This window comes from Chryseobacterium gossypii, assembly GCF_041361455.1.
In the GTDB taxonomy this organism is placed as follows: Bacteria; Bacteroidota; Bacteroidia; order Flavobacteriales; family Weeksellaceae; genus Chryseobacterium; species Chryseobacterium gossypii.
On sequence record NZ_JBGCUR010000001.1, the window covers coordinates 230,687 to 288,357 of the forward strand.

Consider the following 57,671-nt stretch of genomic DNA (forward strand, 5'->3'; position numbering starts at 1 on the left):
ATCGCTCAGAAATTCGGGATCAAATTACATAAGCTATACGCCAAGAACAGGATGGATGAAGGACAACAGCCGTCCGCAGGGCAGTTGATCTACCTCATAGACAAGAAACCAAGAAACTAATTTAATTTGTGACAGTTGCCCATCAGTAATAATCCGGCAGGCAGCTTAACGAACAAACAGCATATGAAATATCAAAGAAGTTCGGCTTTATTTGATGAAGCCTACAAGTACATTCCCGGCGGGGTGAACTCTCCGGTCCGTGCATTCAAATCGGTAGGCGGTGTTCCCGTCTTTATGAAATCAGCAAAAGGGGCTTACCTTACCGATGAAGATGATAATACTTATATTGACTATATCAACTCTTGGGGACCGGCCATTCTGGGCCATACACATCCTGAAGTCCTTGAAGAACTGAAATTACAGGCTGAAAAAGGCTTTTCTTTCGGTGCTCCCACAGAACTGGAAACCGAGATCGCTAAACTCATTACGGAAAATGTTCCGAATATAGACCAGATCAGAATGGTTTCTTCAGGAACTGAAGCCTGTATGAGCGCGATCAGGCTGGCAAGAGGTTATACGGGAAGAGATAAAATCATCAAGTTTGAAGGCTGCTATCACGGTCATTCAGATTCATTTTTAATCAAGGCGGGTAGTGGCGCGGCAACCTTTGGGAATCCGAACTCACCCGGCGTTACCCAGGGTACGGCAAAAGATACCCTTTTGGCAAGGTATAATGATTTTGAACAGGTGGAAGATCTGTTTCGCCATAATCCGGGGGAAATAGCCGCGGTAATTATAGAACCGGTTGCCGGAAACATGGGCTGCGTGCTTCCCGAAAATAATTTCCTGCAAAATTTAAGAAGGATCTGTGACGAAAACGGGGCTCTATTGATTTTTGATGAGGTGATGACGGGGTTCAGGCTGGCTTTTGGCGGAGCTCAGGAACTTTTCAATGTGAAGGCTGATCTGGTAACCTATGGGAAGGTGATCGGTGGCGGGCTTCCTGTGGGTGCATTTGCGGGAAGAAATGAGATTATGGACCATCTGGCACCCAAAGGCGGCGTTTACCAGGCGGGAACATTAAGCGGTAACCCTTTAGCCATGAGAGCAGGTCTGAAAACGCTTCAGATCATCAAAAATGATCCGGATTTTTTTAACAGGATCAATAAAACCGCGGAAACTCTGGATTTCGAGATTGGGAAAATTTTAAATGAAAAGGGAATTGCCCATAAGATCAACAGGAAGGGTTCCATGATGTCTGTTTTCTTCCATATCAACAGGGTTTCTAATTTTGATGAAGCTCAGGAAGCAAATCATTCATTATTCAATAATTTTTTCCATCAGATGCTTCAAAATGGAGTGTATCTTCCACCAAGTGGCTACGAAACGTATTTCATCAGTGATGCAATTAAAGAGAAAGAAATTGACATGACTTTAGAAGCAGTCAGAAAATTTGAATATTCTTAATAGATAAGGATAAATTTTAAAGAGATGGGGCTTTTGCTTCGTCCTTTTTTGTTTTTATGTAAACACAAATTTCACAAATATTTTCACGAATGGCACGGATATTTGCGTAATCCTGAGGAAATTATCTATCAGTTTTTATTTACTATAAAAAATTATTCGTCGGCTCTTCTTTTAGTATAAATATTAGTAACAACCGCTGCCCATCCGTCTGTAAAGCTGAAAGCATCGTCTGCATTACCGGCAGAAATGATATTAGAAACTATGACTGTACCCCGTAAAGTTTAATACCGTCGTCTGAACCATTGAGTAATGAAATATTGTCTGCTTTTGTGCCGTTACCTGCACCACATAAAGAAAGTCCGTTGAATTTTTTGCTGGGTGCGAACTCTGCTCCTGCATGAAACCGGAGAAAATGCCGTGCCGTTGGCATATAATTGTCCGCCTTGTTCTACCAAAAGATAAGATGCCGCACCTGCTGTTGCCACGATTCTGGTTCCTGCAGGAATCACAAGTTTTCCTCCGTTTTTCATAATGACACTGCCGGTAAGTACATATACTTTGGTGGCATCCAGTATTACGACTTCTCCATTGGTAACTTCACCCTTAAAATTACTTGGGTCTAATGCAATTTCATATAATTTTTAATATTAATTCTAGGTGTTGTGATTTTTTGTGATGTAAAGAAAGAGAAAAATCAAAAAATTGATGTTAAAAGAAAAATAACTAATTATTAATAAATTTTTGAAATAACACTAAAAATAATTCCATTAAAAAACGGCATCGGAAATATTCCCGATGCCGTTTCTTTCAATTTGATATGAAAAAACTAATTACTATTTTTATAAGCTAGACCATCCAGAAGCCCAAGAAGGAGTGGAAGTTCCATTTCCTGCACCTGTAGCACTTGCGTTTTCTGTGTATGTGTTAGCTAATACTGTTACAGAAGTTCCTGCATTAGATTTAGCAGAAGCTTTAGTCGTAACGTTGTCAAACTTGATGTTTGTAATTTTACCACCTCCGTTGAAGTAGCTTACAGACGCATCATTCTCAATATTGATACCTGTAGCCCATCCTGAAAGCACTACGTTGTCGATTGTAGCGTAAGTTCCAACTCTTAGTTTGAAACCATCAGCTTCTCCTGTAGTTCCTCCGATGAAGGTAGCATTTTTAATCGTAGGATTAGATCTTGGAGACGCATCATGGTTGTTTGAGTTGTTATCCGCCTCAATACCTCTGTTTCCTGTACCGTTTGCTCTTCTCTTTGTAAAGATATTTGTGGCAGTTCCGTTCCACCCTTCTGTCCAGTCGAATGCATCATCTTCATTACTGATAGAAACAATGTTTGATACGTTTACAGTTCCACCGAAAAACTCTATACCATCATCAGATCCGTTTACTAAAGCTACATTTTCAACTTTAGTTCCGCTTCCTACTCCGAATAAGGAAAGTCCGTTGAATTCTTTATCAGCAGTATAAATTGCTCCGGCATATTCAACTCTTACATATGTTAAAGATCCTGAGTTATCAGTAGGGTTTGTACCTCCATAAGTAGCGTTACCAACTTCAGCAGTAGCAGTAGTACCTTTATTGATCGGTGCTCTACCACAAAGTACTAATCCTCCCCAGCTTCCTGGTGCGCCTGCAGGAGATGTGAATACTACAGGTGCAGATTGAGTACCGTTTGCGAATATCTGTCCGCCTTGTTCTACAGTGATGAAAGAAGAAGTACCACCTGTAGCTTCAATTCTTGTACCTGCAGGAATAATAAGTTTACCACCATCTTTCACCATTACAGCGCCTGTAAGCTTGTAAACTTTAGAAGGGTCTAATGTTACAACCTGTCCGTTAGGAATATCTCCCTTGAAATTGTTCGGGTCTTGGGCAATACCTACAGGTGTTACTGTTGGAATTGAATCATCATCACTGCTGCTGCATGACTGGATTGCAAATGAAGTACCAATAAATAAAGCTGCAGCTATTAATTTTAAGTGATTCTTTTTCATAATACTTTAGATTTTATTCTTTTTAATTTATTTTAAAATTCATAAGAAACTCCTAGTCCTAAACCAATACCTCTTTTGTATTGTTTAGAAATAAGTTCTGCTCCTTCGTTGTCCTGTACTCTTTTAATGGTAGGGTTGATTAAGTTTTTACCTTGGAGAGAAATCCCGATTCCATTGTTAAACTTAAATCTTGCCGTAGCATCCAAAGTGTTGATGGCTTTGTCTACCATATTCCCTCTTTTTTCGAAACCCAGAGAGTAAATATTGTCTCCGATGTAAGAATATGCTACCACCAAGTCAAGATTTCCTGTTCTCCATTTTGTTTCCCAGCCTAAGTTTACGTTGGCAAGGAAATCTGAAGCTCCCTGCATTTTTTCTTTGTCTTTAAGGAAGTTTCCGGAAACGTATGTATTTTCTTTAGATAATTTTTCAGAATCCAGATCTTGTTCCGTATTCAGATAGGTTGCGTTAAGGAAAGTATAAATTCTGGAATTTCCTTTTGTATAAAGGTCTTTTCTGAATTCAATTTCAGCTCCGAATACTCTGGCGCTTTCTCCAACGTTAGCAAATGAAACGACGTTTGATGAAGAAGCAATGGTAATCCTTGATATCGGATTTTTGATATATTTTCCGAATGCTGTGATGGAAATTACTTCATTCTTTTTCGGGAACCATTCCCATTTTAAGTCTAAATTATAATTATCAGATGGATAAACATCTTTGTTACCTAAGCTTGATTCGTCGATATCTTCATATTCGAACGGAGCCATTTCCAATAATAGTGGAGTAGTGTAGGTCTTGGAAGCCGATAATCTGAAGTTGTTGAAATCATTTAAAGCATACTTAATATTTAATGATGGCAAAATTTTATTATAATTTTTATCTAAATTACCACCGTTAGAAAGTAATGCTGTGTTGTACGTCATTTTCTGACTTAAATTATCATAACGAACTCCGATCTGTGCCGTTAATTTTTCATTAAATTTATAATCGAAGTTTACATATCCTGCATTATTGAAGATTTCAGATGTAAAGAACTGAGGAATCAAAGCTGTAGCCGGATCAAATTTCACATCTCCTCTGAACGTTACAATATCAAATGCACCAACCTGATAGTTCAACGGATTAAAGAAAGTATCATAATTATTAGGATCTACGAAATAACTTCCTTGGTTCAGTTTAATTCTGAAATTGTACTGGGTAGCTCTGAAATCACTGTCTTTATATCTTCCGCTGTATCCTAAAGTCAATTTTGCATTATCAGAGAATTTGTAATCTGCGTGGATGTCTCCTACATAATCATTCTCAATGAGATTATCAAAATATCTGTTGTTTGCTCCGGGGTTACTGCTTGCGAAGAAACTTGTATTCATTTCCTTGTCGAAGATCGTTACGTTCTGCTGACGGTCTGGTCTTTTACTTTCAAGTCTGTTGTATCCTAAATTCCAAGAAAGTTTCAAAGGTTCTGATAAAGTATGCTCACCTCTTAATTGGTTTACAAATAAATCGTTTACTTTGTAAGTTGCTCTTCTCAGATTTGTTACATATCTTTCCTGTAAAGGATCGTTATCATAATAATCTCTGTTATATCCCTGGTAGTTGCCCAACTTTTGGTCGGTAGTATGAATATAATTTGTTGTGAAATTAATATTATGATTACTGTTTATCTTATAGTTTAAGTTTAATAAACCTGTGCTATTTGTAAGATATCTGTATTCTTCAGCATTGTTGTAGATTTTCAGCGGAGTGTTTTGTCCGTCATACGCACCACCTGCAATTCCTTTTACATATCCGTAATCATTATCAAATGCTGCATATCCGAAGATACTTAATTTCCCTGTAGAACCTACTTTGAAGTTTGTTCCGAAATCTATTCCTAAAGACGATGCAAAAGGATTATTTTGCTCCTTATTCTGCCATGATGTTTTAAAAACATATCCTGCGCTTGCAACAGAAGCATTAGATGGCTTTTTAATAATATCGGTTCCGAAGAAATTCGGTCCGTCTTGTAAGTAAAAATTATTTTTCTGAATCGCATTAAAGTTTACGGAAGATCCTAAATTTACTTTAAAATAAGGCTTTCCTGTATATACTTTTGAAACGATATCTACGTTGGCTCCAGCCATATCTCCCCAGATTCTAGGAGTGTATACTTTTTCTAAGCTTAAGTAATCGATCATATCAGTTTTCACGATACCCAAGTCGATGTTCTTATATAGAGGATCATTGGATGGAATAGGAAGACCATTCATTGTTGTAGAGTTATATCTGTCTCCCAGACCCCTTACGAAAATCTGTCCACTGCTTTCCTGTTTCTGTGTTCCGGTAGCCTTGGTTACAGCTGTCGCGGCATCCCCCACACCCTGCTTGGCAAGCTGTACGGAGCCCACACGTTCAATAACTTCTACAGATTTTTTTTGTAAATTAATAAGATTGGCTTCTGTTCCCTTTTTGGTAGATCCTTTGATTACTACTCCTTCGATCTTTTTTTCGTTCTTAATCGAATCTTTTTTCGTCTCTTGAGCGTAAAGTACAGTTCCTGATGTTGTCAAAAACAAAACTGCGATATTCAGTTTTCTAAAATTCATTTCTTTTTTACTATATTCTTTCGCTGCAAAGGAATAAAGAATCTATGGCCTAAATGGTTTAATAAAATTTAATTTTTCCTTAACTAAATATTAAGAAAAGAGTATTATTGTTAACTTTATGTGAACGATAACCAATTTATTAATCGATCATTTAAAAATTATTAACTTTGACTCGTAAAAAATAAAGATGAACCAAAAGAAAATACTCTTAATAGACGACGAACTGGATATTTTAGAGATTCTGTCTTATAATTTGGAAAAGGAGGGATACGATATTTATACCGCGACTAACGGTAATGAAGGTATCGAAAAAGCTAAGGAAATTATCCCCGATCTTATCTTACTGGATGTAATGATGCCGGAAAAAGACGGTATCGAAACCTGTCAGGAGCTCCGCAAGATTAAAGAACTTCAAAAAACGCTCATTGTTTTTCTTTCTGCAAGAAGCGAAGAATTTTCCCAGCTGGCCGGTTTTCAGGCAGGAGCCAATGATTATATCGTAAAGCTGATCAAACCGAAAATCCTCATTTCTAAGGTGAATGCCCTGCTTCAGCTTACCTCTCAGGTATCTGACAATGCCAAGCTGATAGAGATAGGAGACCTGGTGATTGATAAGGATAACTTCAGGGTTTCTAAGAACGGACAACAGTTCTTGCTTCCAAAAAAAGAATTTGATTTGCTCTATCTTTTGGCTTCCAACACGGAAAAGGTTTTCAAAAGAGAGGAGATCCTTGAAAAAGTCTGGGGCAATGACGTGATCGTAGGCGAAAGAACAATAGATGTCCATATCAGGAGATTAAGAGAAAAGCTGGGGATCAATACCATCCAGACCTTAAAAGGAATCGGTTACAAACTTATAGTTTGATAACCTAAAAAACCTATCTTTATATCAACCAATTAAAATTGTAAAATTGAAATTTTACAGGCTTACCCTCGTCGCCTCTTGTCTTCTGACATTGGTGATGTTTCTTTTAGTAATCATTTTTGATTCACTAAAAGATATCTATTATCAGACCCCTTTTTTTAAATTAGGCTTATTTCTCTGCCTTGTCCTTATCTTTATCATCAATTATGTAGTGCTGGAGCTGCTCTTCAATTATTATGGTAAAAAGCAGGTACGTGGTCTGTCTGAAATCCTGCCGCAGGAGATCGTTCACGATCACGATGAAAATATTACCATTAAAGAGCTGGGGGAAAGATTTTCAGATCTTAATCAGCAGAAGGTTACCGAGATCGATATGATGAAGGAGATGGAAAGTTACCGTAAAGAATATATCGGGAATGTTTCCCATGAACTTAAAACCCCGTTGTTTTCCATTCAGGGCTATGTGGAAACTTTAAGGGACGGAGGGGTTGATAACCTATCCATCCGGGACAAGTATCTGGAAAGGATTGATAAATCCGTTGAAAGGCTGATAGCCATTGTTACGGATCTGGATATGATCAACAGGCTGGAGGCAGGAGAGATCAATCTTACCATTTCAAGATTTGACGTCAACCTCCTGATTAAGGAAATCTTTGATCTGCTTGATCTGGAAGCCGAAAAACATAATACCACCTTGCAGATCCAGACCCTTCATCCACAAATCTTTGTAGATGCGGATAAACAAAAAATCTCACAGGTATTCATTAATCTGATATCCAATGCCATTCACTATGCAAACCGGCAGGAAGCCAGAGTTATTGTAAAGACCAGTGTTCTTAAAAATAAAGTTCTTATAGAAGTGATCGACAACGGAATGGGCATAAAGCCCGAGATCCTGCCCAGAATCTTTGAACGATTTTACCGTGTGGAAACCAGCCGGAGCAGGAGAGAAGGAGGGTCAGGTTTAGGGCTTGCCATTGTGAAACATATCCTGGAAGCACATAACGAAAATATTACGGTGGAAAGCGTATATCTGGAAGGGACAAAATTCAGTTTTATGCTTGAAAAAGGTAAATAATTCCGGTAAAAATGTAAGAAAAAAAAATATTTTAAAAAATTCTAAAATATTTTTTTGTCACATCCCAATTATTATATATTTGCAACAGAAATTTATCATAATAACAAAGGCAAAAAAGTAATTTAAGAACTGATATGGTTTACAAAATCCGCGTAATATTAGATGCGAAAGAAGATATTTTCCGAGATATCGAAGTTAAAGGAAAACAGACGCTTTGGAACTTACATTTGGGAATTAAAAGTGCATTCAGCTTACAGGGAGATGAGCTTTCTACTTTTAATTTACTGGAAAATGATGGGACAATAGTAAAAAGTGTTCCGTTAGAAGATATGAGTGACGATGGGGATGGGGAAATTATGTCGGATGTATATATTGATGAAGCGTTTGAAAATATAGGGGATAGGGCCCAGTTTCAATACGGACTTCTTGATCTTTGGGAGTTTTTCTGTGAATTGGTGGAGATCATTGAAGAGACCAAAGGAGTTAATTACCCGATCACGGTTTACAGATTCGGTAATGTTCCTTTAAAAGCCCCAAGTAAAAACGGTAGCTCAGGATCCAAAAAGAAATCGGCAATGCCTTTGTTGGATGATGATTTCAATTTTGATGATGATTTTACGGCGACAGCCAGCTTTGTAGATGAAGAAGACGCTTTTGATGATGAAGAGGAAGAAGAAGATTACAATGATGATATCTTCGATGATGAGGATGATGATAATGACGAAAGATAATCCGATAGTCCATAATACAGCCCTGAATTGATCAGGGCTTTTTTTTGCCATAGACATCTGACTTTGTAACTGATCCTGATGGGTTCTCATTGAAAAAATACATGAAATGATAAACTATCATTGACAATTTATTCTATTAATACCTCAAATCCTTACTTTTGTTAAAAATAGATTAATGAGAAAATTAATTTTATTAGCCGTGATTGGTCTGGGAATTGTTTCCTGTACCGTTCAGAATACAAATAAAAAAACTATGGATTTGCCGAAAGATTGGAAGCACACTACAAACATTTACGAAGTCAATATAAGACAATACACTCAGGAAGGAACATTTAAAGCTTTTGAAAAAGAAATGCCGCGTCTCAAGGCAATGGGAATAAAGACCCTGTGGTTTATGCCGGTAACCCCTATTGCCCGGCAAAATAAAAAAGGAAGCCTCGGAAGCCCTTACGCAGCAGCTGATTATACCTCCATTAACCCGGAGTTCGGAACATTAGACGATTTCAAGCATATGATCAACGAAGCCCATCGGCTGGGCTTCAAAGTGATTATAGACTGGGTGGCCAATCACACCGGCTGGGATCATATATGGACAAAAACCCACCCCGAATTTTACCTGAAAGATCCTGACGGCCGGTTCCATACCGCTTCCGGAATGGATGATATCATAGAATTGGACTACAAAAACCAGGAAATGCGTAAAGCGATGATTGAGGCCATGAAATTTTGGGTTAAAGAAACCAATATCGATGGTTTCAGATGTGATCTTGCTTCATGGGTAGAGTTGGATTTCTGGAAGCAGGCACGTCCCGAAGTGGAAGCAATAAAACCTCTTTTCTGGATCGGAGAGTTTGATGAACTTGAAAATCCCGAATATGGAAAAATCTTTGATGCCAGCTATTCATGGACGTGGATGCATAAATCCGAAGATTATTATAAGAAAAACCTTCCTTTACAGGAGCTGAAAGATCTGCTGGTAAAATATTCCAATATCGGCGACGCCTCCATGAGGGCATGGTTTACTACCAACCATGATGAAAACTCCTGGAACGGTACAGAATATGAAAAATATGGGGTCATCGCCAAACCTATGGCTGTATTTTCAGCTACTTGGAACGGCATCCCCCTGCTTTATTCAGGACAGGAACTTCCGAATATGAAAAGGCTGGAGTTTTTTGAAAAAGACGCCATAAAATGGACGAACACTTATCAGATGGCGGATTTTTATAAGACATTATTAAACCTGAAATTTTCCAATCCGGCCTTAAGAGGCGGTGATCCGGACGTTACCACCTATTTTTTAAATACGACAGCTAATGACAAGATCCTGGCTTATGTAAGGAAGAACGGTAAAAATGAGGTGCTGGTTGTTTTGAATATGTCAAAAGAGCCTGTCAATTTCAATATCCAGGATGAGCATTTGTCTGGAACATTCAAAAATGTATTTGACGGTACGAAAAGAGATTTTGATAACAACAAAGATTTTAATTTTAAAGTTTCAGATTATGCTGTTTTTGAGAAATGAATGCCTATGCCATTGAAGTTCTGGCAGAAGATATAAGCCCTGGCATGAAGATAAAAGTTGTTTTCCGCAGGGTATGGGTGTTTAACAGAAACTTTGCACAGATATGGATAAATCGAAAATATTGGAGGCCGTGAAAGAAAGGGTCTCCGGCAGGATAAAAAATCTTGAAGATCTCATTACCGGAATACGGGCTTCCAATAATGATACTAAAAGCGCTATGGGAGATAAGTATGAGACCGGGCGCGAAATGCTCCAGCAAGAGATCAATAACCTCCAGCAACAGTTGAAGGAAGCTTTAAACCAGCAGGCTCTCATTCAGAAAATAACTCCCGGAATATCATCTAAGGTACAAAACGGGGCTCTGGTTAAAACAGATAAAGGGCTGTTTTATATTTCCGCCTCCGTTGGAGAGATCGTTCATGACGGACGGAAAATCATGACGGTTTCATCAGAATCTCCTCTCATAAAGGCTATGGCGGGAAAGAAGGCGGGGGAGAACTTTACGGTTAACAATGTCAGCCAGGTCCTTGAAAATATATGGTAACGGCTGTTCAAGGTCCTCATAGAAAATTTGTTTCAGTAAGATAAAAAGCATTCATAAAAATGGATGCTTTTTTAATTTTGTTTTTCTAAATTTGAACCATAAATTACTTTCAATGCAAAACTACCTAGACCTTTTACAGCATATCCTTGACAACGGAACAGATAAAACAGACAGAACAGGTACCGGAACAAGAAGTGTCTTCGGGTACCAGCTGCGGTATGACCTGTCGAAAGGCTTTCCATTGGTTACCACCAAAAAGGTGCATTTGAAATCTATAATTTATGAACTGCTCTGGTTCCTTAAGGGCGATACCAATATCAAATACCTTAATGACAACGGAGTCACCATCTGGGATGAATGGGCGGATGAAAACGGGAACCTGGGACCGGTCTACGGGGCGCAGTGGAGAAGCTGGAGAGGAGCAGATGATAAAGTGGTGGACCAGATCTCTGAAGTCATTGATCAGATCAAAAAAAATCCGGATTCCAGAAGACTGATTGTTTCCGCCTGGAATGTCGCCGAGATCCCGGATATGGCTTTGGCACCCTGCCATGCCTTATTCCAGTTTTATGTGGCAGACGGAAAGCTGTCTTTACAGCTGTATCAAAGGAGTGCGGATGTTTTCCTCGGGGTTCCCTTTAATATTGCGAGCTATGCCTTGTTATTGATGATGGTGGCGCAGGTCTGTGATCTTGAAGTGGGAGACTATATCCACAGCTTTGGGGATGTGCATATATACAACAATCATTTCGAACAGGTGAAAAAGCAGCTTTCCAGGGAACCAAGACCTCTTCCTGTCATGAAACTGAATCCGGAGGTTAAAGATATTTTTAATTTCCACTTTGAAGATTTCACTCTGGAAAACTATGATCCTCACCCGGGAATTAAGGCACCTGTAGCTGTTTGATTTCTGTCGTAATAATAATGGGTCTGGCGTAACAGCTGTAACAAACCTGCTATTTTTATTACTTATTAATGAAATACAGGGGTAATGCTTAAAAAAATACTTTTTTCCGCTTTTATCGTAGCTTTCAGTCTGAGCCATGCCCAGCAGATAGATAAGCAAAGATTGGATGATTATTTTAAGGCTTTGGATGACAACCATAAAGTGATGGGAAGTTTTGCCATTGCAGATAAGGGTAAAATCATATACAGCAATGCCATTGGGTTCTCCGATGTTGAAAATAAGAAAAAAGCTGACGTTAATACCGTTTATAAAATAGGGTCCATCACCAAAACTTTTACCGCGACCCTGGTAATGAAAGCTGTTGAAGATAAGAAGCTGACGTTAGATACCCGTTTGAGCACATTCTTTCCCCGGATTAAAAATGCTGACCAGATAAGTATTGAATATTTACTTGATCATCGGAGCGGAATCCACAATTACACGGATGATATCTTATATTCCACCTATTATACCCAGCCGGTTTCGGAAGAAAAATTAGTAAGCATCATCGAAAATGCGGGCTCAGATTTCCAGCCTGGCTCAAAGTTCAGCTACAGCAACTCCAATTATGTTTTATTAGGATATATCCTGGAAAAAGTCTATAAAAAGCCTTATTCAGAACTGATCCTGAAATTTATTTCCCAACCCTTAAATCTTAAGTATACGGGAGTAGGCGGGAAAACAGATACTTCCAAAAATCAGGCAAACTCATATGCTTATGAGAACAACGGCTATGTAAGAAGCATAGAAACAGACATGTCGGTACCTGGCGGAGCGGGATGTATAATTTCTACACCTTCGGAACTTATCGCTTTTATGAATGGCCTGGTCTCAGGGAAGATTATTTCCAGAGAAAGTGTGGACAGAATGCGCCAATACCGTGACCATTATGGGTTAGGACTTTTTGAAGTTCCCTTTTATGAAAAAATGGGATTCGGGCACAATGGCGGAATCGATAACTTCAGCTCCACCCTGTATTATTTCCCTGATGGAGAAAAAACGGTAGCTATCATCACTAACCAGTCAGGTTTTGACAATAACAATATCGCCATTGCGGCTTTAAGCGCGGCCTATGGTATGAATTTCGATCTTCCGGACTTCAAGGTCATTGCTCTGTCTGAAAAAGAGCTTCAGCAGTTTACAGGTAATTATTCAGCCCCGGATATGCCTTTGAAATTCAATATTTTTATCAAGGATAGCACCTTAATGGCTCAGGCAACGGGGCAGGAAGCGTTTCCACTGGAAGCAACCTCCAAAACCAGCTTTAAATTTGATATGGCCGGGATCAAAATAGATTTTAATCCTGATCAAAAACAATTTGTAATCTCTCAGGGGAGCCATCAGAATACCTTTACTAAAGAATAAGTGATGAAATATCTAAAAATAAATACTGAAGAAAAAACGGACCTTGAGGTATTGAAAAATGCAATACTTCAGCTGAAAGGAGTGGCCTCCGTGGATATCATTGATGAGGAGAATCCTGAAAGCGAACTGAAAAAAGCCTTTGCCAAAACCAAGGAACAGCTTAAAAAAGGCGATTATGAAACCTTGGTGAATGATATTTTTGATATACTAACAAAAAATAATCCTAAGAAATAATGAAACGAACCATTTTATCGATTGCCATACTTGCGGGGATCTTCTTTTCTGCAACTATATCAGCACAAACCGATACTTCTGGAAGAGAAAAAGTGTACCGGGCTACCCATACCAAAGTGACGGAACTGAAGCATACCAAACTTAAGGTGAATTTTGACTATGAAAAAGAGCAAATGAACGGAGAAGAATGGCTAACGGGTTCCCCTTTCTTTTACCCGACAAATGAGCTGACCCTTGATGCAAAAGGAATGCTGATCCATGAAGTGGCATTAGATAATAATGGTAAAAAGTCACCCTTGAAATATGAATATAAGGATGATATTTTAAAAATAAACCTGGATAAGACCTATCAGAGAAACCAGGATTACACGGTTTATATTAAATATACTGCCCGTCCCAACGAAGTAAAGCAACAAGGAAGCGCAGCGATCAATGATGCCAAGGGATTGTATTTCATTAATGCTCAGGGAAAGGATCCCGATATGCCAACCCAGATATGGACCCAGGGGGAAACAGAGTCTTCTTCGGCATGGTTCCCTACCATTGATAAACCCAATCAGAAAACCACTCAGGAAATCTATATGACCGTTCCTGATAAATATGTGACCCTTTCCAACGGAATTTTAAAAGATTCCCGGAAAGAAGCCAACGGGCTGAGAACGGACCACTGGGTAATGGATAAAAGACATTCAACCTATCTGTTTTTTATGGGAGTGGGTGAATATGCTATCGTAAAAGATAAATGGAGAAATATCCCGGTGGATTATTATATTGAAAAAGAATATGAGCCCTATGCCAAACAGATTTACGGAAACACTCCGGAAATGATTGAGTTTTTCTCCAAAAAGCTGAATTATGATTATCCGTGGGCTAAGTATGCACAGATTTCAGGAAGAGATTATGTAAGCGGTGCCATGGAGAATACAACAGCAACACTTCACGGAAGCGATATTCTCCAGAAACCGGGGCAGCTGATCGATGAAAATACCTGGGAAGATACCATTGCCCATGAATTGTTTCACCATTGGTTCGGAGATCTGGTGACAGCGGAAAGCTGGAGCAACCTTACGGTGAACGAATCTTTCGCTAACTATTCCGAATACCTCTGGAATGAATATAAATACGGAAAAGACCAGGCAGATTACCATCAGATGACGGATGTGAACATGTATATTCATAATCCCGGAGATTTTAAAAAGAACCTGGTAAGATTCAATTATGACTCCCGGGAGGATGTTTTTGATCTGGTTACTTACCAAAAAGGAGGAGGAATCCTTCATATGCTGAGAAATTATCTGGGAGATGATGCTTTCTTTGCCGGAATGAATGATTATCTTAAAACGAATGAATATCAGAACGCTGAAGCCCATCAGCTGAGACTTTCCTTTGAAAAGGTCTCAGGAAAAGATCTGAACTGGTTCTTTAACCAATGGTATTTCGGAAGCGGAAATCCTAAGATTAATTATTCATATACGTTTGAGCCGGTTAAAAAACAGGCTATCTTAACGATCAGCCAGACTCAGGACCAGCCATTCGAGTTTCCTTTGGCCATTGATGTTTATGAGAACGGCAAACCAAAACGATATAGTGTCTGGGTGAATGCCGAAGCTAAGAACACCTTCAGCTTTGATGTTTCAAAAAATCCGGATCTGATCAACATTAATGCAGACGGGGTTTTACTGGCGGATATTACCGATTCTAAAACTCCGGAACAATACCTGATGCAGTTCACAAACTCTAAGGAATTTAAAAGCAGATACAATGCCCTGAGCGGAATCAAAGATCAGGTCGGAAAAAATACGACAGCTACGAAATTGCTGGCGGCAGCTTTAAAAGATCCTTTTTTCAGGGTAAGAATCAAGGCCCTTGAATTGATGGATTTAACAAATCCTGAGCAGATGAAAGCTTTGGGAGCAGATGTTGAGAAACTGGCGTCCAGTGATCCCAAGACCTTAGTACAGGCAGCCGCTATTGCCGCTTTAGCCAAAACGAAAGATAAGAAATACCTTCCTGTTTTTGAGAAAGGAATAAATGCAGTTTCCAATTCCGTAAGAGGAAATTCCCTGGGAGCTGTTCTGAGCATTGATCCTTCCAGAGCGAACGCTTTAGCGGATAAAATTGATCTTGAAGGTGCTTCAGATGATCTGTTGGAACAGTTGCTGCCTATCGTGGTTAAAAATAAAATCACCTCTCAGATGGCAAATATTGCTTCGTTTGCAGCCTTTTATCCATTTATAAAATTCCAGAACCCTGAATTGGGTAAAGCTGCTGAAGACGGCTTCAACTGGATCATGACGTCAGATAATCTGAAAGCTACGGAAAGTATCACTAAAATGATCGGACGGGCCAAAGGACAGATGGGAGATAATCCTCAGGTGAAAATGATGGTAGCCCAAATGCTGAAAGACGGCCTGAGTAAAAAAATGGAGCTGCTGAAACAAAATCCTCAGAATGCTGCCAGTATTAATAAACAGATTGATGTCCTGAACAAGGCCATTGAAGATTTCAAATAATTCAAAGCGCTTCTCATGAGAGGCGCTTTTTTCAGGACAAATAATTCGAGATTAATGGCTGATTAAACGTTTACATTTACTAAATTCGTATAAAATTTGTTTTAATTATGACTTTTGGAATTGATGCGGCAAGCTATTATGTGCCTTCTTTGTATTTGGAAATTAAGGATCTGGCTGAAAAAAGAGGAATTGAACCGGCCAAACTGGAAAAGGGATTGGGACTGCACAAAATGGGGCTGCCGGATGTACATGAAGATGCGGCTACCTTTGCAGCAGAAGCCTTATTGAGACTGATAAAAGATTATGGCATCCGTCCAAAAGAAATTTCAAGAATTTATGTGGGAACAGAAAGCGCTCTGGATGCGGCCAAGCCAACAGCTTCCTATGCAATGCACATGGTGGAAAAAGTTTTGGAAGGCGAGTTCGGGGAAAGATGTTTTAAAAACTGTGACGTGGTAGATATGACCTTTGCCTGTATAGGTGCGGTTGATGCATTGCATAATTCATTAGACTTTGTAAGAGCAAATCCGGATAAGAAAGCCGTGGTTATCGCCAGCGATTATGCGAAATATGAACTGGCTTCATCAGGAGAATATACGCAGGGTGGAGGAGCGGTAGCATTGTTGATTTCATCAGATCCTCGTTTACTGGAAATTGAAAATCAGTGGGGAGTAGCTACAGAAAGTGTTTTCGATTTCTTCAAACCCAGACGGCATTATAAAAAAGAAGACCTTCGTAATGCACCGGGGTCTTTCCCTGATAAAATTGAGGTTTTTACCGATGAACCTGTTTTTGACGGACAATACTCCAATCAGTGTTACCAGGACAGAATCAGGGAAGCCTACAACCACTATAAAGAAATTACAGGAAAAAATAAGCCTTATGAAAGCTGGAAATATCTTATTTTCCATCTTCCCTACGCCTTTCATGGCAAAAGAGTGTTCACAGAAATATACAGCCTCGAAAACGGACTTTCTTATCATACCCCTGAGGAACAAAAGGCTGTGGCCAAATCTGAAAGCTATATCCGGTTTATCAATGAGAAAATTGAAAGATCCCAACGGGCCTCTTCGGAAATCGGGAACATGTATACGGCTTCCATTTTCATGGCCTTGATTTCGGCATTGCAGGTTTCCTATGATGAGAATGAAGAATTGACAGGGTGTGAGATTGGATTTTTAGGCTATGGAAGCGGCTCAAAGTCAAAAGTTTTTGTGGGGAAGGTTTCGGAAGGCTGGAAAAATATAGCTTCCCGATGGGGCCTGTTCAAAAACCTGATAAGCAGGACACCTGTAGATTTCAATACCTATGAAAAATTGCATAAAAAACAGCTGTATCAGTCTGTTAATCAGTTTTATAAAGGGTTCGGACTAAAGTCTGTGGAGTCTGAAAGCCCGGTTCTGAAAGGCGCGAGATATTACCATTACCAACATTAATAATAATTGTTCACATTAGAAGCCAGCTTTTAAAGCTGGCTTGTGTTTTTAATGAATATAGGTGCAAATAAAACAAAATTTTCTTCATTTTTCTGATTTTATAATAAAAACAGTTTTTGGAATATCTTTATTTTTTTCATCATAATAACTGTTAGTGTGAATTTTTTTTTATAACCGAGATACTTTTTAGTAAATGACAATTTTTTTTACTGGTTTATAAATTATTTCAAAAAATTATTTATGTAAAAAAAAATTATAGTATTTCTCTGTTTTAAGAATTATAATAATTATTTATAGCCATATTAATAAATTTTATATTATTTAATCCTTTGTTTTATAAGATGTTATGTTTTGTGAATTTTAATATTTATTAACACATTTGCCCTGATATATTAAAATTCGTTAAACATGAATGTGAAAATACGTATAATAACAACAGGTGTTTTGTTTTTTACAGGGCAGGCGCTTGTTGCTCAGGCCGCAAAAAAGGATACAACAACTAAAGAACGGCAGATTGAGGAAGTAATAGTTACCGGCTCTTATGGAATTAAACAAACTCCGGAGCAGATCACCGGATCAAGTGTAAAGGTTAAGTCGGATCAGTTGGAAAGACCAACGGCCATTTCTATTGAGAATACATTACAGGGACAGGTAGCAGGCCTAATGTCTACTGCCAGTAGCGGCCAGCCCGGAGCCAATACAATAACCCTGATAAGGGGGCTTGGCTCGTTAACATCAGGTAATAATCCTTTATATATTCTGGATGGTGTGCCAATCCCTGCAGGAGATATTTCAGGATTGCTGACAACACAAAATGCACTGTCTTTAATAAACCCAGCCGATATTGAGAATATTGAAGTTCTGAAAGATGGTGTTGCTACTGCTGTTTATGGTTCAAGGGGTGCTAATGGAGTAATTGTTATTACAACCAAATCCGGGAAGAAAGGCAAATCTGATCTTAATTTTACCAGTGAGATGGGGGCCGGGGATATAGCATTTGAAAAATTTAAAATGTTAAATGCGGAAGAATCTACAAGATTATTCGGGCTTAGTGTGTTCAATGCCGGTGAGGTTTCCTCATTGGAGGCCGGATATAATTATGCCAAATCACAATATGGTTGGGACGGAGTTTCCGATTACGACTGGAACCGTGCGGTAAGAAGAGCCAATCCTGCATATAGCCGATATAATTTAAGCTATACGGGAGGGGTAGGAAACTTTTCTATTTTTGCGTCATTAGGTTATCTGCAACAGGAAGGGATTTCCAAGGACTCTAAGTTCGACAGATATAACGGTTCCTTAAGGGCAGACTGGAAAGCCAGTGATAAATTGAAATTGAACATGTCCATTAATTTGTCGAGATCAATTCAGTCCGGTGCAGCAGATGCATCTGCTTATAGCAATCCTGTTTTTACAGCAAGGTTAATGTCACCAACCCAACGATTTTATAATCAGAATGGGACATACAATATAAATCTTTACTATTTAAATAAAGAGTTTAATCCAATAGGTATCCAAAACGAAAACTTGCAAAAAGGAACCTTTAATAAAGTTGTTACAAGCATTGGAGCAGACTATCAGTTTTTACCTGATTTTAGGTATACCTCAAATTTTGGTATAGACTATACCTCCGGTAATGAACTGCTTTATTGGAATCCTGATTTTGGTGATGGTAATTTTGGTAAGGATCCTAATGGTAACGGATATTTATCCAAAGCTTTTAACAACTATTTCACCTGGAACTGGTATAACTTTGTTCATTATAATAAGGTTTTTGCTGACAAACATGATGTTTCTATTTCAGCAGGTATTGAGGCAACAAGGACTGAACGGGAGTTTAATTCCCTGGCCAAACAAGGTTTTCCGGCCGGTACCAGAATAAAATATGCAGATGTTGGGGCCAATCCTGTACAAGCCTCTGGAAGTGCTGATTTCAGAGGATTGGTAGGATATGTTACCAGAGCTTCTTATACATACAATAAATTTTTGACCCTGACCGGTTCTTTCAGAAGAGATGGTTATTCCGGATTTACTGGCTATTACGGAAACTTTTGGGGCGCTGGTTTAAGCTTTGATTTTGGCAAGGCAAACTTGCTGCCTGCTGTGTTTAAGAGTTTAAAATTCAGGGCCAGTTATGGAGAAAACGGTAATCAGGCCGTATCACCATATAGTAAATATGATCAGTATTCTTACAAGGGCGCATATATATCCTCAAATGCAGGATATGTTTCTAATATTGCTCCTATTGAAGGAATCTATTGGGAGAAATCAAATAAATCAAATATAGGTTTGGACTTCACATTGGGTAAAAACGGATCAGTGTATGGTACAGTGGAGGTATATAAAAACAATAATACGGATCAGATATTCAACGTTCCTAACCCTCCTTCCACAGGCTTCAGTTCAATAACCAAAAATCTGGCGGATTCTTATTCAAAAGGCTTGGAAGCTACATTAGGATTCAGAGTCGGAAGTATGGAAGGGATAACCTGGAATACGAAATTTAACTATTCCTATAACGACAGTAAAATCAAAGGCTTGAATGGAGAAACAACCCCAACGGTTATTGATGGATATAAAGCGTGGTTCCCGGGTCATAATCCCACAGAATTTTATATGAGATTATGGGCAGGAGTTGATCCTAGCAATGGTGATCCGCTTTGGTATACAGATGAAACAAAAACCAAAACCACCAATAATTCAGGTCTAGCTAAACTTTCATTTACAGGGAAACATGCTTTACCAACACATATAGCAAGCTGGTATAATGAATTTAATTATAAAAATTTCAAATTATCATTCTTAATTAATTACCAGGGTAATTATTCTGTGTTTGATAGATGGGCATTTATATATGATTCAAGCGGACAATACGGATATCTGAATCAATTATCATCAGCTTTATATGATTCATGGACCCCTGATAATCCTAATGCGTCGCAACCAAAATTTGTTTACGGAGGAAATAAAAATGCAAATGCTGCATCTACAAGATACCTGTATGACGGAGACAATATCAGATTGAGAAATATAGAATTAGGGTACAGGTTTACTAAAAATGCTTTAAATATCCAGGGTGTTAACGGAATTTACTTATATGCACGGGCAATTAACTTAATTACCTATGCATTCGATAAAAACCTTTATTTTGATCCGGAATCCAATTCCAATGCATTTTCTTATACTGCCTCTAATCTGGGAATATATGATCAGACGCAGCCAAATCTCAGACAGTATATGTTAGGAGTTAGTATCGATTTCTAAAATTAAATTAATAAAGTAAAAAATATGAAAAATATAAAATATATTGTTGGTTCTTTATTGCTAATGGCCTCACTTACCTCATGCGGAGACGACTTCCTTGAGGAAAAACCTCAGGTTGATGTAGAATTGCAACAGGCAATTGTCAATGAAAAGAATCTTTCCGTAGCTATTTTAGGATTACATAATGCCGTACAAAGTACAAATTCATACGGGGCTCTGATCCCTACCCTGAACGAGCTTTTAGCTGATAATAGCTTTGTAAGCCTGAAAAACTCAAACAGATTTTCAGGAACCAGACAGGCAGATCTGTCCTATTATGTAAGACAGCAGGCAGATTTTGCAAACTTATGGGGAAGCCTGTATAGCATCATAGCCAATGCTAACTTTATATTAGGTTATGAAGGGAAAATTCCGGATGATATTAATACACCGGAAACCCCGGACAGCTATTTTGCACAGGCTCATGCGATCAGAGCAATGGCTTTTTATGATCTGGTAACCCACTTTTCCGAAGTGTCAGGAAATGGAAATCAGGAGCTGGGGGTTCCGATTCCATTGGTTTTGGATGTGACTGCCAAATTACCCAGATCAACAGTTGCACAGGTTTATAATCAGATTTTATCCGATCTTCAGGCTGCTGAGGGAAAAATCAAGAATACAGATAAAAGACTGATAAACAATGCTGCTGTAGATATGCTATTTTCAAGATATTACCTGGCTATAAAAAATTACGCTCAGGCAGATATTTATTCCCAAAAAATATTAAACAGTAATTTTTCAGCGCTAACTGCCATAGGAGGGGTATCTTCCATGTTTAGCCCATCAGAAGAAGGAGGAGAAGAAGTCATTTTTAAAATTGAATTCAATGATAAAGATCTTCCGGGAGCTAATGACGGGATTACGGCAACCTGGTTTTCAGGAGGAAGATATAAGCAAAATTTTGCTACCAGGGCTTTTTATAATCAACTTCCCGCAAATGATGTTAGAAAAGGAAGCTGGTTTACATTAACAGGTTCCGGTGTTGACCTGGCTGAATATCCGGATGTTCCTAAACCCGTAGATGTGGCTAAGTACACTACACCAGCTACAGATATCATCCTTATGAGAAAATCAGAAGCAGTCTTTAATCAGTTAGAAGCCCTTTATTATACTAATCCGGCATCGGCACTGGCTAAGCTGAATGCATACATTTCTACGTATAGAATCCCGGGATATAATTTTACCGGAACGGGGCAGGCTTTGTTAAAAGAGATCTTATTTCAGAAAGACGTTGAGCTATTTTTAGAAGGATTTAGATATCGTGATTTAAAAAGAAATGGTCTGGGATTCACAAATCCTCAAACAAGCGTATCGTTGGATCCTGCAAAATATCAATTCAAGGCATTTCCTATACCGTTAGGAGAAATATTGAGTAACCCTAATATAGTTCAGTTTCCAGGATATTAATTTAGTACAGCCCTGCATATTGCGGGGCTTTTTTATTTAGAATTTCATTAAACATATTGTTTGTTAACAATGTGAATTAAACCTTGACAAACCTGTTTACGAACATTGATGCTACAAGCTGCCCTACGGCATTTAGAACAGTGGCCAGAGGATCAACCAAAGTTCCTATGATCATTACGGCCGGAATGGCTTCCTGAGGCAGTTTGTATACTGAGATCATCAGCATTTCGCCAATATATCCCCCATTCGGAATCCCGCCTGCAACAATACTCACAAAGACCGTGATTCCCAAGGCCAGCAAAAGATTGGAAGGCTCAAAAAAATCTCTCCCGATAATGGAAAAGGCTACATAGATTTTAATAATGGAGGACATGGAAGATCCATTCTTATGCAACGTTGTTCCTATAGGGATCACCAGATTTGCGACCTGACCCGGAATCCCGATTTTTGAGGCGGCTTGCAGATTGGCAGGCATGGTGGCAAAACTACTGCAGGTGCTTAAAGCGGTTAAAGTAGGATAAATGGCATTTGCCCAAAAACTTTTTATACCCTTTTGTCCGTTTGCAATAAAAGCATATACTGAAAAAAATGCCAGGAAATAAACAATTCCGGCAATGTAGTACAGCCCCAGAGGTTTGGCATAGAATCCAAAAAGCTGAGGTCCTAAAGTAGCTACCTGGTATGCGAAATAAGCGCCTAAACCAATTGGAGCCAGCTTCATAATCAGTAAAAGTAATTCTTTCATGACTTCGTATCCCGATGCGATAAAGACCCGGAAAGAATGCCCCTTCTCCCCGGACTTCCTTGCGGCAAAACCTGTTAAAAAAGAAAAGATCAACAAGGCGAGCATATTTTTTCTTGAGAACAGCTCGGTAAATTCTCCTACGGTAAAAAAGCTTACGATCCTGTTTCCCCAGGTGTCATAAGTAGTGGCTTCGGTAATCGTTTCCGAACCTCCGGACATTGCAGAAACGGGGAACAGATACACTGCACAAATGGTGAAAATGGCAGCGATCAGGATGAAAAGAAGGAAAGTGAAGCACATTACCAGAATGATTTTCCCGAACTTTGACTGCTGCTCCAAAGAGGAAATGGAATTGGAAACAGCAAAAAAAACCAGAGGAACCACACTTACAAAAAGAAGATTCAGGAAGATATCCCCCAGAGGCTTAATGTAATTGACCAGTCCGGGAGCCGCAATTCCGATAATGCTTCCCATGGTAATTCCCAAAAGTAACAGTATAATTCCTGAATAGTTCTTGAATACCTCTTTCATACGGCGCTTTTTGATCAAAGATAGCTTTATTTTTAACATACCGTTATATTATTTTCAGGCTTAAAATTCCTAAATTTGAGTAAATATCGTTTCTATGGCTTATATAGATTACTATAAAATTCTGGGCGTAGATAAAAACGCAACACAGGAAGACATTAAAAAAGCTTACCGTAAACTGGCAAGAAAACTACACCCGGACCTCAATCCCGACGATAAGGAGGCAGAAAGAAAATTCAAGGAGTTGAATGAAGCCAATGAAGTGCTGAGCAATCCGGAAAACCGTGCCAAATATGATAAATATGGTGAACATTGGAAGCACGGTGAGGAGTATGAAAAAGCCCGGAAACAGCAAAGCCAGTATCAGCAGCAGGACTTCGGCGGCTTTTCCGGAACTGATTTTGGTGAAGGCGAAGACTTTTCGGACTTTTTCCAGAGCATGTTCGGTGGAGGGGGCTTTGGAAGAAGCTCAAGAGGAAGCGCTTCCGGAAAATTCAAAGGACAGGATATTCAGGCAGAGCTGACTCTTAGCCTCAGGGACGCCGCAAGAACCCACCAGCAGACTTTTGAGGTAAACGGAAAAAAAGTCAGGATTACCATTCCCGCAGGAGTGTATGACGGGCAGCAGATCAAATTAAAAGGACATGGAAGCCCCGGCTTTAACGGCGGCCCTAACGGAGACTTGTATATTACCTTCAATATCCCGGCTGATCCGGATTTTGAAAGAATTGGCGACGATCTGAAAACCAAAGTGAAAATTGATCTTTACACTGCCATTTTAGGCGGAGATGTAAAAGTAAATACCCTGGATGGAAGTGTAAACCTTAAAGTGAAACCGGAAACCCAGAACGGAATGACCGTAAGGCTAAAAGGCAAAGGCTTTCCGGTATATAAAAAAGAAGGCCAGTTTGGTGACCTGTTTGTGACCTATGAAGTGAAATTACCGACGAATCTTACGGATAAGCAGAAAGAACTTTTTGAACAACTTAAAAACTCCTAGGCTATGAGCGAAAGAATATCACGAGAGGAACTCGTAAAAATATATAATATAGAAATTACTTTTTTCGATGAACTGGTAGAGTATGGTTTACTGAAGGTACAGACAGAAAATAATGTACGTTACCTGATGTATGAAGACCTGCCGGCTTTTGAAAGGTTTGCCAACTGGCATTATGATCTTGAAATCAATCTTCCGGGGCTGGAAGTGATCCATGACATGCTTAAAAAAATGGAGGACCTGAAACAGAAAAACCGTGAGCTCATGAATAAGCTTTCTGCAATGAGTGATAAGTATGAGGATTATAATTAGAAGCAGAGAATAGTTATTGACCTGTCTTTAAAAATAATTTATTCTAATTCATACTATTTAATTAGCTTTGTAGGCTCTTAGCACTTAAATATCTATGGATCAGGAAAAGGTCATCACAATAAAGCCCGAAAAAGCAGATTTTGAAGAAATCTACTTTGGAGGAAACCAGGGGAGTTTACTTTTCTCGCCTGTAACGAAAAGCAAGACAATAATAACCGTAATTTCAGCTGTTGTCTTATTAGCGTTTTTTCTTCTTAAAGATCATTTAAGCAGGGACAGCTTTGGGATTTTATACTTTCTAAGCTTCATATTGCTGCTTTGTGCCATTTTTCTGTCGGTGAGTGTTAATAAAGTATCAAGGTGGAAAAAGCAGGTGACAGGGTATCTGAAGCTACTTGAAAACTGCCGGCTGTACGAGATCCGGTTTGATAATGCCTTTTTCAGGGTTACAATAGATAAGCAAACAGAAACCAGCGAATGGAAGGACTTCCGGGACTTTGATGTCAATGATCGGTTTATCTCCCTGGAAGGCAAATACAGCTATATGTTCCCCAAAAAATCGATGAGTGAAAAAGATACGGTCTGCTGACAAAAGTAATTAAGGAAAACGTGAAACAGGAATAAAAAAATCAGAGTAATTTACTCTGATTTTTATTTTATAAGAAGCCTGATTCTAATCTAACCAGCCCATTTCTTTCATCCAGTCATCATTGTAGATCTTTCCCACATATCTTGAGCCGTGATCGTGAAGCAGAACTACGATGATATCATCTTTTGCAAACTGGTCTTTCATCTGAACCAGAGAGGCAATGGCGCTTCCTGCTGAATATCCGCAGAAAATCCCTTCTTCTTTAGCCAGTTTTCTTGCATAGATCGCACCATCCTTATCTGTAACCTTTTCAAAATGATCTATGACAGACATATCGTAATTTTCAGGAATGATATCCTCGCCGATTCCCTCCGTAATATAGGTATAGGCATGATCGTAATGAAGTTCCCCTGTTTCATGGAATTCCTTAAGAATAGAACCGTAGGTATCCACTCCGATTACCTTAATATCAGGGTTTTTCTCTTTAAAAAATGTTCCGCAACCCGTAATGGTGCCTCCCGTGCCGGCTCCAACGACAAAGTGAGTAAGCTTTCCTTCGGTCTGTTCCCAGATCTCAGGTGCGGTAGATTCATAATGCGCGGCTCTGTTAGATAAATTATCGTATTGATTTACATACCAGCCGTTTTCTGTTTCCTTGGCCAGCCTTTTGGAAACTGAATAATAGGAGCGGGGATCTGTGGGTTTTACATCTGTAGGGCAAACTATTACTTCCGCACCTACGGCACGCAGGATATCACATTTTTCTTTAGACTGTTTGGAGTTGGTTACAAAAATACATTTGTATCCCTTGATGATCGCGGCCAAAGCCAGGCCCATTCCCGTATTTCCGGAGGTTCCTTCAATGATGGTGCCGCCTGGCTTTAGTCTTCCGTCCTTTTCAGCATCCTCTATCATTTTCAGAGCCATTCTGTCTTTTACTGAATTTCCGGGATTGAATGTCTCCACTTTTGCCAGAACCAGCGCCGGAAAATCTTCTCCCAGAACTTTATTAAGTTTTACCAATGGCGTATTTCCTATAGTTTCAAGAATATTTTTTGCGTATTTCATAAATCGTTTTATAGTGATGCAAAGATACGGCTTTAAATTAAAAAGTGGATTAAGGTCAGGTTAAGGCATGCCTGTGAGTGCTCACAAGTATGCAAATCCATTGTTGCCCGTTTCCGGATTAATTGTATTTAATTGCTTTTACAGGGGAAATTTTACTGATCAGATAGCTCGGAACGATCAGGGCCAGGGCAGAAATAATGAGGATACCCAAAGAGATCGATATAATCGCCACAGGATTCAGGTCTACCGGCACTGTGCTCACATAATAATTTTCAGGATTAAGTTTGATAATGCCGAAGAACTTTTGCAGCAGGATTAATCCGAGGCCAATAACATTTCCGTATAAAAGCCCGGGAATCATGATGATCAGCGTATAATTGATAAATGTAGCCCTTATCTGGGAATTGCTGGCGCCCAATGTTTTGAGCAGGCCGATGGAGTTCGTTCTTTCAATGATAAGAATCAGAAGAACCATGATAATGTTGATTACCACTACGATCAGCATGATGATAATGATCAGGGCGATATTGGTATCAAAAATACTGATCCAGTCAGTGATCTGGGGATATTTTTCAGTGGCTTTTTCAGCATAGTTCTTATAGCCGATCAGCTTTTCTATTTCCGGGAAATCCTTGTCAATATCATTTACATTCTTCAGGAAAATATCAATACCACCTGCCTCATTAGGTTTCATATCCTGGATTTTTCTTACGTGGTTGATTCCGCCGATCACAAACTGATCATCAATCATTTTAATATCGGTTTTATAGATTCCTACCACTTCAAATTTCCTGTAGATAGGCTTTTGGTCCGCTTTTGAGAAAACGGTGACAATACTGTCTTTCAACTTTAGATGAAGGTCATTGGCGATTTTTTGTGAAATAGTGATCCCGTTGTTATAGCCCACTTCCGTTACCCTGGGAGTTTTGCCCGCGATAAGGAATTTTTTGAATCTCAGACTGTCAAAATCTTTTCCGATCCCTTTAAAAATGATCCCTGCAAAATTGTGCTCATTACGCATGATTCCCGTAACCATCGCATACTTCTGAACACTTTCCACATCCGGAAGCTCCTTTATTTTAGAAACATTGAGGCCCTGGCTATCGAGAACCGAAGTATTATAAGATGAATTTGATCGTGTAGACTTTACCGTAATATGCCCGCTGAAGTCAGCCAGCCTTTCTTTAATTGCTTTTTTTGAACCAAAACCTGTAGAAACGGTAATCAGCGAAACAATAATCCCCAAGGCTACGGAAAGTCTGCCAATGAAGATGATAACCCTTGAAAGGTTATTTTTATTATCTTTGGAAAACGCTATTTTTCTAGAGAAATATAAAGGAAAGTTCAAGCTTATGAATTTAGATTTCAAAATTAAAAATTTACTTTTTATTTGCCTAATTTTTTTGGGAGTATTCAACCAATATTATTCTCAGAGTCAAGATAAAACTGAATTTATGACAGGAGCGGACCAGCCCGGGCTATATTTACCCCTGTTAAAAAATAAAACAATCGGCATAGTGACCAACCAGACTGGTCTTATGAAAGACAGAACGCACCTGGTAGACTTTTTAGTGAAGAATAAGGTGAACATAAAAGCTATCTTCGCACCCGAGCATGGCTTCAGAGGGGAGGCCGATGCGGGAGAGACCGTAAAAAACGGTTTAGATGCAAAAACCGGGATTCCCATTATTTCTCTGTATGGGAATAATAAGAAGCCCAGGCCTGAACAGCTTAAAGGCATTGACCTTGTTGTCTTTGATATCCAAGATGTGGGGGTAAGGTTTTATACCTATATTTCCACATTAACCTACCTGATGGAAGCCGCGGCAGAGAACAATGTCGGAGTAATCGTTCTGGACAGACCTAATCCGCATGATGGCTATATTGATGGGCCGGTTTTAAAGAAAAAATGGTCAAGCTTTGTAGGCATGCATGAAGTTCCTGTGGTTTACGGATTGACCATCGGGGAATACGGTAAGATGGTCAATGGCGAAAAATGGCTCAGAAACGGCGTTCAGGCACATTATACTTTAATTCCCATGAAGAACTATCATAAAAAGCAGCGTTATCCGATTTCGGATAAACCTTCCCCGAACTTGCCCAATGACAAATCGATCAATTTATATCCAAGCCTCTGCTTTTTTGAAGGAACACAGGTTTCCGTAGGCAGGGGAACAGACCTTCCTTTCCAGGTTTACGGATCTCCATGGACGATGGATCTGCCATATCAGTTCACTCCGAAGCCCAATGCCGGAGCGAAAGACCCGTTCTTAAACGGAAAGCTATGCTATGGAGAGAATCTGTCCGGATATCCTGAAGATCTTCGGGAATTGAACCTTGAATGGGTAATCAACGCCTATAAACATTATAAAAATCCGGCACAGGGTTTTTTCCTCAAAAATCTGTGGTTTGATACGCTGGCAGGAACCGATGAGCTGAGAAAGCAGATCATTGCGGGTAAATCAATCCCGGAAATTAAAGCCTCGTGGCAACCGGGATTGGAAAGTTTCAGGAAAATAAGGGCCAGATATGTCGTTTACCCGGATTAATCAAAATCCTGGGGCGGGCGATTGTCATTTTTACCTTTATTCAAAATAAATAATCCCACCGATAATCCGATAACACCGGCAAAAGCGGTCATCAAAGCTCTTGACAGCCGGTCAGGCAAATCGTTTCCAAGATAATTCATCAGGAAAAGAATCACAAAAGTTGCTATGGAAATAATAATATGGCTTCTTCCGAATAACTTCATGTTATTTTAATTTGTAGGAAATCATTATACCGCCTCTGTAGGGTAAAATTTCTCCGCTTCTGTTCATCCCGTTGGCCGTATCATAGCGTTTACCCGTTGTGCGGTCATATCCCTTATAAAAATCCTGGGACGATCCCACTGTAGCGTAAACATCCATATTCCAGCGATCGGATAGCTGAAATTGATAACCTGCCGTTACCCCAAAGATTACAGAATACCCTTTCTGATATAAGTTTGAATTTATAAAGACTTCATTATTGTCGTTGATAAAAAGCCTGTCATTCCAGTAGTTCCATTTTTGCAGGACAAAAGCTGAGGTAGCAATATTCGCCCCTACATACCAATGCTTAAAGGCTTCCTCGAAATAATATCTGCCTTCCAGAGATATGGAGTAATATTGAAACTCGTGGCCTGCAAATGATTTCCATGGTGAGATGAAAAGATCTCCCTGTAATGTGTACTTTTTGCTTAGCTGGTATTCCGCACCTACATTCAAGACCCCGATAGGAACGAACAGAGCATTACCTTTCAGATATAATTTTTTTTCTTCCTGCTCCTGGGCTTTTAAGCTCCCTAATAAAAACAGGGCCATACACCCCGTAATAAATTTAAGTTTAAACATTTGTGTTATTTATTGAATTTGATTAAGTAGATCTTCGGAAAGTGCAGAGTCTTTGCCGGACTGGATGGCCATTTTTTTAGACATTTCCGCATAGGTTTTAGCCATTTCGTTATTTCCTGTCAGGAAATAAAGTTTGGCCAGAATATAGGTGTTTTCTGAGGTTTCACCCCTCATTACGGATTTTTCCGCCCATTCCACCGCTTTTTTTAATGAAGAAGCAGTCTTGATATGTTCGGAAAATATCCATGCCGCCTTTAGTAATTCATTAGGTTCAAAGGAATCTGAATTTTTATAATATTCCAGAGCTGCCTTCTCGTATTCCGGGAAATTGGCATTCTGTTCGTAATAACTTAGCTTGGTCTGGTTGAGTTTGGTCAGTGCTTCCTGTTTTCCTACCAGAGGCTCAGCCGTTTTCAGGAAATAATCGTCATTGATCTTTTTAGTCTTATCATCTATAGACTGTTCAACTATCTTGGCCAGTTTCAGCTGGTCATCAAATTGTTTATAGGTTTCCGCAGGCAGATGTTGGATGATATCCGCTTTTCTTGCGACAAATACTTTATAATTCGGGTCTTCGGTAGATTTCAGAAAAAACAGCAAAAATCCGATATCATCTTTTGAAAGTGCCTCATCCTGTTTTTTGTTTTCAAAATATCTTTCGGAAGCCTTTTTAGCGAAATCGAAATCTGTGGTGGAATTCAGCCTCATGATATTGATCAGAAATTCAGGATCCTTTTCACCCTGGGCGAAACGTTCCCTTAATGAACCTTTCTTATTGTTGGGGGAATTTACATCCTGCGCCATGGATAAAAAAAGGCTTTCCTCCATATAGCCGAAGTTTTGGGAAACCAGTTCACCGTCTCCATTCAGAAATAAATAAGTAGGATAGGAACGGACTCCGAATTTTGCGGCAATTTCCCTTCCCTCACCTTTTTCCATATCAAATCTGGCATTGATGAAGCTGGAATTGAAATAATCTCCGACGGATTTTTTGGTGAAAACATTTTTCTCCATCATTTTACATGGGCCACACCATGAAGTATAGGCATCGATAAAAAGAATTTTATTCTCTTTTTTTGCTTTCGCAATAAGATCTTTAAACGGTAGATTCTGAAACTCTATAGCTTCCTGGCCAAAGGCAATAAGGGTAATAAACAGGAATAATCCAGAGATAATTTTCTTCATTTCTTCCAGGTAAAATTAAAAAGCGAATATACTTATTTTCAACGTAAATCTATGAATATTATTGAAATCTCTGATTATTTTTTATGATGTATGAAAGCACGGCGACGTCCTTTATAAAAATCATATCATTCAATGTTTATATACGGAATCAGGAATAAGGAATTGATCGGTCAACATTTTGGCAAATAAATTGTTGCAACTAGATGTAGCGATTATTTATTGCAATTACCTAACCCACTAATATTTATAATATGAAAAATTCAATCTTAGCCTTACTGGCAGTTGCTGCTCTGATGGCTTGCAAAAAAAATGAAACTACGGCGGTTGACCAGTCTGCGGATAGTTCTGCGATGGCTGCTCCTGCCGATTCTGCGATGAATGGTAATAATTCTGCCACAATGTCGGATACTGCCGGCACTAAGGATTCTCTTAGTAACCAGGACAAAAAATTTGCGGATGCTGCCGCACAGGGTGGCATGATGGAAGTAATGATGGGACAGCTTGCGGCCAGCAATGCCGGCAATGCGGCTGTAAAGACATTAGGGGAAATGATGGTTAAAGATCATGGGAAAGCTAATGATGAACTTAAGAAATGGGCATCTACGGCAGGCTATACATTGCCTACAGGTCTGGATGCTGAAAAACAGAGAAAGTATGATGACCTTAAGGCAAAAAAAGGATCAGAATTTGATCGTGCATATACCGACCTTATGGTTAATGATCATGAGAAGGATATAGCGGAATTTAAAAAACAGGCTGCTGAAGGAGCGGATGCGTCTTTGAAATCTTTTGCGAGCCAGACACTCCCAACTTTGGAGCATCATTTGGCGGAATCTAAAAAAGCGAAAGATGCCGTAAAATAATATACTAAAAAATATTACTGAAAATCCTGCTATAATGGCAGGTTTTTTTATTATATGCTTATTCCTTTTTCGTAAAGGATTGCAATACAATCATTAACATTGAAATATAAAGTTTCGTAAGCTATTCCAAATTCTTCTAAATAAAACACTAAATAAATAAAACCCATAAAAGGTAAACATGCTACTACTGGGATTAATTTGAATGAAATTTGCTTTTTTAAAGGCTTATAAGGAGCCTTTAGGAATTTAGACATTTTCTGACTTAAAGGAGAGAGTAATTTCATCTAAATTTAAATTTAATGAGAAGTCTATTATTAATTTTAACAATTTTACTGTAAAATTTAACAAATATAGTTTATATAAAAGTTTTACTAAGCTTCACATATGCAAATAGTACAGGAAATAGTCTTGTAAAATTTGGCTTCATCATTCTGAAACAATACAAAAGTTATTTTACAAAAAAATAGAATTGAATAATTGCTTATATTTGTGTCTTACTTCAACGAAAAAGAGAAAAACTTTTGCAATTGTAATACGAATCGGCAAAATTCAAATTTGACACAAAATGCAAACAGTTTAGCTCCTTGCCATATAATGGTGAGGGCTTTCCTATTATGTGTCAAAGCTTTGCCGAGCTTGTATTACTAACACGGATAAATGCCTCACTTTTTTGTTGTTTATAACTACAAAAATTATGAACAATAAAATTCAATCTATGAAACATTTATTTCTTGCAGTTACAACTACATTCGTTATCACTTCATGAGGTGCAATTTCCAGAGGAACAACAGGGGCAACCGAAAGTAAACTAATCAAAACCGTATCGGTTGAGCAAGGTTGCCCAGTTGAAAACATTAAAGTTATTGATAAGGTTAAAGGGCTTGGAAGTGCTACCTATTCAATAGAAGCATGTGGCAAACGATACATTTATAAGCAGGCAGGTACAACCTTTATGGAATCCTCCAGAATGCAAACAATAATGCAAAGTGTAGGAGATTAAAGTCAAACAACATGAAAAAGTTATTATTACCTTTACAGCCCTTGTTAAAGCTCAAACACAACAGGATTTTATAATCAGTCACCCTCTGGAATAGACCCCGTAATTGGAATGAAAGAAACCCAGAGTGAAAGTGTTAAAATGGCTAATGAAATCTTGAAAGCCAATAAACAGAGTAAAATTGGGCAAAAGTTAGAAAAGTCTTTGGAAAAGGTTGAAAATCTGGAAACACCAAAGTTTGAAGATGTTTACCAACCTGCACAACCTTCTGAAAACAGAAACTACAACCAATCTGGTAACAGTCCAGCAATCAAAATAGTGATGTTGACCCGTTCAGTTCCCCAGAGGATAAATCACCCTCTTTTCAAGGTGAAAAAGTTGATGTAGACCAATATTACACGGAGCAACCCGATGGAAGCTACATTAAAAAAGATACTGGCTGCCAAAAACTGAGCAATAACAATAGTGATAATACTGTTCAAAAGGTTGTATTAGATTTTTTGGCTTGGAACGGGATTGATAAAAAGGGAAATGTAACCAGTAACAGAGTTTATCCAACTTGTACCCAAATTCTGGAAAACCAAACAGCACTTGCACAATGTGGATTTTCAACGGGTAAATATATTGAGAAACTTGTAGTTTTTGTGTTTCTGGAAACAAAGAAAGAAATATCTGATTTGAATCCAGAATTGTTTGCTTATTTTTTTGAAGAGAACTACCATAATTCAAAGCTTGTCAAATTTGCCACTTTAGAGACTCAAAAATCAACCAAACCACAAAACAGTGTTATGATAACTTAAAGAGTTTTTCAATCGAAATTCAAGACTTTTTAGAGGTTGAGGATTTAAGAACCAGAATCGAGTGCAATCATACTGAAACTCCAAACTTAGGAAACTGCTTTAGATGTGAGGATTTTATAACCCCATTTTGTAAGATTGGCTTAAACTGTAATGAAATAGGACTGTTCACTATCAATTACTTTATCAATCCTCATCTCAAAGAATTAATTGGTGAATCCTTGGGAGATACTTTGGAAAAACGATTTGATGAGTTAGCCACGGGTGAAATGAAAGACTTTGTAAAAATGATTCCTTTAAATCGTAGGTATGACAAATATTTTAAAGAAATTCAGACTATTCCAAACTATAAAGTCACTGTAACCGAGCAAAATTCTTTATAAATCGAAAGGCAGGCATAGACCTTATACGAGGTTTTAAACAAGAGAAATTCCCTCCATTTTTTGAGGGAATTTTCATTTCTCTATATATGTAATGACATACATTCGTTATTTTACATATTAAAATACTGATTTGCAGCGACTTATTAAAAACAAGAGAAGATTGAATTTTATGGCTAAATTTCTACCTTCTCACTACTCTAATTCGATAGGATTATATCCTTTTTTATCTGTTTCATTTATTTTCTGTTTGTTTTGTCCATCGGAAAATACAGTACCCATGCTTTCCAGTTCGTATTTAGCATTTTCTCTGAAATTAGTCCTCGCTTTAGTAAATTCCTCTTTTGTAACTAACTTAGCATTCTGATATCTTGCTTTATTTATTGTTATAATTTTTCCCTTTAACTTATTACTTGGGACTGATTTTACCAATTCAAAATCATAATCCCCAGTTTTATCGGTTATTTTCACAATTAAACCTGGCAGACCGCTAAATTTGTAGGGACCGTAAGGAAAAGGTATTTCTGTTGAGTACCAAGCAGTCCATTCTCTTCCTTTATAACGTACCTCTGCTTTTTTACAAGTAAAAGAATTAATTACTTTAGTTTCATCAACAAGCTTCCAGTTACCAATTATAGGGCTATTATATGAAAGCATAGCCATTCCTATTGCCTCGTAAAATTGTGAGTTGTTATTTGTTTGGATGATTAGAAAGTTAGACCTTGAAACAGGCATGCTTCTCAAATCAAGAGTAGAACTATTCTTTTTATATTGCGCTGTAAAAGCTGAATCGAATTTCAATTTATTTTCACTAATAAAAAAAGCTCGTTTATCACTTACTTGCAATGAATAAAGTTCCTTAATAACATAGTCTGGACTTAGTGTGTTGGGTTTGTATTGCATTAAATATGTAAATGCTCCTCGTAAGGAATCACCATCAGCAGTAGTTTGAGAAAACGATACCGAGAAAAAATTTAATATAAATATAATTGCTAAAATTCTTTTTTTTCTAAGGTTCATAATTCTTTGATTACAAGAACCGCTCAAAAATCTATTCTCGAGCGGTTCCTTGATTATTAATTATTAATTAAACTTCTGAATTTAGTAGAAGTATAATTAAGGAGTAAATGGGCTATCAATCATACAATAATTGCTTTGAATCTGAGATGCCCAGTTCAGCCATTGGTCAGCACTCCAATCCTGACAAGTATATGCAGTAGTACAAGTTACAGCTACAGTTATACATTGTCTTTGTAATTTTTTCTTTGCTTTCTTTACAACTGTAATTTCTTTTCCTTTAGAATTTACCTTTTTTTCCACATTTCCTTTAGCACTTACTAAACCTGCTATACCAACCATAGCAATAAATAATATTTTTTTCATGATTGCAATAAATTTTAAATTGAGTAACTAATATACAAGTATAAATCAATTCGGTGAGAAAAATTTTATTATGTTAAACAACTTGTTCAATGCAAGTTACATATTAAATAAAAGAATATAATTTATTATTATATTTCATGTTAAAATGAAATATTGTCACAATGTGGGACTATTTATAGAAAAAATACTTTTATAGTTATTGATTTAAAGGAGCTATATTGTGAGAACTCTGGTTTTATCCAGAATGTGAAATCTAATTTTATTTATTTCTTGTCTTCAAAAGTTTTTTTTTTGAATAGAAATTGAGAAACAAAAATCCCGATGGAACTCCTGACTTTGAGGAACTAAAGCAGTTTTGTGAAAATATTTTTAGAGATGAAATATTACCAGAAATAAGACCAGATTTAAATGTCACTAAAACTAACTAAACATATTGTAACTGTTATAAAGGAGGCTAACAAACTCAAAAAGATAGATGTAAACAACACACCTGATAAATCTTTTTCAACTCGTTTTTTAAGACCTTTCTTTCATATAATTTTAACGTTATTAGCACTTTATATTCTTGAAAAAGGATTTAGTGAGAAATTTATCGATTTTATAACCTACTTACTAAAATACCTGACCCTAGACCTGACCTGATTAAAATAAAAAAGTCTCTACATTGCTGTAAAGACTTGATTTCAGGTAGTGAGCGCGAAAGGATTCGAACCTTTGACCGTCTGCTTAGAAGGCAGATGCTCTATCCAGCTGAGCTACGCACCCTTAAAAATTATGATTCTCGCTTAAGTTAGTAATAAGCGCGTTAAAAAAGTCGGGGCGGCAGGATTCGAACCTGCGACCTCCTGGTCCCAAACCAGGCGCGATGACCGGACTACGCTACGCCCCGAATATATTGTGAAGCGGAGGGTAAGGGATTCGAACCCTTGCGACACTTTCGCGTCGACAGTTTAGCAAACTGCTCCGTTAACCACTCCGGCAACCCTCCTTTTATCTTGATTTTTTTATGATCGCTGTTCCGTTATTGCGAGTGCAAATATAGAGCAGATTTCTTTATTTACCAAATATTTTTCAAGAAAAATTTGTGTATTTTTGAGCTATATAAACGATTAAAAATTAAACCAATGCGTAAAACATTATATATCATCGGATTAAGCGCTATGGTTTTTTCATGTACTTCCCAACAAAATGTGAAAAAAACCTATTATAGGCCAAAAACCCCGGTAACACAGCAAAAAACCGTAACCAAAACCCAGCCTCAGGAAAAACAAAAACCACAAATCGTTAATGATCGGGGCATAGAATTTTTTACTACCAATATTGCAGATCCCACCAAAAATGATAACACGGTAAGCTATGGATCCATAGTTTCTGCAAAACCTACAGGATATAAGGTAGTAAAAACCTATTTTCCGGCCATTGCCCAAAACTTCAGACAAAGATATCTGATATTGCATTACACCGCATTACCGGAGGATAAATCTATTACCGTTCTCACCCAGCAGGCCGTAAGTGCCCACTATCTGGTAAACAATACCGGAGATAATGAAATATATCAGCTTGTGGATGAGAATAAGCGTTCCTATCATGCCGGAGTAAGCTCCTGGAGAGCCGATAAAAACCTGAATGATACCTCTATAGGTATAGAAATTGTAAATACCGGATATACCACAGACTCTGTGGGAAAAAGGGTGTTTGCACCTTTCAGCGATGATCAGATCAGGAAGGTGGCGGCTCTGGCCAAAGATATTGTTACCAGATATCAGATACCTGCAACAAATGTTCTGGCTCATTCAGATATTGCCCCGACCAGAAAACAGGATCCTGGGCCGATGTTCCCATGGAAAAAGCTTTATGATGAATACCAGATAGGAATGTGGTATGATGAGGCAACAAAACAAAGTTTTTATGAATCTTCCTCTGCGGATTTTACCGTTAAATATAACGAGCCGTCGTTTATATTCCTGGTCCAGACTCAATTACAAAAATTTGGATACGGGATCGAACCGAGCGGAAAATGGGATGATGCCACAAAGAAAACCATAGAGGCTTTCCAGTACCATTTCCGTCCTCAGAATTATGACGGGATCATGGATGTTGAAACCTGGGCGATATTACAGGCCCTGAACCAAAAATATCCTGTGAAATAATATACAGCAAAACGCGTCGATTAGATGCGTTTTTGCTATATTTAACGATTAAAACTTTAAAATATCTGTAATGGAAGATTTCAGAAAAGAAAGTGATCTACTTGGAGAGCTGGATGTGCCTGTTAATGCTTATTATGGAGTTCAGACACAGAGAGCTATCAACAACTTTAAAATTTCAGGACAGTTGCTTTCTTCCTATCCTGAATTCATCAGAGGATTGGCCTTTGTGAAAAAGGCGGCCGCCAAAACCAATTATGAATTGGGCCTGCTTGATGAAAATTTATATTTTAAAATAGCGGAAACCTGCGACGAAATTATCGATGGTCAGCTTCACGATCAGTTTCCGGTAGATATGATTCAGGGTGGGGCGGGTACCTCTATCAACATGAATGCGAATGAGGTGATTGCCAACAGGGTTTTGGAAAAATTAGGAAAAAACAAAGGGCAGTATGAATTTTGTTCGCCTAATGATCATGTCAACCTTTCCCAATCTACCAACGACGCTTATCCTACTGCAATCAAGCTGGGGCTTCTACAAATGAATATAACCCTGGTAGACAAGCTTCAGAAAATCGTTGACGCTTTCCGTGAAAAAGGAAAAGAATTTCAGGGGATCATCAAAATGGGGAGAACTCAGCTTCAGGATGCCGTCCCAATGACTTTGGGACAGGAATTTGAGGCTTTTGCCGCCAACCTGGAGGAAGACATATCAAAACTGAATAATAATGCCAACCTTTTCGTAGAAGTGAATATGGGGGCAACTGCCATCGGAACAGGATTGAACGCTCCGGTAGGTTATGCCGCCCTTTGCGCCAAAAATCTGGCCCAGATTACAGGATTTCCGATTGTTTCGGCTCCGGATCTCGTAGAAGCTACACCGGATACAGGATCCTATGTGATCTACTCATCCGCTATGAAGCGTCTTGCCGTGAAATTATCGAAGATCTGTAATGATTTAAGACTGCTGTCTTCAGGGCCGAGAGCCGGGCTTTTTGAAATTAATCTGCCACCGATGCAGCCAGGCTCATCAATCATGCCCGGAAAGGTAAACCCGGTAATCCCTGAAGTGGTGAACCAGGTTTGCTTTAAAGTGATCGGGAATGATCTTACCGTGACTTTTGCTGCAGAAGCAGGGCAATTACAGCTTAACGTAATGGAACCCGTACTTTCCCATGCCATTATGGAAAATATCAATTTCCTCTGCAACGCTCTGGATACCCTTCGTGAAAAATGCGTTGTCGGTATCACGGCCAATAAAGAAGTGTGCCTGATGATGGTAAAGCACAGCATTGGAATTGTGACTGCCCTCAATCCTTACATCGGATATAAGCATTCTACCGAAATTGCCAAGGAATCTCTGGAAACAGGAAAAAGCGTCTATAATCTGGTTCTGGAAAAAGGCGTTCTTTCCCAGGAGAAGCTGGATGAGATCCTCGATCCTGCAAACATGCTGAAACCCCATAACAAATAATATAATTAAATAAGCGATGTATGATAGCTGATCATTGACCGGTTATCATACATCTTTTTATAACCTTGATTGTCGTGAGATTTTTAATCATAATTCCTGCCCATAACGAAGAGGAGAATCTCGCATTTACTTTAGACTCCCTGCAGCAGCAAAGCTTTGAAAACTTTAATATTGTAGTTGTAAATGACGGATCTACGGATCGAACGCCGGAAATTATCAAAAGATATGTACAGGCCGACCCGCGTTTCAAAACCATTGATCTTCAGAAGTCAGAGCATCAGCCAGGATCCAAAGTTGTCAATGCATTTAAAAATGGCTTGTCAACCCAAAACCTCGAAGAATTTGATATAGTATGTAAATTCGATGCAGATATCATTCTTCCTGAAAATTACCTGCAGACAGTTCAGAAAGCCTTTCTGGAAAATCCGGAATATGGTCTGGTAGGCGGATTATTGTATATAGAAAAAAATGGAAGCTGGGTGTACGAAGGCAATTCAAACAAACACCATGTAAGAGGCCCGATGAAAGCATACCGGAAAGAATGTTTTATACAGATCGGGGGGCTCAGGGAAACACTGGGCTGGGATAATATCGATTCTATCCTGCTGGAAAATTTCGGCTGGAAAGAGATCGTGATTCCGGAACTGCATGTAAAGCTCATTAAAGTAAAAGGAGCAGATTATACGGTAAAACAATCAGACTATTACGGAAGATACTTTTATTTTTTAGGGTTGCACAGGGCCCTGGCCTATATTGCCGCTTCCAAAGAAGCGATGAAGAGCAGATCCGTTTCTTTTTTTCTTCAGATCATCAGATCCTACGAAAAATGCAGATCAGAAAAACGGGAACTGAAGATCTCAAAAGAAGAGCAGAAAATAATTAATGACTGGCGCTGGAAGGCCTTTAAAAAGAAATGGCTGAGAAGATGACAGCTTCCGCCGGCAGTGAACCTCCTGATTTGATGAAATTGAAAACAATAGCCTACATAGAAATAGATACTCATGCCGAGATCGCACAGAATTTTATGGAAGTCATGCAGGGTTCCGGAAAATTTACTGTAGATTATTATTTCTCCGAGAAAATCAGAAATCAGATAGTGGCCGGACAGGAAAATGTTTTTTTATCAGACAGCTCCATGATTGTCGACCAGTTAAAAGATAAAAAGTACGATCTGATCCTCATCGGAACAGTACATCGCTATTTCAACACGTTTTATGCGATTGCGGATAAATATAATACAGGCATTATTGTCCATAACCTTAATTTTTCCAATATTTCCAGATCTGTACTGATTAAGAATATTTTTAAGGAGGATATTATTTACAGACTTAAATTATGGTGGAAAGAAGGCTTGTTCTATGCTGCGAAAGTTTATCAGAAAGCCGGGAACCTTTTGGTTTTGGATGAGAGGATGTCATCGGAAAAATACAGATTTTTACCCCTTTTTTATACCAGGGATTTCCAGGATCCCGGACATGAAGGATTCACCGTTGTTATTCCCGGAGGAGTGTCTCAGAAAAGAAGAGACTACCGGCATGTCTTTAAAACCATCCGGGGAATGGAAACCTCGGAGAATTGTACTTTTGTATTCCTTGGAAATGCAAAAGGTGACGAGCTGAAGCAACTTGAAGAAATATCGGCAAACCTGCCGGAGAATATCAGGATAAAATACTTCCGGGAAAGGGTTTCTTCTGTGGAATTTGATTACTGGATGCGGACGGCGGATGTTTTATGGTGCCCGATCCGGCCGGAAACTGAATTTTTCAGTCAGAAGGAAATATACGGTGTTACAAAGATCACCGGAAATCTTGGGGATGCCATCAAATATGGAAAAATAGCTGTTTTTCCGGAAAGCTACCCCTCACATTCGGATTTTATTATTCCGGAAAAAGCAGACGTTATTGAACAGCTGAAAGACTTGAAAAGCCGGAAATTTGATTTCCATAAAAACTACAACAGAGAAAAGGTCCGCAAAAATCTTGAGCGGGTATTGGATAGCATGATCCCTATTTGAATTTGAAGATGCTTTTAATGAAATCCCTGTTCAGATAATCTTCTATGGGGAATATTTTTGTAAAATAATTTCCGATGAAGATCAGCAGTAAAACGATGGCCGGCTTATAAACCAAATTGAAAAAATTATTGGTAAAATTGGGCAGAACAATAGCCACGGTGATAGCCAAAGTACAGATAATGGATACGAAGATCATCTCAATGGTTAAAGGAGAGACCTTAAACATCAAATAATTGAAAACAATTTTGGTGATATTATAGATGGTAAGGGAAATTGCGGTAGATAAAGCGATTCCGATCAGCTTTAGGTCCGTATGTTTGATGAAATAAAAATTCAGACCCACTGTCAACCCTGCCAGTAAAAGCATTACTATAATATTAAACCGGTAATATTTGGACAGGGAAATGATATTCCCGTTAAATCCGGTGGCCAGGTCTATCAGAACGGCAGAGCCCCAGATCCAGACTACCGGTTCGTATTCCCGGAGCAGTACCCCGTTCTTGGGCATGAATTGTGTTAAATACGGAAAACCTACCATAATGCACGAAAACAGGACAGCTCCTAAAAAATATAAGGTTAATGACGTTTTCTTGTGAAAGCGGTCAAGTTCTGTCATATCTCCTTCTGCAAGAGTTTTGCTGATGATGGGGGCAGAGACATTGAATAGGCCCAGCTGAGGAATGGAAATCAATGAGATCAGTGCATAAAGCACCGCGTAAATCCCGTTCTCCTCCATGCCCATAAATTCACCGATCATAAGGCTGTTAATGGCCAGATAATTTCCGAATGTTCCTAAAAAACCGAAAAAACTGTAATTGAAAAATTCTTTCCAGAAATGATCTTTCCTGAAGTAATCCGTATTGAAATCGAGGCTGATCTTTTTCAGACTGTTTGTATAATAGATATACCCGAAAAGCATCAGGGCGAACATCCCAAAAAAAAATGCAAAGGCAACATTTTGGGATAATGCGAAATAAAAAAACAGGCAAAATGCTCCGAGATTGGCTATTTTAGGAAAAAGATTGTCAAAAATATTGGAAACAACAATTCTTTTATAGTTGGAGGTATATTTATTGAAAACAGCACAGAAAGAGAGAATAAGCACCAGAGGTAAAATGATTTCCTTGGCTTTCCAGGCTTCTGAATACCTGAACTTGGGGTAAATAAGGGGAAGCAGGAAAAATATGACCAAAAAAACAATGAAATTGATAAAAACCGTAAGTAATGATAAAGAAAGCATGTTCTGCTCTTTGCCGTCCTTTTCCACTTTATGGAAGAACTTCACATTGGAATATGATATTCCCATCACAACAAAAGGAACTAAAAATTCGGCACTGGGAAGAATATAGCGTAGTTTTCCGTAAAATTCAAAATCATTCGGAAAGATGAAAATCGCAGAAATGGTGCCCAACAAAAAGCCAATATAACCAATAATGGAATATTTGAATCCTTGTCTCGCTACTACACTCATAATTATTATTAATGGTTTTTGGGGATGAAAATTATATTATTGATATAGTCCGTTTTATTTTTTTCATCAGTGGTGTTTTGGATCAGGATCTCTTCTGTAAGCTTTTGAAGTTTGAAATCATGCCTGTTTAAATATCGGGCTTCATAGCCCCAGGATTCTACTTCTGATATCTCATTCCAGATCGGGGTATTATGATGCCTTTGTTCCATTTCAACCATGAGGGTAGGAAGAAACCGCCTGATGGTTTGCCTGGCGCCGGTAAGGGTTTTCATTTCATTCCCTTCCACATCTATTTTAATAAAATCCAGCCTGTTGAGGGGTTCTCCGGCGATCCAGTCATCCAGTTTTACCACCTTTACGTTCTCGGTATGGCTCTTCTCTTCTCCTTTTTCCTTATATGAAGTATTCAGGGTTCCTCTGGAGGCCGTTATTTTTCCGTTGATAACAGGGACTTTGAATTCGGCGGTTGTATTTTCGTCAGAAAGGGCCAGTGAAAAAACTTTCATTTTGGGGAACAGTCTCTTTAAACGCTGATACAGTTTCTTGTTCGGCTCAAAACCATAGATATTTCCATGGCTGAGTTTATCTTCCAGCTGATACAGAAAAGTCCCTACATTGGCACCCACGTCAAGAATTACGTCATTTTCAGACAGGTATTCCTTAATCCAGACCAGTTCCGGTTCTACATTACGGGCCGAGAAGTTATTCCGGTTAAGGTGATTTAAGTTTTTAAAATACCTTTTCTTATAAAAACCCGGGCTTACGTATTGCAGTTTTTCTGCAATTCTCTGATATAAGGACATTGTTAGTTTTTTGACGAACAGCAAAGATAAGCAAAAATGCTAAACTAATGTTAAAATATAATAAATATAAATATCTGACTATCAATGAGTAAAAGTTATTGCTATTCTGTGGAACACGGATCAGGGACTCTGCAGTTCAATCAGGAGATGTCCTGTGGAACTTCCATCTTAGCCTGATTACAGGAAAGGTGCATTCAGAAAATCATTGAATGGCTTCATCAGTTTAAAAATCTCCGCCAGCCTTTTGATGGCATTGTTATCTAAAATCTCATCATCCTTCAGATGATAAAGCACAATGAAGTTTTTCAGCTTTAAATATTCGGCCATCGGATCTTCTTTCTCAAAGCCCTGTGGAACCTTCACCAGTTTACTTTCCTGATCCAGTTCCGGAAAATGTTTTTTGAAATCCTTATCATTCAATATCTTTAGAAAATCATCGCCGTATAATGAAATTTCTTTCCGTACCAGCTTAAGGACAGAGGGTTCCGGCATATAGATCCCTCCGGCAACAAATGATTTTCCGGGTTCCATATGTAAATAGTAGCCCCCTTTCTGGCTGCCTTTTCCCATGCCTAAGGAAGCTCCAAAATTGGTTTTATAGGGAGACTTGTCTTTGGAGAACCGTGTATCCCTGTAGATCCTGAACAATGATTTTTTAGCATCGATTTTGCCCAGTTCTTCGTCAAACCCCGCCATTTCCCCGATCAGATCTTCTAAAAAAGAAACAACATTTTTCTGGGATTCTGTATAGAGACCTTTATTTTCATTAAACCATTCACGGTTGTTATTGCGGGATAACTTTTTTAAAAAATCAAAAGTTTTGGGAGATAGAGTAGCCGACATAATTTTTTTTAAAAACCAAATTTAATCAAAACAATCCATATCTCAATGGTATAACCTCATATCCGGGAACCGTACCATATCGGTCCGGTTGTATTTTTAACCCTATTTGAAGGTGACATGAAAATTAATCCCATGTAGCCAAAGGAAACAATATTTGCTAAGTTTCTAATTTAGAAGCTGTTTTTTTGGATTTAATTTTTTAAAAGGCCGCAAAATATTAAAGGATTATAAAATTAAGTTTAATTATTTAACACTTTATTCAAAAATAAATCAAATAATAATTGTATCTTTGCAAAAATTTTAAATATTTAATGAATTTATTTACGGAAACCAATTTAAGTCCTGACATTCTTAAGGCAATTGGCGAACTGGGCTACGAGAGCCCGACAGAAATCCAAAAACAGACTATCCCTTTTATTCTTTCAGATATTCGCGACTTGATCGCACTTGCGCAAACGGGGACAGGCAAAACAGCAGCATTTTCGCTTCCGATTTTGGATATGATTGACGATACGAGTCGCAAAATCCAACTTTTGGTGCTTTGTCCGACACGGGAATTATGTCTTCAGATTGCTAAAGACATAAAAAATTATTCTAAATACATGCACAACATCAAGACTACGGCAGTATACGGTGGAAGCAGTATTACAGAACAGATGAGATCTCTGAAGGATAAGCCACAGATTATTGTAGGAACTCCGGGAAGAGTGATAGACCTGATTAACAGAAAAGCCCTTGATTTTTCAAACATTCACTGGCTTGTTTTAGATGAAGCCGACGAAATGCTTTCCATGGGATTCAAAGACGAGCTGGAAACTATTTTAAGTGAAACTCCGGAAACAAAACAGACTTTCCTGTTCTCAGCTACGATGAATAAAGAGGTGGAAAGAATTTCCAAAAATTACCTTACCAAACCTCACCGTATCTCAGTAGGCTCTATCAATGAAGTTAAAAAGAATATTACCCACGAATACTATGTGGTAGGATACCGGCAGAAGAAAGAAGCTCTTAAGAGACTGATCGATGCCAACCCAAACCAATATTCCATTATTTTCTGCAGAACCAGAATGGAGACCCAGGAGGTTGCCGATTTCCTGATGCAGAACGGATATGCCGCAGACGCCCTTCACGGGGATCTGTCCCAGGCTCAGAGGGATACGGTAATGAAGAAATTCAGGCTTAAGAATATTGATATTCTTGTGGCCACAGACGTAGCGGCAAGAGGATTGGATGTAAACTCGCTGACCCACGTGATCCACTATTCTTTACCCGATGATCCGGAAGTATTCGTTCACAGAAGTGGAAGAACAGGAAGGGCAGGTAAAGACGGGATTTCCATGGCACTTATCAAGCCTGAAGAAAGCAGGAAGCTGAAGCAGATAAAATCTTCTACAAAAATAGAGATCAACGAGAAGAAGGTCCCTACAGGAGAAGAAATTGTGAAGGCTCAGGTTGGAGGAGTTTTTGAAAACCTTTTTGCGGATCATGAAGACTATTTCGAGTTTGATGATTCTTTGATCCCTGACTTATCAGAGTTCTCTAAGGAAGAATTGGTCCACAGGTTACTTCAGGTACAGCTGAAAGACCTTGCCCTGTACTATAGGGACAGACATGATCTGACTGAGCAAAAGCTGAGCAGCAGAGATGACGAGGGCTCTTCAAGAAGAGATAGAAGAGACCGGGACAGAAGCCGGGAACGAGGAGGAAAGCCGAGAAGAAAAAATGAAAATATGGTAAGATTCTTCTTTAACCTTGGGAAAAAAGACCAGTTGAAGAAGCTGGATGTCCTGGATATCATCAATAAGGCTACCGCAGGAAAAAGTAAAAAAAGAGCGGAGATTGGCGATATTGAGATCCTGGAAAAGTTCTCTTTCTTTGAAGTTGAAAAATCGTTCAAGGATAATGTTTTAAGTAACATTCCTTCCATGAAGTTCAAAGGGAAGGAGATGAGGGCTGAAGTTGCCAACTAAACTTCCTTATAAAAATATATTGACCAGCCCTCAAAGGCTGGTTTTTTTATTGATAATACAGTTGTTAAGCCAATGTTAACAAAACTTAATGTAGGATACTTCCAGTTAAGCCCCTTTTTTAAGAAATTTGTAGCCGAATTATAAAAACTTTAAAATGGGAATTGGTAATATTTTCCACGCATTTCAACCAAAAGATAAAATCTTCTTTGTACTTTTTGAAAAGGTAACAGAAAACCTGGTCGCCATGTCTGAAGAATTCAACAACGGAATCAAAGATTTTGATCTTAATGATGACACCATGTTGAAGAAAATGAGTGACTTCGAACATAAAAATGATGAGCTTACCCACGAAATTTTTGTGGAGCTTGGAAAAAACTTCATCACTCCTTTCGACAGAGAAGATATCCACACTCTGGCAACAGGTCTGGACGATATTGCTGATTATATTTATGCCTCCACAAAATATATTTTCTTATACAAATCGCCTGAAATGAAGGCTTACTCAGATTTCTCACTGTTGATCCATAAAGCGTGTCTCGAAATTCAGAATGCTATGAAAAACCTTAAGGGTTTCAAAAATATGGAGCAGGTAAAAGAAGCCTGTATCAAAGTGAACTCTATTGAGAACATTGCAGACGACTTACTTTCCAACTCAATGGTAGAATTGTTTGAAACCAATGACGCCATCAACATTATCAAAGTTTCATCTGTACTTAATTATCTTGAAGTAGTAACTGACAAAGCAGAGGATGTTGCCAATACTATTGAGAACATCATGATTAAATACGCCTAAACAATATAACAAAAATGGAATTTCCTATTTTACTTATAGTTATTATTGCTTTGGCTCTGATTTTCGATTACATTAATGGTTTCCATGATGCAGCCAATTCAATCGCAACCATAGTTTCTACAAAAGTTTTAACTCCATTCCAGGCTGTACTTTGGGCGGCACTTTGGAACTTTGCGGCTTTCTTTTTAGCAGCTTACGTCATTGGAGAATTTAAAATCGGTAACACGATTGCCAAAACCGTTAATGAGGACTTTATCACTCTCGAGGTCATATTTTCCGGCCTTGTGGCGGCCATAGCCTGGAATCTCCTTACCTGGTGGTTCGGTATCCCTTCATCTTCTTCTCATACCCTGATAGGTGGATTTTTGGGTGCGGCCCTGATGCATGCCTTTATGCTGGACTATCATAATGTGGCCGCAGCTCAGCCAGATCTGGGTTTCTGGGATACATTCAAAGAAGCTTTTAGCCAGGTGACCAAGCAAAGTGTTGTGAAATTTAACGTGGTAATCCCTATCTTCCTGTTTATTTTTATGGCACCGATCATAGGGATGATAATATCAATCATCATTACCCTGATTATCGTTCATATTTTTAAAAAATCAAATCCGCATAAGGCAGATCAGTCTTTCAAGAGGCTACAGCTCGCTTCATCCGCATTGTTCAGTCTGGGACACGGTCTTAATGATGCCCAGAAAGTAATGGGGATCATCGGGGCTGCATTGATCTACTATCATGTCAATATGCTGCAAGACCCTGTTTATGTGAACCTGGAATCGTCTGCCCGTTTTGACTATTTCGCAGAACATTATCTTTGGGTTCCGCTGATTTCATTCCTCGCAATAGGTCTAGGAACCATGAGCGGAGGATGGAAGATCATCAAGACCATGGGTACCAAGATTACTAAAGTAACCTCTCTGGAAGGGGTAAGTGCGGAAACCGCAGGAGCAATTACTTTGTTTATTACCGACCACTTCGGTATTCCTGTATCTACCACACACACCATTACAGGTTCCATCATAGGAGTGGGATTAACGAAGAGGGTCTCTGCCGTAAGATGGGGAATTACCGTAAGCCTGCTTTGGGCATGGGTATTAACGATTCCTATTTCCGCTATTGTTGCGGGAGTTACCTACCTTTTTGTATCTATCCTTTAAATAAAATTTTATTTATAATACGGGACAGCTTTGGCCGAAGGCCAAAGCTGTCCCGTATTTATGCAGGATGCTTTCCTGCAATCACCTTTTGGACATCAGCATAGTGAGCCGATCACCATCGTTGTTTTAGCTACAATAAGCATTGATTTGGTCACACCGGCCATTCAGGCTATCACCAATTTTGTAGTGTAATTATTTAATAACTCAAAAAAATTAAAAAATGGACACAAAAAAAGTTTGGTTGGTAACCGGAGCATCAAAAGGATTGGGTTTATCCCTGGTTAAAAACTTATTGGATCAAGGCTATAAGGTAGCGGCCACATCCAGAACGGCTGAAAACCTTGAAAAAGAAGTAGGAGCTTCTGAAAACTTCCTTCCGCTGGAAGTGAATATTGTAGATGAGGAAAGTGTAAGCCATGCCATTGGCAGAATTATAGAAACTTTCGGAAAAATAGATGTGGTAGTAAATAACGCAGGCTACGGGCAGCTGGGTACATTAGAAGAAGTAAGTGATAAAGAAGCCCGCCGAAATTTTGATGCCAATGTATTCGGCCTGTTGAATGTAATGAGAAATGTAATGCCTTATTTCCGCAGCAGGAGATCCGGGCATATGATCAATATTTCATCTATCGCAGGATTTCTGGGGACATTTCCCGGCTGGGGTATTTATAACGCCACTAAATTTGCTGTGGCCGGGCTTACTGAAGCCTTCTCGGCAGAAGCGAAGTCACTGGGGGTGAATGCAACGATCGTTTATCCGGGATACTTCAGGACTAACTTTTTACTGAAAGGCTCGCTTCATCTTGCTGAAAATTCCATTGCCGAATATAAAGAGGCCAGAGACCTGGAAGCGATACATGAGAACCAGATCATAGGCAACCAGCCGGGTGATCCCGAAAAAGCCGCCCTTGCTTTTATCCGGTTGGCAGAAAGCGCAAATCCGCCACTTCATTTCTTCATGGGCAGTGACTCCCTGGGGATGGCAGAAAATAAAATTGAGATCCTCAGGAACGAATTGAACGCCAATGCATCCCTGAGCCGGTCAACCGATTATTAATCTTACGGAAAGAGGAGGAAGTATATACTTTCTACCTCTTTTTTCCTAAATTTGAAAGCAATGAAGAATAAAAAAGTACATACGTTCAACGCCATTCATGAATTTCATAAAATGAGCGGATTGCCCGGCCCCGAACACCCTTTGGTAAGCCTGGTCGATTACGGTCTTGTACAATACCAGACTGATGAAAAGGAGATCAGCTGGATACAGAATTTCTACTCTATAGGATTAAAGCGGAATATCCAGGGGAAATTCCGGTATGGGCAGCAGCAGTATGATTTTGACGAAGGCCTTATCTCATTTGTTGCACCCGGGCAGTTGGTACATATCACTGTAGAAAAGCCGAAAATAAGGCCTACAGGTTTCCTTTTGCTTATCCACCCGGATTTTATCTGGAATACCTCTCTGGCTAAAACCATCAGGCAGTATGACTTTTTTGGCTATGCTGTAAACGAAGCACTATTCCTTTCCCCGAAAGAAGAAGATATAGTTACTGATATTCTGCGGAACATCCAGAATGAATATCACTCCAATATTGATAACTTCAGCCAGAGTATCATCATTGCCCAGATAGAATTATTGCTCAGCTATTGTGAGCGGTTTTATCAGCGGCAATTCATTACGCGGAAGAAAAATGCTCATCAGGTACTCGAAAAGTTGGAAAACATCCTTGATGATTGCTTCCATAGTGGCGATCTGGTAGATAAAGGATTGCCCACTGCTCAATACATAGCGGGTCTGCTGAATGTATCTCCCAATTACTTAGGCAGTCTCTTAAAGACATTGACCGGACAGACAACCCAGCAGCATATTCACAACAAGCTTATAGAAAAAGCTAAAGAAAAATTATCGACGACCAGCTTATCTGTAAGTGAGATTGCTTATGAATTAGGCTTTGAGCATCCACAATCATTCAGCAAGCTGTTTAAAGCAAAAACAGATCTTACCCCACTGGAATTCAGACAATCGTTTAATTAATAATATGATAATGAAATATCTTAAGATAAGACTCTGCTGAAACTGTATTCTTAAACCTCAGAAGCTCCTGATAAGTGGCATTTTCAGGGATGAATTTAAGCATCATTTATCATACAGGGGCATCAACATCACTTTAAAAATCGTATTTTTGTTAAAACAAAAGGATTTTTATGGAATTTTTAGATAGATACCAACAGATTGTTGCTGATGCTATTAATAAGTACAGATTTAAAGACAAACCTACAGAACTGTATGAGCCAATGAACTATATCATCTCCCATGGTGGAAAACGCCTCCGTCCGATCATGGTTCTGATGGCCTGCGACCTATTCGGGGGAGATCTTAAGAAAGCTGTTAAACCGGCATTGGCCATCGAATTTTTCCATAACTTTACCCTGATCCATGATGACATCATGGATGAAGCGCCTCTGAGAAGGAATAAACCTACCATTCATACTTTGCACGGAATCAATGTAGGAATCCTTTCCGGTGACGGACTGATGCTGAAGGCTTATAAGTTTTTTGAAGACCTGGAGCCCGAAACCTTCAAGGCATGCATCAGAATCTTTACCCATACAGGTCTTTTGCTGTGCGAAGGACAGCAGTATGATATCAATTTTGAAACCCAGGAAAATGTGACCTTTGATGACTATATCAGAATGATCACTTATAAAACCGGAGTTTTGAGCGCATCATCATTTGAGATCGGAGCTCTGATCGCAAAAGCCAATTTTAAGGATGCCAAAGCGATTTTCAACTTTGGAAAACATATCGGAATAGCCTTCCAGATCATGGATGATTATCTTGATGTTTTTGGTGACCAGGCACAGTTTGGGAAAAAACATGCGGGAGATATCTATGAGAATAAAAAAACGGTACTTTATCTTTTGGCCAAGGAACATGCCACAGAAGAGGAGAAAAAAGAGTTGGATTACTGGTATTCCAAAAAAACAGATAACATCGATAAAATTTACGGGGTGGAAAAGATTTTCAGAAGAACCAGAGTGGATGAAAAAGCATTGCGTCTGATAGAAAAACATAACGAAATCGGGCAGAGCTATCTTGAAAAGATAGATATTCCGGAAGAAAAGAAAAAACCGTTTGTAGAACTGGCTAATTACTTATTGAGAAGAGAAAGTTAAAAACTACGATGGCATGATGATCGTCCGATCATCGGATTAGTGTATCCGCCTATGAAATTCAGAACAGAAGTTAGCATTCCGGAATCAGGGAGGAAGATTGAGCTTGAAGATAAAATATTTTCAATAGGATCATGCTTTGCCTCTGAAATGTCAGACCTGCTTCAGAAAGGACAGCTTCAGACGGTTAGTAATCCGTTCGGGACGGTCTTTAACCCGTTCTCGATCAATAATGCGATACAAAAACTTCATGATGCGGACTTTTATACAGAAGAGGACCTGATCATTTTCAACGATGAGTTTATCTCTCTGGACCATCATACCAGTTTTGATACCCGGTATATCCACCAGACACTGGAAAAGATCAATACGGAAATAGAAAAAGGAAATCAGTTTTTACAGGAAACCGGTTGGGTGATCATCACCTACGGAACCTCTTTTATTTATGAATTTATTCCCAGGAAAAAGCTGGTGGCCAACTGCCATAAGATTCCACAGAAGTTTTTTGAAAAAAGGCTGCTGTCACATGATGAGCTTACGGGCTCAATCTATAATACCATTCTGAACCTGAAAGATATTTGTAAAGAAGAAGTTCAGATCCTGTTTACCGTTTCACCTGTGCGGCATACAAAAGAGGGAATGGCTGAAAACCAATGGAGCAAGTCGAAGCTGATTACAGCTGTTCATGAAGTGGTTTCAGGATCCGATAACTGCCATTATCTGCCGGTCTATGAGATCATGATGGATGATCTCAGGGATTACCGTTTTTATAAGGAAGATATGATCCATCCCAATGCACAGGCCGTAAACTATATTTTTGAGAAATTTGGCAAAGCTTATTTTTCGGAAGACACCAAAGATTTTATAGAGGAAAATTTCAGGATCGCTAAAGCTTTGGAACATAAAACCAGCGACGAAAAAGATCCTAAATACATTGAGTTCAGAGAGAAGCTTAAACAAAGGATTGAAGCCCAGCGGAACAAAGTAAAGCATAAAATATTTTCAAATGATTGACTTTACAAGGCTTGATTATTTGAAAAACGGTAACGAGAGGCAAAAAAGAGCTTATGAAGTTCTTTCGGAAAGCCGGCTTTTTGAAAAACTGAAAAAATATTCGCCGGTTCTGGCAGGAACGATCCCGCTTGGAATTGATGTTGAAGGAAGCGATCTCGATATCATCTGTGAGGTGAATCCCCGGCTTGAGGATGACTTTGTGGCTGATCTGGCATTAAATGAAGCAGTACCGGAAAACTCCCGGGTCAGAATAGAAAGGATGATTATTAACGGAGAAAAAAGTATTATCGTGAATTTTATGCTTGATGAATTTCCGGTTGAAATTTTCGGTCAGAACAAGCCGGTGACCGGGCAGAATGCATACAGGCATATGATCGCCGAATACAAGATATTAAAAGAAAAAGGCAGGCATTTCAAACAGAAGATCATAGAATTGAAGAAAAAAGGCATCAAAACTGAGCCGGCTTTCGGAATGTTGCTGAACCTGCAGAACCCTTATGAAGATTTATTAAAATTTTAAAAACATGATTGATACCCATACCCATCTATATGCTGAAGAATTTGATGAAGACAGGAAAGAAGCTATTCAAAGGGCTTTGAACAAAGGAATAACAGAGTTTTACCTTCCTGCTATCGACTCAGAGTCCCATGAAAAGATGCTCCGTCTGGAATCTGAATATCCCGGAAAGATCCATGCCATGATGGGGCTGCATCCCTGTTATGTAAAGCCGGAAACCTGGGGAAAGGAACTGGAGATCGTTAAAAAATATCTTGACCGGAGGCATTTTCCTGCTATTGGGGAGATCGGGATCGACCTGTATTGGGACAAAACAACTTTAGATATTCAGATAAAAGCTTTTGAGCAGCAGATCGACTGGGCCATTGAAAGGGATCTTCCTATAGTGATCCATACAAGAGAAAGCTTCGATGAAACCTTTGCCGTGTTGGAAAGAAAGAAGCATCCCAGACTCCGCGGTATTTTTCATTGCTTTTCAGGAACTCTTGACCATGCAAGGCATGCCATTGACCTGAACTTCATTCTGGGGATCGGTGGAGTAGTGACTTTCAAGAATGGCAAAATCGACCAGTTCTTACATGAAATCCCGCTGGATAAGATTGTTCTGGAAACGGATTCGCCTTATCTGGCCCCTGTTCCGCACAGGGGAAAAAGGAATGAAAGCGCATATCTTGATCTGGTGGCAGGAAAGCTGGTGAATGTTTACGGCAAAGACTTCTCAGAGATAGACCGGGCTACTACCGAAAATGCGAGGAAAATATTTGTTCATGCATAAAATAAATAAAGCTTTCCGGATCCGGAAAGCTTTATTTATTTTTTTCTTGTGAAATTTTTATTCTTAGGCTTTTTATAGCCTACCGCTTCAATGGCACTTTTCTTATTGGTAACCTGTTTGGGCTTTTCCGTGCCTGCGGGAACAGGCTTATTATTGGAATCCCTTTTCTGGGCTACAAGATTATCCGTATGGAACGGGTGATTTTTTATTACCGGTATTTTCATCCCGATCAGCTTTTCCGTATTTTTCAGGTTCAGCAGGTCCAGGCCATCAACAAAAGAAATGGATGTTCCCTCCGCACCGGCTCTTCCCGTTCTTCCGATCCTGTGGACATAGGTCTCGGAAACATCGGAAAGCTCAAAATTGATCACAAATTTTAATTCGTCAATATCAATTCCACGGGCCGCAATATCAGTAGCTACCAGAACCCTGGTTTTTCCGGATTTGAAATTATTTAAAGCGTTCTGCCGGGCATTCTGGGACTTGTTTCCATGGATGGCTTCCGTGGAAATGTGGCTTTTCTGAAGCTTTCTGGCAATCTTGTCCGCCCCGTGTTTCGTTCTGGCAAATACCAGTACGGAATCAGAGATATCATTTTGAAGGATGTGGGTAAGAAGATTGAGCTTATTCTCCTTTTCGACAAAATATACCGACTGCTTAATGGTTTCTGCCGTAGAAGAAACCGGAGTTACTTCAACCTTTACGGGATTATTCAAAATGGAATCCGCAAGCTTTTGGATTTCGGCAGGCATGGTAGCGGAAAAAAATAAAGTCTGCCTTTTTTGGGGTAAAAGCTTGATCACTTTTTTTACATCATGTACAAAACCCATATCCAGCATTCTGTCAGCTTCATCAAGGACGAAAATCTCAAGGTTTTTCAGACTGATGATTCCCTGTGAAATAAAATCGAGTAACCGCCCGGGTGTTGCTACCAGGATATCAACGCCTTTTTTCAGCGCTTCTTCCTGTTTTCCCTGCTTTACACCTCCGAAAATCACCAGCTGTTTCAAAGGAAGGTATTTTCCGTAAGCATTGATGTTTTCCTCAATCTGTATCGCCAGCTCCCTGGTGGGAGTGAGAATAAGGGCTTTTATGTGGTGGCCTGGGGTCTTATGCCCAGAAAGGTTTTGTAAAATGGGGATAGCAAAAGCTGCCGTCTTTCCGGTACCGGTTTGTGCGCACCCTAAAAGGTCCTTACCTTTCAGTATTTCGGGGATTGATCTTTCCTGGATGGGAGTAGGGTGGATATAGCCTTCTTCCTGAATTGCTTTTGCAATAGGTTCTATAAGTTTTAGGTCTGTGAAATTCAATGAATTATTTTTAAATTTAAAATAAAAATTCCCTCATCCTGAAGGAATTATCTTTTGCAAAGGTAGTCTAAATATTTTTAAGTGGATCAGTTCACTTTTGTCCATTGCTGATTGTGCCTTAAATCCTCGAAAAACTTATATATCTCGACAAGCTTTTCACTTCCTCTCTTCCCGTAGTCTTCTATGTTCTTTGAAGTTCCGTCCGCAAAGCGGATTCTTAAATAAGAAGAAGGAAGGTCCGTGATATTGTGGTTTCCGTATTTGTCATTCAGAGTTTTAACATCCAGGCCGTCCAGTAAAGCAATCAGCTTATTATAATCGGCTTCTTTGATCGTTCCCTTGAAAGTTCCTTCGCGGGGCTTAGAAAATTCGTCTTTTGAAGGCTTATCATTAAAATTAAAATGCTCGGCTTCAAAAACTGCGGTTCTGTCCGGGTTGATGGTCATTTTAAAAACCGGGCAGAATCCGAAGCAGGGAGTAGCCTCATATTCGATCTTAGAATATTTGGAGTCCATCTTTTGGGAATTGCATGAGAGTAAAAAAACAAATGCGAAAAGTCCTAATAAATATTTCATAGTTTAAATTTGGGTGGGATCTTTCAATAATTGTTCCAAAATAGTATGGACAGAGTTATCCATGAAGTTTTTTCCAGATCGCATCCTTCAGCTCCATAAGGCCTTCACCGGTAACACCGGAAAAAAACAAAGGCTGGCGGTTTTCAGGAAACTCTGCTGCGATCTCTTTTTTCAGCTCATCATCCAGAAGATCGGATTTAGATATCGAAATAATAAAATCTTTGTCTAAGAGTTCCGGATTGTACTCATTCAGCTCATTTTCAAGAATTTTAAACTCCTGGAAGTGATCTTCGGAATCTGCGGGAATAAGGAACAATAAGATGGAGTTTCTTTCAATATGTCTTAAAAACCTGTGTCCCAGGCCTTTCCCTTCTGCCGCGCCTTCAATAATCCCCGGAATATCGGCCATGACAAAAGATTTGTAATTCCTGTAATCCACAATGCCCAGATTAGGCGTTAAGGTGGTGAAAGCATAATCGGCGATTTTAGGTTTGGCAGCTGAAACAGATGCCAGAAGGGTAGATTTTCCGGCATTCGGAAAGCCTACCAGCCCCACATCGGCCAGGATTTTAAGTTCGAAGACGATATAGCCTTCCTCTCCCGGGAGCCCGGGCTGTGCATATCTTGGCGTCTGGTTGGTCGAAGATTTGAAATGCTCATTTCCCAGGCCTCCTTTTCCGCCATGCATCAGGATCACCTCCTGCTTATCTTCCAAAATCTCTCCCATGATCTCACCCTCTTCATTTTTGGCAATGGTGCCTATGGGAACTTCAATGTAAACATCGGCTCCGTCGGCTCCGGTAAGCTGGTTCTTTCCTCCGTTTTCACCACGTTCAGCTTTTACGTGGCGTGTATAGCGGAGAGGAAGTAAAGTCCATTCATTGGCATTACCTTTCATGATGATGTGTCCGCCGCGGCCTCCGTCACCACCATCAGGGCCTCCTTTTGGGATGTACTTTTCCCGGCGGAGATGCGCAGAGCCTGCTCCACCATGGCCGCTTTTACAATGAATCTTTACGTAATCTACAAAGTTTGACATTTCTTATCATTAGGAGCCATAAGATGATTATGGGTTATGGATTGCAAAAAACTCATAACTCATAGCTTATGGCTTTATCTTTAACTATTTTATTTTTTCTACTTCAGCGAAAAGCTTTCTGGAAATTTCATCAATTTCACCTACGCCGTTTACCTCTACATATTTCCCCTGCTGTTTATATAATTCGGCAACCTCTGCTGTTTTCGCGTAATATTCCCTGATTCTGTTTTCTATGATCTCTGCATTGCTGTCATCTGATCTTCCGCTCGTTTCTCCTCTTTTCAGCAGTCTTTCCACCAGGATTTTGTCTTCCACCACCAGAGACAGGCAGATATCGATCTTATCGTTCAGTTCTTCCTTCACGATCTTCTCCAAAGCTTCGGTCTGGGCAACGGTCCTCGGATACCCGTCAAAAATAAATCCGTTGGTATCGGTAGGCTTTCTGAGCTCATCGATCAGCATATCCGTTGTTACCTGGTCAGGAACCAATTCCCCTTTATCGATATAAGATTTCGCCAGTTTACCCAATGCGGTATCATTTTTCATATTATATCTGAAAAGATCACCGGTTGAGATCTGTTTTAAATTGAATTTTTCGATCAAGTGCTGAGCTTGTGTTCCTTTTCCACTTCCTGGAGGCCCGAACAGAACAATATTTATCATTTTTATTTAGATATATTTGATTTTTAGTATGTCTGAATTATTCATTGATTCTTCCTTCTTCCAACTGATACAGGTCGGGAAGGTTCCTTCCCAACTCATCATAATCCAATCCGTATCCGAGTACAAATTTGTTTGGAATTTCTTTTCCGATGTAATCCAGCTTGAAGTCTTTTTTATAAACTTCAGGCTTTAGCAGGAATGAAGCCAGCTTTACGGATTTCGGACGTTGTGTTTCCTTGAAATATTTAAAAAGGCTTTCAACCGTATTTCCCGTATCCACAATATCCTCTACAAGAATGATATGGCGGTCTTTTACGTCCTTCGTCAGTTCCATTTTCTGGTAAACGATCCCTGTGGATTCCGTTCCCACATAGGAGCTCATCTGTATGAATGCGATTTCACAATTCCCGGGATAATATTTCAGAAGGTCCGAGAAAAACATGATCACTCCGTTCAGTACGCCGATGAAAACAGGGACTTCATCCTTATAGTCTTCATAAATCCTTAATGCTGTCTCTTTTACAATCTTCTGAATTTCAGCGTCCTTTAGATACGGGACGAAAGTTTTGTCGTGAACCTTAATACTTTCCATAAAATTTCTAGTAGGAGGCAAAGTTACGGATTTTTGATGAAAATATTTTACTGCTTTTGAAGTAAGGAAATGTGGCCGGATTATATTAATATGTCATCCAGGATACAGCAAAGGATCCCG

Annotated in this window: 55 protein-coding genes, 3 tRNA genes and 1 pseudogene (1 of these 59 cut by a window edge); 35 read left to right on the forward strand and 24 right to left on the reverse strand. The window is 39.0% G+C overall.

Going from position 1 to position 57,671, the window contains the following annotated elements; genetic code table 11:
• On the forward strand, positions 1 to 120 hold the 3' portion of the coding sequence (locus ABMQ40_RS01170) for a glucosaminidase domain-containing protein (protein ID WP_370895672.1). 933 nt of this gene lie to the left of the window's left edge; the window shows 120 of its 1,053 coding nt (coding positions 934-1,053); the start codon falls outside the window, past its left edge; the stop codon is at positions 118 to 120.
• A gap of 63 nt (positions 121 to 183) precedes the next feature.
• The gene (hemL, locus tag ABMQ40_RS01175; RefSeq protein ID WP_370895674.1) at positions 184 to 1,467 is read left to right on the forward strand and encodes a glutamate-1-semialdehyde 2,1-aminomutase; all 1,284 of its coding nucleotides are present in this window, start codon (positions 184 to 186) and stop codon (positions 1,465 to 1,467) included.
• 152 nt (positions 1,468 to 1,619) lie between these two features.
• Here the strand turns inward: hemL and ABMQ40_RS16730 are convergent.
• From ABMQ40_RS16730 to ABMQ40_RS01190, 4 genes and pseudogenes are all read right to left on the reverse strand, one after another.
• Positions 1,620 to 1,897: pseudogene (locus ABMQ40_RS16730) on the reverse strand (beta-helix domain-containing protein).
• Positions 1,803 to 2,096 carry a beta-helix domain-containing protein gene (locus ABMQ40_RS01180; protein WP_503128615.1) on the reverse strand — a complete coding sequence of 98 codons (294 nt, stop codon included), beginning with the start codon at positions 2,094 to 2,096 and terminating at the stop codon, positions 1,803 to 1,805. Before ABMQ40_RS01180 ends, ABMQ40_RS16730 begins: the two are co-directional and overlap by 95 nt.
• A gap of 210 nt (positions 2,097 to 2,306) precedes the next feature.
• Positions 2,307 to 3,470 (reverse strand): beta-helix domain-containing protein, encoded by a 1,164-nt coding sequence (locus ABMQ40_RS01185; protein WP_370895678.1) that lies wholly within the window; start codon positions 3,468 to 3,470, stop codon positions 2,307 to 2,309.
• Positions 3,471 to 3,502: 32 nt separating this feature from the next.
• Positions 3,503 to 6,058 (reverse strand): TonB-dependent receptor domain-containing protein, encoded by a 2,556-nt coding sequence (locus tag ABMQ40_RS01190; RefSeq protein ID WP_370895680.1) that lies wholly within the window; start codon positions 6,056 to 6,058, stop codon positions 3,503 to 3,505.
• Between the two features lie 187 nt (positions 6,059 to 6,245).
• Between ABMQ40_RS01190 and ABMQ40_RS01195 the strand changes: the two genes are divergently transcribed.
• From ABMQ40_RS01195 to ABMQ40_RS01250, 12 genes are all read left to right on the forward strand, one after another.
• Entirely contained in the window at positions 6,246 to 6,923 is a 678-nt protein-coding gene (locus ABMQ40_RS01195) for a response regulator transcription factor (RefSeq protein ID WP_370895682.1), read from the forward strand.
• Positions 6,924 to 6,969: 46 nt separating this feature from the next.
• The gene (locus tag ABMQ40_RS01200) at positions 6,970 to 8,001 is read left to right on the forward strand and encodes a sensor histidine kinase (RefSeq protein ID WP_370895684.1); all 1,032 of its coding nucleotides are present in this window, start codon (positions 6,970 to 6,972) and stop codon (positions 7,999 to 8,001) included.
• 134 nt (positions 8,002 to 8,135) lie between these two features.
• Positions 8,136 to 8,732 carry an IS1096 element passenger TnpR family protein gene (locus ABMQ40_RS01205; protein ID WP_370895686.1) on the forward strand — a complete coding sequence of 199 codons (597 nt, stop codon included), beginning with the start codon at positions 8,136 to 8,138 and terminating at the stop codon, positions 8,730 to 8,732.
• Between the two features lie 175 nt (positions 8,733 to 8,907).
• Entirely contained in the window at positions 8,908 to 10,257 is a 1,350-nt protein-coding gene (locus ABMQ40_RS01210) for an alpha-amylase family glycosyl hydrolase (RefSeq protein ID WP_370895688.1), read from the forward strand.
• Between the two features lie 103 nt (positions 10,258 to 10,360).
• The gene (locus tag ABMQ40_RS01215) at positions 10,361 to 10,801 is read left to right on the forward strand and encodes a hypothetical protein (RefSeq protein WP_370895690.1); all 441 of its coding nucleotides are present in this window, start codon (positions 10,361 to 10,363) and stop codon (positions 10,799 to 10,801) included.
• A gap of 112 nt (positions 10,802 to 10,913) precedes the next feature.
• Complete coding sequence (locus ABMQ40_RS01220) at positions 10,914 to 11,708, forward strand: thymidylate synthase (RefSeq protein ID WP_370895692.1); 795 nt, start codon at positions 10,914 to 10,916, stop codon at positions 11,706 to 11,708.
• A gap of 84 nt (positions 11,709 to 11,792) precedes the next feature.
• A complete protein-coding gene (locus ABMQ40_RS01225) occupies positions 11,793 to 13,112 on the forward strand; it encodes a serine hydrolase domain-containing protein (RefSeq protein ID WP_370895694.1) in 1,320 nt (439 codons plus the stop codon).
• A 3-nt stretch (positions 13,113 to 13,115) separates the two neighbouring features.
• Positions 13,116 to 13,346, forward strand: coding sequence for a hypothetical protein (locus tag ABMQ40_RS01230; protein ID WP_370895696.1), 231 nt, complete (start codon positions 13,116 to 13,118; stop codon positions 13,344 to 13,346).
• On the forward strand, positions 13,346 to 15,859 hold the full coding sequence (locus ABMQ40_RS01235; protein WP_370895698.1) for a M1 family metallopeptidase: 2,514 nt from the start codon (positions 13,346 to 13,348) through the stop codon (positions 15,857 to 15,859). The genes ABMQ40_RS01230 and ABMQ40_RS01235 overlap by 1 nt, the downstream gene beginning before the upstream one ends.
• A 107-nt stretch (positions 15,860 to 15,966) precedes the next feature.
• Positions 15,967 to 17,295 carry a hydroxymethylglutaryl-CoA synthase family protein gene (locus ABMQ40_RS01240; RefSeq protein WP_370895700.1) on the forward strand — a complete coding sequence of 443 codons (1,329 nt, stop codon included), beginning with the start codon at positions 15,967 to 15,969 and terminating at the stop codon, positions 17,293 to 17,295.
• A 408-nt stretch (positions 17,296 to 17,703) separates the two neighbouring features.
• The gene (locus ABMQ40_RS01245) at positions 17,704 to 20,559 is read left to right on the forward strand and encodes a SusC/RagA family TonB-linked outer membrane protein (RefSeq protein ID WP_370895702.1); all 2,856 of its coding nucleotides are present in this window, start codon (positions 17,704 to 17,706) and stop codon (positions 20,557 to 20,559) included.
• A 24-nt stretch (positions 20,560 to 20,583) separates the two neighbouring features.
• Positions 20,584 to 22,005, forward strand: a complete 1,422-nt coding sequence (locus ABMQ40_RS01250; RefSeq protein ID WP_370895704.1) for a RagB/SusD family nutrient uptake outer membrane protein — start codon at positions 20,584 to 20,586, stop codon at positions 22,003 to 22,005.
• Positions 22,006 to 22,081: 76 nt separating this feature from the next.
• Here ABMQ40_RS01250 and ABMQ40_RS01255 read toward each other — a convergent pair whose 3' ends face one another.
• Positions 22,082 to 23,281, reverse strand: a complete 1,200-nt coding sequence (locus tag ABMQ40_RS01255) for a dicarboxylate/amino acid:cation symporter (protein ID WP_370895706.1) — start codon at positions 23,279 to 23,281, stop codon at positions 22,082 to 22,084.
• A 94-nt stretch (positions 23,282 to 23,375) separates the two neighbouring features.
• On the opposite strand from ABMQ40_RS01255, the gene ABMQ40_RS01260 reads away from it, so the two are divergent.
• The 3 genes from ABMQ40_RS01260 to ABMQ40_RS01270 all read left to right on the forward strand — a co-directional run bounded on the left by ABMQ40_RS01260 (position 23,376) and on the right by ABMQ40_RS01270 (position 25,176).
• Positions 23,376 to 24,278: a DnaJ C-terminal domain-containing protein gene (locus tag ABMQ40_RS01260; RefSeq protein ID WP_370895708.1), complete on the forward strand. Its 903-nt coding sequence runs from the start codon at positions 23,376 to 23,378 to the stop codon at positions 24,276 to 24,278.
• A 3-nt stretch (positions 24,279 to 24,281) separates the two neighbouring features.
• Positions 24,282 to 24,587, forward strand: a complete 306-nt coding sequence (locus ABMQ40_RS01265) for a chaperone modulator CbpM (protein WP_370895710.1) — start codon at positions 24,282 to 24,284, stop codon at positions 24,585 to 24,587.
• Positions 24,588 to 24,681: 94 nt separating this feature from the next.
• The gene (locus tag ABMQ40_RS01270; protein WP_370895712.1) at positions 24,682 to 25,176 is read left to right on the forward strand and encodes a hypothetical protein; all 495 of its coding nucleotides are present in this window, start codon (positions 24,682 to 24,684) and stop codon (positions 25,174 to 25,176) included.
• A gap of 84 nt (positions 25,177 to 25,260) precedes the next feature.
• Here the strand turns inward: ABMQ40_RS01270 and ABMQ40_RS01275 are convergent, their stop codons facing one another.
• Together ABMQ40_RS01275 and ABMQ40_RS01280 are read right to left on the reverse strand one after the other, a co-directional pair.
• Entirely contained in the window at positions 25,261 to 26,244 is a 984-nt protein-coding gene (locus tag ABMQ40_RS01275; protein WP_370895714.1) for a PLP-dependent cysteine synthase family protein, read from the reverse strand.
• 118 nt (positions 26,245 to 26,362) lie between these two features.
• On the reverse strand, positions 26,363 to 27,592 hold the full coding sequence (locus ABMQ40_RS01280) for an ABC transporter permease (RefSeq protein ID WP_370895716.1): 1,230 nt from the start codon (positions 27,590 to 27,592) through the stop codon (positions 26,363 to 26,365).
• A 4-nt stretch (positions 27,593 to 27,596) separates the two neighbouring features.
• Here ABMQ40_RS01280 and ABMQ40_RS01285 point away from each other — a divergent pair, with 4 nt between their 5' ends.
• Positions 27,597 to 28,793, forward strand: a complete 1,197-nt coding sequence (locus tag ABMQ40_RS01285; RefSeq protein WP_370895718.1) for an exo-beta-N-acetylmuramidase NamZ family protein — start codon at positions 27,597 to 27,599, stop codon at positions 28,791 to 28,793.
• Here the strand turns inward: ABMQ40_RS01285 and ABMQ40_RS01290 are convergent.
• Genes ABMQ40_RS01290 through ABMQ40_RS01300 form a run of 3 tightly spaced genes read right to left on the reverse strand, consistent with a single transcriptional unit; the run spans position 28,790 to position 30,803 of the window.
• Positions 28,790 to 28,996, reverse strand: a complete 207-nt coding sequence (locus ABMQ40_RS01290) for a hypothetical protein (RefSeq protein WP_370895720.1) — start codon at positions 28,994 to 28,996, stop codon at positions 28,790 to 28,792. The genes ABMQ40_RS01285 and ABMQ40_RS01290 overlap by 4 nt on opposite strands.
• A 1-nt stretch (position 28,997) precedes the next feature.
• Complete coding sequence (locus ABMQ40_RS01295) at positions 28,998 to 29,618, reverse strand: DUF3575 domain-containing protein (protein ID WP_370895722.1); 621 nt, start codon at positions 29,616 to 29,618, stop codon at positions 28,998 to 29,000.
• A gap of 9 nt (positions 29,619 to 29,627) precedes the next feature.
• Positions 29,628 to 30,803 carry a thioredoxin family protein gene (locus ABMQ40_RS01300; protein ID WP_370895724.1) on the reverse strand — a complete coding sequence of 392 codons (1,176 nt, stop codon included), beginning with the start codon at positions 30,801 to 30,803 and terminating at the stop codon, positions 29,628 to 29,630.
• 251 nt (positions 30,804 to 31,054) lie between these two features.
• On the opposite strand from ABMQ40_RS01300, the gene ABMQ40_RS01305 reads away from it, so the two are divergent.
• Positions 31,055 to 31,666 carry a DUF4142 domain-containing protein gene (locus ABMQ40_RS01305; RefSeq protein WP_370895726.1) on the forward strand — a complete coding sequence of 204 codons (612 nt, stop codon included), beginning with the start codon at positions 31,055 to 31,057 and terminating at the stop codon, positions 31,664 to 31,666.
• 50 nt (positions 31,667 to 31,716) lie between these two features.
• Here ABMQ40_RS01305 and ABMQ40_RS01310 read toward each other — a convergent pair whose 3' ends face one another.
• Positions 31,717 to 31,950 (reverse strand): hypothetical protein, encoded by a 234-nt coding sequence (locus tag ABMQ40_RS01310; RefSeq protein ID WP_370895728.1) that lies wholly within the window; start codon positions 31,948 to 31,950, stop codon positions 31,717 to 31,719.
• An 824-nt stretch (positions 31,951 to 32,774) separates the two neighbouring features.
• Here ABMQ40_RS01310 and ABMQ40_RS01315 point away from each other — a divergent pair.
• Both ABMQ40_RS01315 and ABMQ40_RS01320 read left to right on the forward strand, forming a co-directional pair.
• Positions 32,775 to 33,050 (forward strand): hypothetical protein, encoded by a 276-nt coding sequence (locus ABMQ40_RS01315; RefSeq protein WP_370895730.1) that lies wholly within the window; start codon positions 32,775 to 32,777, stop codon positions 33,048 to 33,050.
• Positions 33,051 to 33,163: 113 nt separating this feature from the next.
• On the forward strand, positions 33,164 to 33,463 hold the full coding sequence (locus ABMQ40_RS01320) for a hypothetical protein (protein WP_370895732.1): 300 nt from the start codon (positions 33,164 to 33,166) through the stop codon (positions 33,461 to 33,463).
• A gap of 572 nt (positions 33,464 to 34,035) precedes the next feature.
• On the opposite strand, the gene ABMQ40_RS01325 is transcribed toward ABMQ40_RS01320, so the two are convergent.
• From ABMQ40_RS01325 to ABMQ40_RS01345, 5 genes are all read right to left on the reverse strand, one after another.
• The gene (locus ABMQ40_RS01325; protein ID WP_370895734.1) at positions 34,036 to 34,860 is read right to left on the reverse strand and encodes a GLPGLI family protein; all 825 of its coding nucleotides are present in this window, start codon (positions 34,858 to 34,860) and stop codon (positions 34,036 to 34,038) included.
• 96 nt (positions 34,861 to 34,956) lie between these two features.
• The gene (locus ABMQ40_RS01330) at positions 34,957 to 35,223 is read right to left on the reverse strand and encodes a hypothetical protein (RefSeq protein WP_370895736.1); all 267 of its coding nucleotides are present in this window, start codon (positions 35,221 to 35,223) and stop codon (positions 34,957 to 34,959) included.
• A gap of 691 nt (positions 35,224 to 35,914) precedes the next feature.
• Positions 35,915 to 35,988 (reverse strand) — tRNA-Arg (locus ABMQ40_RS01335).
• Between the two features lie 49 nt (positions 35,989 to 36,037).
• Positions 36,038 to 36,112, reverse strand: a tRNA-Pro gene (locus tag ABMQ40_RS01340).
• A 14-nt stretch (positions 36,113 to 36,126) separates the two neighbouring features.
• Positions 36,127 to 36,211: transfer RNA gene (locus ABMQ40_RS01345), tRNA-Ser, on the reverse strand.
• 136 nt (positions 36,212 to 36,347) lie between these two features.
• Here ABMQ40_RS01345 and ABMQ40_RS01350 point away from each other — a divergent pair.
• From ABMQ40_RS01350 to ABMQ40_RS01365, 4 genes are all read left to right on the forward strand, one after another.
• Entirely contained in the window at positions 36,348 to 37,373 is a 1,026-nt protein-coding gene (locus ABMQ40_RS01350; protein ID WP_370895738.1) for an N-acetylmuramoyl-L-alanine amidase, read from the forward strand.
• A gap of 70 nt (positions 37,374 to 37,443) precedes the next feature.
• Positions 37,444 to 38,844, forward strand: coding sequence for an aspartate ammonia-lyase (gene aspA / locus ABMQ40_RS01355; protein ID WP_370895740.1), 1,401 nt, complete (start codon positions 37,444 to 37,446; stop codon positions 38,842 to 38,844).
• A gap of 74 nt (positions 38,845 to 38,918) precedes the next feature.
• Positions 38,919 to 39,773, forward strand: a complete 855-nt coding sequence (locus ABMQ40_RS01360; protein ID WP_370895742.1) for a glycosyltransferase family 2 protein — start codon at positions 38,919 to 38,921, stop codon at positions 39,771 to 39,773.
• Positions 39,758 to 40,858: a glycosyltransferase family protein gene (locus ABMQ40_RS01365; RefSeq protein ID WP_370895744.1), complete on the forward strand. Its 1,101-nt coding sequence runs from the start codon at positions 39,758 to 39,760 to the stop codon at positions 40,856 to 40,858. Before ABMQ40_RS01360 ends, ABMQ40_RS01365 begins: the two co-directional genes overlap by 16 nt.
• Here ABMQ40_RS01365 and ABMQ40_RS01370 read toward each other — a convergent pair.
• From ABMQ40_RS01370 to ABMQ40_RS01380, 3 genes are all read right to left on the reverse strand, one after another.
• Positions 40,851 to 42,329 carry a lipopolysaccharide biosynthesis protein gene (locus ABMQ40_RS01370; protein WP_370895746.1) on the reverse strand — a complete coding sequence of 493 codons (1,479 nt, stop codon included), beginning with the start codon at positions 42,327 to 42,329 and terminating at the stop codon, positions 40,851 to 40,853. The genes ABMQ40_RS01365 and ABMQ40_RS01370 overlap by 8 nt on opposite strands.
• An 8-nt stretch (positions 42,330 to 42,337) precedes the next feature.
• Positions 42,338 to 43,132 (reverse strand): FkbM family methyltransferase, encoded by a 795-nt coding sequence (locus ABMQ40_RS01375; protein ID WP_370895748.1) that lies wholly within the window; start codon positions 43,130 to 43,132, stop codon positions 42,338 to 42,340.
• A gap of 177 nt (positions 43,133 to 43,309) precedes the next feature.
• Positions 43,310 to 43,975 (reverse strand): DUF2461 domain-containing protein, encoded by a 666-nt coding sequence (locus ABMQ40_RS01380; RefSeq protein ID WP_370895750.1) that lies wholly within the window; start codon positions 43,973 to 43,975, stop codon positions 43,310 to 43,312.
• A 311-nt stretch (positions 43,976 to 44,286) separates the two neighbouring features.
• On the opposite strand from ABMQ40_RS01380, the gene ABMQ40_RS01385 reads away from it, so the two are divergent.
• From ABMQ40_RS01385 to ABMQ40_RS01430, 10 genes are all read left to right on the forward strand, one after another.
• Positions 44,287 to 45,945, forward strand: coding sequence for a DEAD/DEAH box helicase (locus ABMQ40_RS01385; RefSeq protein WP_370895752.1), 1,659 nt, complete (start codon positions 44,287 to 44,289; stop codon positions 45,943 to 45,945).
• Between the two features lie 154 nt (positions 45,946 to 46,099).
• Entirely contained in the window at positions 46,100 to 46,738 is a 639-nt protein-coding gene (locus ABMQ40_RS01390) for a DUF47 domain-containing protein (protein WP_370895754.1), read from the forward strand.
• Between the two features lie 14 nt (positions 46,739 to 46,752).
• Complete coding sequence (locus ABMQ40_RS01395) at positions 46,753 to 47,892, forward strand: inorganic phosphate transporter (protein ID WP_370895756.1); 1,140 nt, start codon at positions 46,753 to 46,755, stop codon at positions 47,890 to 47,892.
• 60 nt (positions 47,893 to 47,952) lie between these two features.
• On the forward strand, positions 47,953 to 48,084 hold the full coding sequence (locus ABMQ40_RS01400) for a hypothetical protein (RefSeq protein WP_370895758.1): 132 nt from the start codon (positions 47,953 to 47,955) through the stop codon (positions 48,082 to 48,084).
• A 28-nt stretch (positions 48,085 to 48,112) separates the two neighbouring features.
• Positions 48,113 to 48,949, forward strand: a complete 837-nt coding sequence (locus tag ABMQ40_RS01405; RefSeq protein ID WP_370895760.1) for an SDR family NAD(P)-dependent oxidoreductase — start codon at positions 48,113 to 48,115, stop codon at positions 48,947 to 48,949.
• Between the two features lie 60 nt (positions 48,950 to 49,009).
• Positions 49,010 to 49,927 carry a helix-turn-helix domain-containing protein gene (locus tag ABMQ40_RS01410; protein ID WP_370895762.1) on the forward strand — a complete coding sequence of 306 codons (918 nt, stop codon included), beginning with the start codon at positions 49,010 to 49,012 and terminating at the stop codon, positions 49,925 to 49,927.
• Positions 49,928 to 50,097: 170 nt separating this feature from the next.
• Entirely contained in the window at positions 50,098 to 51,069 is a 972-nt protein-coding gene (locus ABMQ40_RS01415) for a polyprenyl synthetase family protein (protein WP_370895764.1), read from the forward strand.
• 51 nt (positions 51,070 to 51,120) lie between these two features.
• On the forward strand, positions 51,121 to 52,080 hold the full coding sequence (locus tag ABMQ40_RS01420; protein ID WP_370895766.1) for a GSCFA domain-containing protein: 960 nt from the start codon (positions 51,121 to 51,123) through the stop codon (positions 52,078 to 52,080).
• Positions 52,073 to 52,600, forward strand: a complete 528-nt coding sequence (locus tag ABMQ40_RS01425) for a DUF4269 domain-containing protein (RefSeq protein ID WP_370895768.1) — start codon at positions 52,073 to 52,075, stop codon at positions 52,598 to 52,600. Before ABMQ40_RS01420 ends, ABMQ40_RS01425 begins: the two co-directional genes overlap by 8 nt.
• Positions 52,601 to 52,604: 4 nt before the next feature.
• Positions 52,605 to 53,372, forward strand: a complete 768-nt coding sequence (locus tag ABMQ40_RS01430) for a TatD family hydrolase (protein WP_370895770.1) — start codon at positions 52,605 to 52,607, stop codon at positions 53,370 to 53,372.
• Positions 53,373 to 53,407: 35 nt separating this feature from the next.
• Here the strand turns inward: ABMQ40_RS01430 and ABMQ40_RS01435 are convergent, their stop codons facing one another.
• From ABMQ40_RS01435 to hpt, 5 genes are all read right to left on the reverse strand, one after another.
• A complete protein-coding gene (locus ABMQ40_RS01435; RefSeq protein ID WP_370895772.1) occupies positions 53,408 to 54,682 on the reverse strand; it encodes a DEAD/DEAH box helicase in 1,275 nt (424 codons plus the stop codon).
• Between the two features lie 86 nt (positions 54,683 to 54,768).
• Positions 54,769 to 55,257 (reverse strand): DUF6438 domain-containing protein, encoded by a 489-nt coding sequence (locus ABMQ40_RS01440; protein WP_370895774.1) that lies wholly within the window; start codon positions 55,255 to 55,257, stop codon positions 54,769 to 54,771.
• A gap of 55 nt (positions 55,258 to 55,312) precedes the next feature.
• Positions 55,313 to 56,296, reverse strand: coding sequence for a GTPase ObgE (gene obgE, locus ABMQ40_RS01445; protein WP_370895776.1), 984 nt, complete (start codon positions 56,294 to 56,296; stop codon positions 55,313 to 55,315).
• Between the two features lie 84 nt (positions 56,297 to 56,380).
• Positions 56,381 to 56,959 (reverse strand): adenylate kinase, encoded by a 579-nt coding sequence (locus ABMQ40_RS01450; RefSeq protein WP_370895778.1) that lies wholly within the window; start codon positions 56,957 to 56,959, stop codon positions 56,381 to 56,383.
• Positions 56,960 to 56,996: 37 nt separating this feature from the next.
• Entirely contained in the window at positions 56,997 to 57,551 is a 555-nt protein-coding gene (gene hpt / locus ABMQ40_RS01455; protein WP_370895780.1) for a hypoxanthine phosphoribosyltransferase, read from the reverse strand.
• Between the last annotated feature and the right edge of the window lie 120 nt (positions 57,552 to 57,671).

Excerpts from the sequence above, each read along its gene's own strand:
- hemL (WP_370895674.1), top strand. The coding sequence starts at position 184 with ATGAAATATCAAAGAAGTTCGGCTTTATTTGATGAAGCCTACAAGTAC.
- ABMQ40_RS01185 (WP_370895678.1), bottom strand. The coding sequence starts at position 3,470 with ATGAAAAAGAATCACTTAAAATTAATAGCTGCAGCTTTATTTATTGGT.
- ABMQ40_RS01190 (WP_370895680.1), bottom strand. The coding sequence starts at position 6,058 with ATGAATTTTAGAAAACTGAATATCGCAGTTTTGTTTTTGACAACATCA.
- ABMQ40_RS01195 (WP_370895682.1), top strand. The coding sequence starts at position 6,246 with ATGAACCAAAAGAAAATACTCTTAATAGACGACGAACTGGATATTTTA.
- ABMQ40_RS01205 (WP_370895686.1), top strand. The coding sequence starts at position 8,136 with ATGGTTTACAAAATCCGCGTAATATTAGATGCGAAAGAAGATATTTTC.
- ABMQ40_RS01210 (WP_370895688.1), top strand. The coding sequence starts at position 8,908 with ATGAGAAAATTAATTTTATTAGCCGTGATTGGTCTGGGAATTGTTTCC.
- ABMQ40_RS01215 (WP_370895690.1), top strand. The coding sequence starts at position 10,361 with ATGGATAAATCGAAAATATTGGAGGCCGTGAAAGAAAGGGTCTCCGGC.
- ABMQ40_RS01220 (WP_370895692.1), top strand. The coding sequence starts at position 10,914 with ATGCAAAACTACCTAGACCTTTTACAGCATATCCTTGACAACGGAACA.
- ABMQ40_RS01225 (WP_370895694.1), top strand. The coding sequence starts at position 11,793 with ATGCTTAAAAAAATACTTTTTTCCGCTTTTATCGTAGCTTTCAGTCTG.
- ABMQ40_RS01230 (WP_370895696.1), top strand. The coding sequence starts at position 13,116 with ATGAAATATCTAAAAATAAATACTGAAGAAAAAACGGACCTTGAGGTA.
- ABMQ40_RS01235 (WP_370895698.1), top strand. The coding sequence starts at position 13,346 with ATGAAACGAACCATTTTATCGATTGCCATACTTGCGGGGATCTTCTTT.
- ABMQ40_RS01240 (WP_370895700.1), top strand. The coding sequence starts at position 15,967 with ATGACTTTTGGAATTGATGCGGCAAGCTATTATGTGCCTTCTTTGTAT.
- ABMQ40_RS01245 (WP_370895702.1), top strand. The coding sequence starts at position 17,704 with ATGAATGTGAAAATACGTATAATAACAACAGGTGTTTTGTTTTTTACA.
- ABMQ40_RS01250 (WP_370895704.1), top strand. The coding sequence starts at position 20,584 with ATGAAAAATATAAAATATATTGTTGGTTCTTTATTGCTAATGGCCTCA.
- ABMQ40_RS01255 (WP_370895706.1), bottom strand. The coding sequence starts at position 23,281 with ATGAAAGAGGTATTCAAGAACTATTCAGGAATTATACTGTTACTTTTG.
- ABMQ40_RS01260 (WP_370895708.1), top strand. The coding sequence starts at position 23,376 with ATGGCTTATATAGATTACTATAAAATTCTGGGCGTAGATAAAAACGCA.
- ABMQ40_RS01265 (WP_370895710.1), top strand. The coding sequence starts at position 24,282 with ATGAGCGAAAGAATATCACGAGAGGAACTCGTAAAAATATATAATATA.
- ABMQ40_RS01270 (WP_370895712.1), top strand. The coding sequence starts at position 24,682 with ATGGATCAGGAAAAGGTCATCACAATAAAGCCCGAAAAAGCAGATTTT.
- ABMQ40_RS01275 (WP_370895714.1), bottom strand. The coding sequence starts at position 26,244 with ATGAAATACGCAAAAAATATTCTTGAAACTATAGGAAATACGCCATTG.
- ABMQ40_RS01285 (WP_370895718.1), top strand. The coding sequence starts at position 27,597 with ATGAATTTAGATTTCAAAATTAAAAATTTACTTTTTATTTGCCTAATT.
- ABMQ40_RS01290 (WP_370895720.1), bottom strand. The coding sequence starts at position 28,996 with ATGAAGTTATTCGGAAGAAGCCATATTATTATTTCCATAGCAACTTTT.
- ABMQ40_RS01295 (WP_370895722.1), bottom strand. The coding sequence starts at position 29,618 with ATGTTTAAACTTAAATTTATTACGGGGTGTATGGCCCTGTTTTTATTA.
- ABMQ40_RS01300 (WP_370895724.1), bottom strand. The coding sequence starts at position 30,803 with ATGAAGAAAATTATCTCTGGATTATTCCTGTTTATTACCCTTATTGCC.
- ABMQ40_RS01305 (WP_370895726.1), top strand. The coding sequence starts at position 31,055 with ATGAAAAATTCAATCTTAGCCTTACTGGCAGTTGCTGCTCTGATGGCT.
- ABMQ40_RS01310 (WP_370895728.1), bottom strand. The coding sequence starts at position 31,950 with ATGAAATTACTCTCTCCTTTAAGTCAGAAAATGTCTAAATTCCTAAAG.
- ABMQ40_RS01315 (WP_370895730.1), top strand. The coding sequence starts at position 32,775 with ATGAAAGAAACCCAGAGTGAAAGTGTTAAAATGGCTAATGAAATCTTG.
- ABMQ40_RS01325 (WP_370895734.1), bottom strand. The coding sequence starts at position 34,860 with ATGAACCTTAGAAAAAAAAGAATTTTAGCAATTATATTTATATTAAAT.
- ABMQ40_RS01330 (WP_370895736.1), bottom strand. The coding sequence starts at position 35,223 with ATGAAAAAAATATTATTTATTGCTATGGTTGGTATAGCAGGTTTAGTA.
- ABMQ40_RS01350 (WP_370895738.1), top strand. The coding sequence starts at position 36,348 with ATGCGTAAAACATTATATATCATCGGATTAAGCGCTATGGTTTTTTCA.
- aspA (WP_370895740.1), top strand. The coding sequence starts at position 37,444 with ATGGAAGATTTCAGAAAAGAAAGTGATCTACTTGGAGAGCTGGATGTG.
- ABMQ40_RS01365 (WP_370895744.1), top strand. The coding sequence starts at position 39,758 with ATGGCTGAGAAGATGACAGCTTCCGCCGGCAGTGAACCTCCTGATTTG.
- ABMQ40_RS01370 (WP_370895746.1), bottom strand. The coding sequence starts at position 42,329 with ATGAGTGTAGTAGCGAGACAAGGATTCAAATATTCCATTATTGGTTAT.
- ABMQ40_RS01375 (WP_370895748.1), bottom strand. The coding sequence starts at position 43,132 with ATGTCCTTATATCAGAGAATTGCAGAAAAACTGCAATACGTAAGCCCG.
- ABMQ40_RS01380 (WP_370895750.1), bottom strand. The coding sequence starts at position 43,975 with ATGTCGGCTACTCTATCTCCCAAAACTTTTGATTTTTTAAAAAAGTTA.
- ABMQ40_RS01385 (WP_370895752.1), top strand. The coding sequence starts at position 44,287 with ATGAATTTATTTACGGAAACCAATTTAAGTCCTGACATTCTTAAGGCA.
- ABMQ40_RS01390 (WP_370895754.1), top strand. The coding sequence starts at position 46,100 with ATGGGAATTGGTAATATTTTCCACGCATTTCAACCAAAAGATAAAATC.
- ABMQ40_RS01395 (WP_370895756.1), top strand. The coding sequence starts at position 46,753 with ATGGAATTTCCTATTTTACTTATAGTTATTATTGCTTTGGCTCTGATT.
- ABMQ40_RS01400 (WP_370895758.1), top strand. The coding sequence starts at position 47,953 with ATGCAGGATGCTTTCCTGCAATCACCTTTTGGACATCAGCATAGTGAG.
- ABMQ40_RS01405 (WP_370895760.1), top strand. The coding sequence starts at position 48,113 with ATGGACACAAAAAAAGTTTGGTTGGTAACCGGAGCATCAAAAGGATTG.
- ABMQ40_RS01410 (WP_370895762.1), top strand. The coding sequence starts at position 49,010 with ATGAAGAATAAAAAAGTACATACGTTCAACGCCATTCATGAATTTCAT.
- ABMQ40_RS01415 (WP_370895764.1), top strand. The coding sequence starts at position 50,098 with ATGGAATTTTTAGATAGATACCAACAGATTGTTGCTGATGCTATTAAT.
- ABMQ40_RS01420 (WP_370895766.1), top strand. The coding sequence starts at position 51,121 with ATGAAATTCAGAACAGAAGTTAGCATTCCGGAATCAGGGAGGAAGATT.
- ABMQ40_RS01425 (WP_370895768.1), top strand. The coding sequence starts at position 52,073 with ATGATTGACTTTACAAGGCTTGATTATTTGAAAAACGGTAACGAGAGG.
- ABMQ40_RS01430 (WP_370895770.1), top strand. The coding sequence starts at position 52,605 with ATGATTGATACCCATACCCATCTATATGCTGAAGAATTTGATGAAGAC.
- ABMQ40_RS01440 (WP_370895774.1), bottom strand. The coding sequence starts at position 55,257 with ATGAAATATTTATTAGGACTTTTCGCATTTGTTTTTTTACTCTCATGC.
- obgE (WP_370895776.1), bottom strand. The coding sequence starts at position 56,296 with ATGTCAAACTTTGTAGATTACGTAAAGATTCATTGTAAAAGCGGCCAT.
- ABMQ40_RS01450 (WP_370895778.1), bottom strand. The coding sequence starts at position 56,959 with ATGATAAATATTGTTCTGTTCGGGCCTCCAGGAAGTGGAAAAGGAACA.
- hpt (WP_370895780.1), bottom strand. The coding sequence starts at position 57,551 with ATGGAAAGTATTAAGGTTCACGACAAAACTTTCGTCCCGTATCTAAAG.